Source organism: Paenibacillus tianjinensis (genome assembly GCF_017086365.1).
GTDB lineage: Bacteria > Bacillota > Bacilli > Paenibacillales > Paenibacillaceae > Paenibacillus_AQ > Paenibacillus_AQ tianjinensis.
Genome location: NZ_CP070969.1, coordinates 3,284,590 through 3,342,260, shown reverse-complemented (window position 1 = coordinate 3,342,260; position 57,671 = coordinate 3,284,590). Strand labels below are relative to the sequence as shown.

At 49.5% G+C, this 57,671-nt stretch carries 57 protein-coding genes and 1 pseudogene (2 of these 58 only partly in view); 37 read left to right on the top strand and 21 right to left on the bottom strand.

The window, feature by feature from the left end; translation table 11 throughout:
• The 6 genes and pseudogenes from JRJ22_RS14900 to JRJ22_RS14875 all read left to right on the top strand — a co-directional run.
• A pseudogene (locus JRJ22_RS14900) lies at positions 1-880 on the top strand (proline--tRNA ligase); it begins 833 nt to the left of the window's first position.
• Positions 881-1,025: 145 nt separating this feature from the next.
• Positions 1,026-1,616, top strand: coding sequence for a GNAT family N-acetyltransferase (locus JRJ22_RS14895; RefSeq protein ID WP_206100299.1), 591 nt, complete (start codon positions 1,026-1,028; stop codon positions 1,614-1,616).
• 204 nt (positions 1,617-1,820) lie between these two features.
• The gene (locus tag JRJ22_RS14890; RefSeq protein WP_206100298.1) at positions 1,821-1,964 is read left to right on the top strand and encodes a hypothetical protein; all 144 of its coding nucleotides are present in this window, start codon (positions 1,821-1,823) and stop codon (positions 1,962-1,964) included.
• Positions 1,957-3,216, top strand: a complete 1,260-nt coding sequence (locus tag JRJ22_RS14885; protein ID WP_206100297.1) for a DNA polymerase IV — start codon at positions 1,957-1,959, stop codon at positions 3,214-3,216. Before JRJ22_RS14890 ends, JRJ22_RS14885 begins: the two co-directional genes overlap by 8 nt.
• Positions 3,213-3,692: a YhjD family protein gene (locus tag JRJ22_RS14880; protein ID WP_054940860.1), complete on the top strand. Its 480-nt coding sequence runs from the start codon at positions 3,213-3,215 to the stop codon at positions 3,690-3,692. The genes JRJ22_RS14885 and JRJ22_RS14880 overlap by 4 nt, the downstream gene beginning before the upstream one ends.
• A 212-nt stretch (positions 3,693-3,904) precedes the next feature.
• Positions 3,905-6,211: a type IA DNA topoisomerase gene (locus JRJ22_RS14875; RefSeq protein ID WP_206100296.1), complete on the top strand. Its 2,307-nt coding sequence runs from the start codon at positions 3,905-3,907 to the stop codon at positions 6,209-6,211.
• Positions 6,212-6,320: 109 nt separating this feature from the next.
• Here the strand turns inward: JRJ22_RS14875 and JRJ22_RS14870 are convergent, their stop codons facing one another.
• The 3 genes from JRJ22_RS14870 to JRJ22_RS14860 form a co-directional block, all read right to left on the bottom strand.
• Positions 6,321-7,088, bottom strand: coding sequence for a DsbA family protein (locus JRJ22_RS14870; protein WP_232380850.1), 768 nt, complete (start codon positions 7,086-7,088; stop codon positions 6,321-6,323).
• Positions 7,089-7,185: 97 nt separating this feature from the next.
• Complete coding sequence (locus JRJ22_RS14865) at positions 7,186-7,938, bottom strand: HAD family hydrolase (protein WP_206100295.1); 753 nt, start codon at positions 7,936-7,938, stop codon at positions 7,186-7,188.
• 50 nt (positions 7,939-7,988) lie between these two features.
• Positions 7,989-8,912: an ArsR/SmtB family transcription factor gene (locus JRJ22_RS14860; protein WP_206100294.1), complete on the bottom strand. Its 924-nt coding sequence runs from the start codon at positions 8,910-8,912 to the stop codon at positions 7,989-7,991.
• A 231-nt stretch (positions 8,913-9,143) separates the two neighbouring features.
• Between JRJ22_RS14860 and JRJ22_RS14855 the strand changes: the two genes are divergently transcribed.
• The 5 genes from JRJ22_RS14855 to JRJ22_RS14835 all read left to right on the top strand — a co-directional run bounded on the left by JRJ22_RS14855 (position 9,144) and on the right by JRJ22_RS14835 (position 14,547).
• Positions 9,144-10,292 (top strand): MFS transporter, encoded by a 1,149-nt coding sequence (locus tag JRJ22_RS14855; RefSeq protein WP_206100293.1) that lies wholly within the window; start codon positions 9,144-9,146, stop codon positions 10,290-10,292.
• A gap of 90 nt (positions 10,293-10,382) precedes the next feature.
• Positions 10,383-11,108, top strand: coding sequence for a phosphonate ABC transporter ATP-binding protein (locus tag JRJ22_RS14850; RefSeq protein ID WP_206100292.1), 726 nt, complete (start codon positions 10,383-10,385; stop codon positions 11,106-11,108).
• A 31-nt stretch (positions 11,109-11,139) separates the two neighbouring features.
• Complete coding sequence (locus tag JRJ22_RS14845; protein WP_206100291.1) at positions 11,140-12,429, top strand: hypothetical protein; 1,290 nt, start codon at positions 11,140-11,142, stop codon at positions 12,427-12,429.
• Positions 12,422-13,120, top strand: a complete 699-nt coding sequence (locus tag JRJ22_RS14840) for a response regulator transcription factor (protein WP_054940854.1) — start codon at positions 12,422-12,424, stop codon at positions 13,118-13,120. The genes JRJ22_RS14845 and JRJ22_RS14840 overlap by 8 nt, the downstream gene beginning before the upstream one ends.
• The gene (locus JRJ22_RS14835) at positions 13,117-14,547 is read left to right on the top strand and encodes a sensor histidine kinase (RefSeq protein WP_206105147.1); all 1,431 of its coding nucleotides are present in this window, start codon (positions 13,117-13,119) and stop codon (positions 14,545-14,547) included. The genes JRJ22_RS14840 and JRJ22_RS14835 overlap by 4 nt, the downstream gene beginning before the upstream one ends.
• Positions 14,548-14,658: 111 nt before the next feature.
• Here JRJ22_RS14835 and JRJ22_RS14830 read toward each other — a convergent pair whose 3' ends face one another.
• Entirely contained in the window at positions 14,659-15,885 is a 1,227-nt protein-coding gene (locus tag JRJ22_RS14830; protein WP_206100290.1) for a glucose-1-phosphate adenylyltransferase, read from the bottom strand.
• Between the two features lie 217 nt (positions 15,886-16,102).
• Between JRJ22_RS14830 and glgB the strand changes: the two genes are divergently transcribed.
• The 3 genes from glgB (at position 16,103) to JRJ22_RS14815 (ending at position 19,966) form a co-directional block, all read left to right on the top strand.
• On the top strand, positions 16,103-18,031 hold the full coding sequence (gene glgB, locus JRJ22_RS14825; RefSeq protein WP_206100289.1) for a 1,4-alpha-glucan branching protein GlgB: 1,929 nt from the start codon (positions 16,103-16,105) through the stop codon (positions 18,029-18,031).
• A gap of 31 nt (positions 18,032-18,062) precedes the next feature.
• A complete protein-coding gene (glgA, locus tag JRJ22_RS14820) occupies positions 18,063-19,487 on the top strand; it encodes a glycogen synthase GlgA (RefSeq protein WP_206100288.1) in 1,425 nt (474 codons plus the stop codon).
• Positions 19,488-19,603: 116 nt separating this feature from the next.
• Complete coding sequence (locus JRJ22_RS14815; protein ID WP_206100287.1) at positions 19,604-19,966, top strand: hypothetical protein; 363 nt, start codon at positions 19,604-19,606, stop codon at positions 19,964-19,966.
• A gap of 112 nt (positions 19,967-20,078) precedes the next feature.
• Here JRJ22_RS14815 and map read toward each other — a convergent pair whose 3' ends face one another.
• Both map and JRJ22_RS14805 read right to left on the bottom strand, forming a co-directional pair.
• Positions 20,079-20,825, bottom strand: a complete 747-nt coding sequence (gene map / locus JRJ22_RS14810; RefSeq protein WP_206100286.1) for a type I methionyl aminopeptidase — start codon at positions 20,823-20,825, stop codon at positions 20,079-20,081.
• 8 nt (positions 20,826-20,833) lie between these two features.
• The gene (locus JRJ22_RS14805) at positions 20,834-21,418 is read right to left on the bottom strand and encodes a TetR/AcrR family transcriptional regulator (protein WP_206100285.1); all 585 of its coding nucleotides are present in this window, start codon (positions 21,416-21,418) and stop codon (positions 20,834-20,836) included.
• Between the two features lie 263 nt (positions 21,419-21,681).
• Between JRJ22_RS14805 and JRJ22_RS14800 the strand changes: the two genes are divergently transcribed.
• Entirely contained in the window at positions 21,682-22,092 is a 411-nt protein-coding gene (locus JRJ22_RS14800) for a GNAT family N-acetyltransferase (protein WP_206100284.1), read from the top strand.
• Between the two features lie 127 nt (positions 22,093-22,219).
• Here the strand turns inward: JRJ22_RS14800 and JRJ22_RS14795 are convergent, their stop codons facing one another.
• The gene (locus tag JRJ22_RS14795; protein WP_206100283.1) at positions 22,220-23,977 is read right to left on the bottom strand and encodes an alpha-glycosidase; all 1,758 of its coding nucleotides are present in this window, start codon (positions 23,975-23,977) and stop codon (positions 22,220-22,222) included.
• A gap of 467 nt (positions 23,978-24,444) precedes the next feature.
• Here JRJ22_RS14795 and JRJ22_RS14790 point away from each other — a divergent pair, with 467 nt between their 5' ends.
• The 4 genes from JRJ22_RS14790 to JRJ22_RS14775 all read left to right on the top strand — a co-directional run bounded on the left by JRJ22_RS14790 (position 24,445) and on the right by JRJ22_RS14775 (position 28,419).
• The gene (locus tag JRJ22_RS14790) at positions 24,445-25,260 is read left to right on the top strand and encodes a transporter substrate-binding domain-containing protein (protein ID WP_206100282.1); all 816 of its coding nucleotides are present in this window, start codon (positions 24,445-24,447) and stop codon (positions 25,258-25,260) included.
• Between the two features lie 143 nt (positions 25,261-25,403).
• Positions 25,404-26,063, top strand: a complete 660-nt coding sequence (locus JRJ22_RS14785; RefSeq protein WP_206100281.1) for an amino acid ABC transporter permease — start codon at positions 25,404-25,406, stop codon at positions 26,061-26,063.
• On the top strand, positions 26,050-26,772 hold the full coding sequence (locus JRJ22_RS14780; protein WP_206100280.1) for an amino acid ABC transporter ATP-binding protein: 723 nt from the start codon (positions 26,050-26,052) through the stop codon (positions 26,770-26,772). The genes JRJ22_RS14785 and JRJ22_RS14780 overlap by 14 nt, the downstream gene beginning before the upstream one ends.
• A gap of 117 nt (positions 26,773-26,889) precedes the next feature.
• Entirely contained in the window at positions 26,890-28,419 is a 1,530-nt protein-coding gene (locus JRJ22_RS14775; RefSeq protein WP_206100279.1) for a Ppx/GppA phosphatase family protein, read from the top strand.
• Here the strand turns inward: JRJ22_RS14775 and ppk1 are convergent.
• The gene (ppk1, locus tag JRJ22_RS14770) at positions 28,367-30,481 is read right to left on the bottom strand and encodes a polyphosphate kinase 1 (RefSeq protein ID WP_206100278.1); all 2,115 of its coding nucleotides are present in this window, start codon (positions 30,479-30,481) and stop codon (positions 28,367-28,369) included. The genes JRJ22_RS14775 and ppk1 overlap by 53 nt on opposite strands.
• Before the next feature lie 365 nt (positions 30,482-30,846).
• Between ppk1 and JRJ22_RS14765 the strand changes: the two genes are divergently transcribed.
• The gene (locus tag JRJ22_RS14765) at positions 30,847-31,518 is read left to right on the top strand and encodes a 3D domain-containing protein (RefSeq protein WP_206100277.1); all 672 of its coding nucleotides are present in this window, start codon (positions 30,847-30,849) and stop codon (positions 31,516-31,518) included.
• An 82-nt stretch (positions 31,519-31,600) separates the two neighbouring features.
• Here JRJ22_RS14765 and JRJ22_RS14760 read toward each other — a convergent pair whose 3' ends face one another.
• The 3 genes from JRJ22_RS14760 to JRJ22_RS14750 all read right to left on the bottom strand — a co-directional run bounded on the left by JRJ22_RS14760 (position 31,601) and on the right by JRJ22_RS14750 (position 33,753).
• Complete coding sequence (locus tag JRJ22_RS14760) at positions 31,601-32,467, bottom strand: IS3 family transposase (RefSeq protein WP_179088996.1); 867 nt, start codon at positions 32,465-32,467, stop codon at positions 31,601-31,603.
• A complete protein-coding gene (locus JRJ22_RS14755; protein ID WP_076139116.1) occupies positions 32,464-32,766 on the bottom strand; it encodes a helix-turn-helix domain-containing protein in 303 nt (100 codons plus the stop codon). The genes JRJ22_RS14760 and JRJ22_RS14755 overlap by 4 nt, the downstream gene beginning before the upstream one ends.
• Positions 32,767-32,874: 108 nt before the next feature.
• Entirely contained in the window at positions 32,875-33,753 is an 879-nt protein-coding gene (locus tag JRJ22_RS14750; RefSeq protein ID WP_206100276.1) for a polysaccharide deacetylase family protein, read from the bottom strand.
• Between the two features lie 193 nt (positions 33,754-33,946).
• On the opposite strand from JRJ22_RS14750, the gene JRJ22_RS14745 reads away from it, so the two are divergent.
• The 10 genes from JRJ22_RS14745 (at position 33,947) to JRJ22_RS14700 (ending at position 41,601) form a co-directional block, all read left to right on the top strand.
• Positions 33,947-34,987 (top strand): NADH:flavin oxidoreductase/NADH oxidase, encoded by a 1,041-nt coding sequence (locus JRJ22_RS14745; protein WP_206100275.1) that lies wholly within the window; start codon positions 33,947-33,949, stop codon positions 34,985-34,987.
• A gap of 86 nt (positions 34,988-35,073) precedes the next feature.
• Positions 35,074-35,778, top strand: a complete 705-nt coding sequence (locus tag JRJ22_RS14740; protein ID WP_206100274.1) for a dihydroorotate dehydrogenase electron transfer subunit — start codon at positions 35,074-35,076, stop codon at positions 35,776-35,778.
• A 4-nt stretch (positions 35,779-35,782) separates the two neighbouring features.
• Complete coding sequence (locus JRJ22_RS14735; RefSeq protein WP_206105146.1) at positions 35,783-36,715, top strand: dihydroorotate dehydrogenase; 933 nt, start codon at positions 35,783-35,785, stop codon at positions 36,713-36,715.
• 96 nt (positions 36,716-36,811) lie between these two features.
• A complete protein-coding gene (lpdD, locus tag JRJ22_RS14730) occupies positions 36,812-37,150 on the top strand; it encodes a prenylated flavin chaperone LpdD (protein ID WP_206100273.1) in 339 nt (112 codons plus the stop codon).
• A 70-nt stretch (positions 37,151-37,220) separates the two neighbouring features.
• Complete coding sequence (locus JRJ22_RS14725; RefSeq protein WP_206100272.1) at positions 37,221-37,889, top strand: PspA/IM30 family protein; 669 nt, start codon at positions 37,221-37,223, stop codon at positions 37,887-37,889.
• A gap of 127 nt (positions 37,890-38,016) precedes the next feature.
• Positions 38,017-38,427, top strand: a complete 411-nt coding sequence (locus JRJ22_RS14720) for a DUF350 domain-containing protein (protein WP_206100271.1) — start codon at positions 38,017-38,019, stop codon at positions 38,425-38,427.
• Between the two features lie 80 nt (positions 38,428-38,507).
• Positions 38,508-39,014, top strand: coding sequence for a DUF4178 domain-containing protein (locus tag JRJ22_RS14715; protein WP_206100270.1), 507 nt, complete (start codon positions 38,508-38,510; stop codon positions 39,012-39,014).
• A 180-nt stretch (positions 39,015-39,194) separates the two neighbouring features.
• Positions 39,195-40,475 (top strand): molybdopterin molybdotransferase MoeA, encoded by a 1,281-nt coding sequence (locus tag JRJ22_RS14710; protein WP_206100269.1) that lies wholly within the window; start codon positions 39,195-39,197, stop codon positions 40,473-40,475.
• Positions 40,476-40,503: 28 nt separating this feature from the next.
• Positions 40,504-41,109: a molybdopterin-guanine dinucleotide biosynthesis protein B gene (mobB, locus tag JRJ22_RS14705; protein WP_206100268.1), complete on the top strand. Its 606-nt coding sequence runs from the start codon at positions 40,504-40,506 to the stop codon at positions 41,107-41,109.
• Positions 41,110-41,259: 150 nt separating this feature from the next.
• Positions 41,260-41,601, top strand: a complete 342-nt coding sequence (locus JRJ22_RS14700) for a cupin domain-containing protein (RefSeq protein WP_206100267.1) — start codon at positions 41,260-41,262, stop codon at positions 41,599-41,601.
• A 38-nt stretch (positions 41,602-41,639) separates the two neighbouring features.
• On the opposite strand, the gene JRJ22_RS14695 is transcribed toward JRJ22_RS14700, so the two are convergent.
• Positions 41,640-42,509, bottom strand: a complete 870-nt coding sequence (locus JRJ22_RS14695; RefSeq protein ID WP_232380849.1) for a pentapeptide repeat-containing protein — start codon at positions 42,507-42,509, stop codon at positions 41,640-41,642.
• Positions 42,510-42,557: 48 nt separating this feature from the next.
• A complete protein-coding gene (gene xerS / locus JRJ22_RS14690) occupies positions 42,558-43,640 on the bottom strand; it encodes a tyrosine recombinase XerS (protein ID WP_206105144.1) in 1,083 nt (360 codons plus the stop codon).
• A 169-nt stretch (positions 43,641-43,809) separates the two neighbouring features.
• On the opposite strand from xerS, the gene JRJ22_RS14685 reads away from it, so the two are divergent.
• Entirely contained in the window at positions 43,810-44,319 is a 510-nt protein-coding gene (locus JRJ22_RS14685; RefSeq protein WP_206100266.1) for a GNAT family N-acetyltransferase, read from the top strand.
• A gap of 313 nt (positions 44,320-44,632) precedes the next feature.
• Here the strand turns inward: JRJ22_RS14685 and JRJ22_RS14680 are convergent, their stop codons facing one another.
• The gene (locus JRJ22_RS14680) at positions 44,633-45,028 is read right to left on the bottom strand and encodes a hypothetical protein (protein ID WP_232380848.1); all 396 of its coding nucleotides are present in this window, start codon (positions 45,026-45,028) and stop codon (positions 44,633-44,635) included.
• 413 nt (positions 45,029-45,441) lie between these two features.
• Positions 45,442-46,389, bottom strand: a complete 948-nt coding sequence (locus JRJ22_RS14675; protein WP_206100265.1) for a Gfo/Idh/MocA family protein — start codon at positions 46,387-46,389, stop codon at positions 45,442-45,444.
• 114 nt (positions 46,390-46,503) lie between these two features.
• On the opposite strand from JRJ22_RS14675, the gene JRJ22_RS14670 reads away from it, so the two are divergent.
• Positions 46,504-47,460, top strand: coding sequence for a helix-turn-helix transcriptional regulator (locus JRJ22_RS14670; RefSeq protein ID WP_206100264.1), 957 nt, complete (start codon positions 46,504-46,506; stop codon positions 47,458-47,460).
• Between the two features lie 240 nt (positions 47,461-47,700).
• On the opposite strand, the gene JRJ22_RS14665 is transcribed toward JRJ22_RS14670, so the two are convergent.
• Positions 47,701-48,060, bottom strand: a complete 360-nt coding sequence (locus JRJ22_RS14665; protein WP_206100263.1) for a winged helix-turn-helix transcriptional regulator — start codon at positions 48,058-48,060, stop codon at positions 47,701-47,703.
• Positions 48,061-48,194: 134 nt separating this feature from the next.
• Here JRJ22_RS14665 and JRJ22_RS14660 point away from each other — a divergent pair, with 134 nt between their 5' ends.
• Positions 48,195-48,827 carry an FMN-dependent NADH-azoreductase gene (locus JRJ22_RS14660; RefSeq protein ID WP_206100262.1) on the top strand — a complete coding sequence of 211 codons (633 nt, stop codon included), beginning with the start codon at positions 48,195-48,197 and terminating at the stop codon, positions 48,825-48,827.
• 193 nt (positions 48,828-49,020) lie between these two features.
• On the opposite strand, the gene JRJ22_RS14655 is transcribed toward JRJ22_RS14660, so the two are convergent.
• Positions 49,021-50,271, bottom strand: a complete 1,251-nt coding sequence (locus JRJ22_RS14655; protein WP_206100261.1) for an MDR family MFS transporter — start codon at positions 50,269-50,271, stop codon at positions 49,021-49,023.
• Positions 50,272-50,407: 136 nt separating this feature from the next.
• On the opposite strand from JRJ22_RS14655, the gene JRJ22_RS14650 reads away from it, so the two are divergent.
• Together JRJ22_RS14650 and JRJ22_RS14645 are read left to right on the top strand one after the other, a co-directional pair.
• Complete coding sequence (locus JRJ22_RS14650; protein WP_206100260.1) at positions 50,408-52,186, top strand: ABC transporter substrate-binding protein; 1,779 nt, start codon at positions 50,408-50,410, stop codon at positions 52,184-52,186.
• Between the two features lie 162 nt (positions 52,187-52,348).
• Entirely contained in the window at positions 52,349-53,329 is a 981-nt protein-coding gene (locus JRJ22_RS14645; protein WP_206105142.1) for a cation diffusion facilitator family transporter, read from the top strand.
• Between the two features lie 90 nt (positions 53,330-53,419).
• On the opposite strand, the gene JRJ22_RS14640 is transcribed toward JRJ22_RS14645, so the two are convergent.
• Positions 53,420-53,587, bottom strand: a complete 168-nt coding sequence (locus JRJ22_RS14640; protein ID WP_167347615.1) for a hypothetical protein — start codon at positions 53,585-53,587, stop codon at positions 53,420-53,422.
• Positions 53,588-53,735: 148 nt separating this feature from the next.
• On the opposite strand from JRJ22_RS14640, the gene JRJ22_RS14635 reads away from it, so the two are divergent.
• Positions 53,736-54,311 carry a histidine phosphatase family protein gene (locus JRJ22_RS14635; protein ID WP_206100259.1) on the top strand — a complete coding sequence of 192 codons (576 nt, stop codon included), beginning with the start codon at positions 53,736-53,738 and terminating at the stop codon, positions 54,309-54,311.
• Positions 54,312-54,381: 70 nt separating this feature from the next.
• Here JRJ22_RS14635 and JRJ22_RS14630 read toward each other — a convergent pair whose 3' ends face one another.
• Positions 54,382-54,798 carry a hypothetical protein gene (locus tag JRJ22_RS14630; protein WP_206100258.1) on the bottom strand — a complete coding sequence of 139 codons (417 nt, stop codon included), beginning with the start codon at positions 54,796-54,798 and terminating at the stop codon, positions 54,382-54,384.
• A complete protein-coding gene (locus JRJ22_RS14625; protein ID WP_206100257.1) occupies positions 54,795-54,998 on the bottom strand; it encodes a helix-turn-helix transcriptional regulator in 204 nt (67 codons plus the stop codon). The genes JRJ22_RS14630 and JRJ22_RS14625 overlap by 4 nt, the downstream gene beginning before the upstream one ends.
• Positions 54,999-55,349: 351 nt before the next feature.
• On the opposite strand from JRJ22_RS14625, the gene JRJ22_RS14620 reads away from it, so the two are divergent.
• Positions 55,350-56,576 (top strand): aminotransferase class I/II-fold pyridoxal phosphate-dependent enzyme, encoded by a 1,227-nt coding sequence (locus tag JRJ22_RS14620; protein ID WP_232380847.1) that lies wholly within the window; start codon positions 55,350-55,352, stop codon positions 56,574-56,576.
• A 36-nt stretch (positions 56,577-56,612) separates the two neighbouring features.
• Here the strand turns inward: JRJ22_RS14620 and JRJ22_RS14615 are convergent, their stop codons facing one another.
• Positions 56,613-57,671 carry the 3' portion of a PQQ-binding-like beta-propeller repeat protein gene (locus JRJ22_RS14615; protein WP_206100256.1) on the bottom strand. The gene runs 270 nt beyond the window's last position, so 1,059 of the gene's 1,329 nt are visible here — the last part of the coding sequence; its start codon lies off the right edge, out of view — the gene reads right to left on this strand; the stop codon is at positions 56,613-56,615.

Here is a 57,671-nt window from a genome sequence, read left to right as displayed (position 1 = left end):
GGAGGGTATCATCAAGACATTGATTTATGAAGGGGACGGCAAAGCTTTTGCCGTGCTTGTCCGGGGCGATCATGAGGTTAATGAGATTAAGGTAGCCAAAGCTATCGGCGTTAACGAAGTATCCCTCGCTGATTATAGTGATGTACTGGCTGCTGCCGGAGTGGAAAGCGGATATGTCGGGCCGGTCGGACTGCAGCTGCCGCTGGTCATTGACGCAGCTGTTGCCGCAATGGCGGAGGGAATAGCGGGAGCGGGGGAAAAGGATTATCATCTGCGCTCCGTTGTGCCTGGACGTGACTTTCCGCTGGAGCATGTGGCTGACTTACGTAATGCCGTGGAAGGGGAGGCTTGTCCGAAATGCGGACATGGCGTACTGCATTTCCATCAGGGCATCGAAATCGGCCATGTTTTCAAGCTGGGGACCAAATACAGTGAGAAGCTTGGTGCCACCTATCTGGATGCCTCCGGCCGGAGTAAGCCAATGATCATGGGCTGTTACGGTATAGGCGTCTCACGCCTGCTGGCAGCAGTCGCTGAACAGAGCCATGATGATGAGGGAATTATCTGGCCTCAGAGCCTTGCGCCATACCATGTTCATATCCTCCAAATGTCTGTCAAAGATACAGAACAGACTGCACTGGCTGAAGAATTATACGGTGAACTGACCCGGCAAGGGATTGAGACGCTGCTGGATGACCGGGATGAACGGGCAGGGGTCAAATTCAAGGATGCCGGTCTGATCGGCATTCCGGTTGTGCTGGTCGTCGGCAAGTCTGCCGGTGAGCGCAAGATAGAGTATTGGGACCGCAGAAGCAATACGAAGGAAGTTGTTAGCAGCGCAGAGGCACTCTCCCGGATAAGTGCAGCACACAGGAAGTAAGAAACAGCTAACCCGAAGGTAGAGAATAGTTATGAACTGTTCTCTACATTTAAGATTTTAGCCGGCAATGTTAGAATTCAAGTCAAAGGTTCAAGCCTAATCCTTGAATTTTACAGAGTCTGCTTGCGGGCTAAAGGGGGCTTAAATGATGACAGAACAACTGGATTATTTCTGGAAGGGTACAGTCGTTAGACTCAGGGCTACACAGAAGAGTGACTGGGAAGATTGGAGAAGGGAACAACAGGATAGTGACGCCGTCCGGCTGATGGAATGGGGCATTGAACTGCCCAAGAGTGAAGCGAGTGAGCGGGCAATGTCAGATGAATACGATGATTTCAAAAGCAGCTACCGCCGGATGTTTGCGATTGAGACCCACGATAATGTTCTGGTAGGGCTAATCAATTTGAGCGGTATGGATCAGAAGAACGGTACATTCGGCATTTCCTTCTGCATCAATAAGCAGTTCAGAAAAAATGGATACGGCCTGGATGCCGCAAGGATTGCTCTACGGTACGCTTTTCATGAGCTGAGGCTGCAGAAATGCAACAGCGGCTGTGTCTCTATTAATGAGGCTTCCAGAGCGCTTCACCGCAAGCTGGGATTCCGGGAGGAAGGCCTCCGCCGGAGAAGCATTTATATGAACGGACAATATTACGATGATTTATTACTTGGGCTGCTGCGTGAAGAGTTCGATGAAGCCGAAGAGCGGCGGTTTGCGAATGATCAGGAGAAGTAAGAGAGTTAACAATTTACAATAATAGTTTTTTCATGTCAATTTCACAACCATATTTTTCAAATTCAATCGTTCGAATGCCTTCCCCGTCAACCTTAAGTGGCTGGCGGGGATTTTTTTGGCGTGGAAAATCAAACCATTGCTTAAAAATCCCTATCGTGGTTATAATACAAACAAATGTTCTTATATTTGCGGAGGCGATCAATCGTGAGAATGAGTATCGGCCAAACACTTGAACTCATATACCTGGACAATGCCGGCAAGATTACTCAGCGGAAGATCAAGGTTTGCGGCAGCTGTGACGACCGCATGCAGCCAGGGCAACCGTTACAGGAGAAACGCTATGTCTAAAGAGCGAATTATTTTACTGTCGGACTGCCAATCCTTTTACGCCAGCGTCGAAAAAGCTGCTCACCCGGAATATAAAGATAAGCCTGTCGCAGTGGGGGATCCGACGCGGATGAACGGCATTGTGCTCGCAGCCTGCCCCATCGCCAAGGCCCAGGGTGTAACCACTGCTTCACGCGTGGGCGAAGCCATGGCCAAGTGTCCCGGACTTGTGGTTATACGCCCCCGAATGGGCACTTATATAAAGGTATCGCTGCTTATTTCGCAAATTTACCATGGTTATACGGACCTTGTTGAGCCTTTCAGTATCGATGAGCAGTTCTTGGATGTGACGGGCTCATTGACCTTTTTTGGGGGAGGAACACGGGAAATCATTCGCAGCATCCAGCAGCATGTCCTGTTATCCACCGGTGTCTGGACCAGGGTAGGGATCGGACCGACAAAAATACTTGCCAAAATGGCGAACAACCTTTCGAAGAAGCGGGAAGGCGGGATTTTCCGGCTCGGGTATGACAATTTGTCTGAAGAGCTCTGGCCTTTGCCGGTACATGAAATGTTTATGGTGGCCGGCCGGATGAGCAAAAACTTCTATCGTATGGGGATAACCACCATTGGTGACATTGCGCGGATGGAGCTGGGTGAGTTTAAGCGGAGAATGCGTATGACCATGGGCAAACAGAGCGATATCCAGGCGGAGTATTATTGGCAGACTGCCCGCGGAATCGATCCTAGCCCGGTAGTAACAGGAATCCGCCATCAGATCAAATCGGTGGGTCATGGCAAGGCACTGCGCTGGAACCTGTACACCCGGCTGGAGGATATTGAGGTCGTACTGCTGGAGCTGGTCATTGAAGTTTGCCAGCGGGCACGGCGGTACCGGTATATGGGATCCGTGGTATCTATTGCAGTCTCGGAAACAGACGGTAACAGGTCCAATTCGTACAGCCGTCAGATGACCCTGCCGGAGCCGTCGTCCTTGACTCATGAGATTGCAGCAGCGGCTTATCACCTGTTTATCGACCATTGGACCGGGATGCCTTTAAGCCGTTTATCGATATCTATTTCCCATTTGACCGATGACAGTGTCCTGCAGCTTACGCTGTTTGACGACCGGGAACGGACCTATAGAAGAGAGCGTACCATCGATCAGATCAAAACACGGTATGGCAGCAAAGCGCTGATCCGGGCGTCCTCCTTGCTTGAATCCGGGGTTGCTCTGGAACGCGCCGAACAGATTGGGGGGCATTATAAATGAGCAAACTAAACGGAAACGAGAGGTGGAAAACCAAAATGTTAATGACTGAGCATGTAGAGCAGTATGAGCAAAAGGATAAGGAAGAGGGCGACAGCGGTAAAATGCTCACTACCCTAGAACGCACGATGGTCCGGGATCTTATTTTGCTTCCTTACATAGACACCATGGTCAGCAAGAGTATGCAGGAGGTTGACCGGTCGGGCAACATGCTTACCCGGACGTATTTAATGGCCGGACGGTATATCCAGAATCGGGTGATGCAGGATACCTACCGGCTCCAGCGAGAACTCAAGCAGCGGAATATCAAAGTACTGGAGGATGAGCAGGAGGATTTCTTGTTGTACTATAAAATTCTGTTTCGCGGCTACCAGGAGCGGTTTGGTCTGACCCGTGATGTCATGCGGACAGAAATAAGCCTGAGATTAACCCGTTATACCTCCGAACTCGGAGCGGTATTAAGAGAGCAGTTGAAATAAGTAATTCCTATTCGGATTGTTCGGTGAAAATTCTTCGTTATTTTACGTAATAAAGTAATTGCTCCGTGGTCACTTTCAAGTGCTTACCAAGCGTATTCCGCGTCTCCCTCCTAATGATTATACTGATTAATAGCAGGAATTTCGTTTAACATAATGGTATAATAGAAAACTGGACGCATTTTGGAAGATTGAAGGTTAAGGAGCGATTTTTTTTGAAGACACTCATTATTGCGGAAAAACCGGATATGGGGCGGAATATCGCCGCCGCAATAGAACCGAAGGCCAAAAATTACCGTTCCTATTTAGAAGGGGAGCAGTACATCATTACTTGGGCGATCGGTCATCTCATCGGACTCGCCGAACCGGAAGCTTATGACGACAAATACAAAAAGTGGAATATTAACGACTTACCCATCATTCCCGACCAGTTCAAGCTGGTGCCGAACGCCCGCACGATTGATCAGCTGAAGGTGATCGGCGAGCTGGCCAAACGCAGTGATCTGCTGGTCAACTCCTGTGATGCCGGGCGGGAGGGGCAGCATATTTTTTCGCTGATTCAGCGGCATTTGCAGCTGGCCCAGCCGGTGAAGCGGCTGTGGATTTCCGACCTGACGCCGGAGACGATCCGCAAAGGTTTCCAGGAGCTGAAGGATGGCTCGGAGTATGAGAATCTGACCAAAGCCGCCCGGGCGCGCAGTGAGGCCGACTGGCTGATCGGGATGAACGGTTCCCGCGCATTCACCACGAAGCATAATGTATTGCTGTCCGTGGGCCGGGTGCAGACGCCGGTGCTCGCGCTGATATATGACCGCCAGAAGACGATAGAAGCTTTTTCATCACTTAAGTTTTTTGAAGTCGAGGGGCATTTCACGCAGAACGAGGTAGCCTATAAAGGCATGTGGCAGGGGGACCGTCTGACGGACGGTGCGAAGGCGGAGGCGCTGGCTGCCAAGGTCAAGGGGAAACCGGGGCGTGTTGCTTCGTATGAGGTCAAGGACACCAAAGAGTATCCGAACAAACTGTACGATTTGACGCTGCTGCAGCGTGAGGCGAACGGGAAATACGCTTTTTCCGCCAAAAAAACACTCGATATCGCACAGGCGCTCTACGAGAAGCATAAGGTGATCTCCTATCCGCGGACCAACTCCAACTATGTAACGGAGCAGAACATCCCGGAGATGCATAAGACACTGTCTTCACTGCAAGGGACCTCTTATGATGAATGGGTCAAAGGTGCGAACCGCAATCTGGTCCATAAAGGCAATAAATTTATCTGCAATCCGTCTAAGGTGGAAGACCACCATGCCATTTTGCCGACGAACCGCAAAGCATCGGGGCTTAGCGCAGATGAGGCCAAATTGTATGACCTGATTGTGCGCCGCTTCCTGTCACAGTTCTATCCGGCTGCGGAGTATAAAGTGCATACGGTCTTTACTGAAGTTGAAGGAGAGAGCTTCAAAACGACGGTCAAAGAACTGCTGAGTCTCGGCTGGAAGGTCATTTACGGCGACCAGAAGAAGGATAAAGCGAAGCCGGCTAAGGGGAAGGGCAAGGAAGACGAGGAGGAAGAGGAGATTGAGGTGAACGAGCCGTTCTCCATCTCCCCGTCTGACGAGGTGCACTGCAGCGATGCAGTAGTTAAGGAAAAAGATACGCAGCCGCCTAAGCATTACACGGAGGGAACCCTGCTCAAAGCGATGGAAAGCGCAGGGAAGCAGATAGAGGACGAGGAGCTGCGCGATGCCATGAAGGATTCAGGTCTCGGCACTCCGGCTACCCGGGCAGCAACGATTGAGCGGCTGAAGAACGTCGGCTACATTGAAATGCAAGGCAAGAAAATCGCGATTACCCAAAAGGGACGGACGGCGATCGAACTGATCCGCGGAGCGGGGATTGAGCTGCTGACCTCGCCGGAAATGACCGGACAATGGGAACGGCGTCTGAATGAAATTGCCAGAGGTACGGCGGCGGACGGCCAGTTTATGGAGAATGTCAAACGTTTCGCCTCGATGATCGTAGAGAAGGTTCGGGTACAGTCGCGCGCGTCCAAAACCTCCTTTGAAGGCGAAACGCCTTCAATTAAGGCAGGTTCCAAAGGGCGGAGCGGCGGCTCAGTAGCCAAGGCAAGCCCGGACAGGACAGCCGGCGCCTCCCGCAAACGCAGTGGAGCAGGAGGCAGTGCTTCTGCCGGTACAACCGCAGGTGTAGGGCAGCCTAAAGCTGGTACTGAGACGGCAGCAGATACTGGACCGAAGATCATCGGAGCCTGCCCGCGTCCCGGCTGCGGGGGAACAATCTTCATGGGGCGTAAAGGATATGGCTGCTCGCACTATAAAGAAGGCTGTAAATTTGTAATCTGGAAAGAAAATCATGGCCGGACACTTACCGACGCCCAGGTGAAGGCGCTGATTGAAAAAGGCAGAACCGGCAAGCTGAAGCTGACAGCTGAGGACGGTGCTCCGCTCGAAGGCAAGCTGGTACTGGCCAATATGGATACGGGGCAGCTTAGCATCGAATGATCTAATAGATTTTCCTTGAAGAAATACCAAAAAGGATGCGGCCCGGGCCAGGGATTCCCTGCCGTGCTGCATCCTTATCTTTTTGCTGGAGTGCTTAAATGATGCGGGGTTACTTGGCGGTTTCGGCCAGTCCGCTCTCCACCGCTGCGGTAAGCCCCTCGTAAGAGGAATCCTTCAGCAGAACACCGTTCACCATGAATTTAGGTGTGCCGTTTACGCCGTAGGCTCCGGCAATTTTGAAGTCTTCCTTAACATCGTACATATAGGTGTGGTTCTTCACGTCCTGCTCAAACCGGGCGTAATCAATGCCCCCGATGTTCTCTTTGACAAAATTAAGGATGAATTTTTGCGTCGCCCAAATTTTGCTTTCGTCGCCTTGATTAGCATATAGCTTATGGACGTATTCCCAGAACTTTTCGTTGCTTTGTTTATAAATAGCTTCCCCGGCACTTGCTGCCAGATAGGAGTCCCGGTCAATAAAGGCGAAATTCATGAAGTAGAAATCCGCTTTCCCGGTGTCTACATAATCCTTAATGAAGGTATCCAGGTAAGCTTCCGTCCACTTCTTGCAGGCCGGGCATTTGAAATCGGCGAATTCAATGACTTTGACCTTGGCGTCCCCGCTGCCGAGATGCGGCTGCTTCTCAACCTTCAGCCCGTCGACCACAATAGTGCCTTTGACATCCGTGTAGTTGGGCAGCCCCTCAAAAACATCGCTGTCGCTGGCTTTGCCGCCTGTAGTGACATAGACCAGTGCAATGATCAGGATGACCACCACGACGCCCAGCAGCATCGGCAGAAGACGTTTGTTGCCCGTTGCGGGGGTACGGGAGGTCATCTTATTCAGTGTGTGTTTAGGATTCGCGTTCTTGTTCATTTCTACCTCCTGCATGAGATGAAAAATCTACTCAAACAGTATAAACACACCGGGTGCAGGCTGCCTATGGCATTTCTAACAGAATGCTGGTCTATTATCAGCCGTGGTTTTTGCGCTGCGATGCCGAGCGGATGACCGGAGGGACCTCATGAATAGAGGAAATGGTCAGGACCGACTGCTGCATTTCCCGCTGAAGTTCGATCAGGTTGTAGAGCCATTCATTTTGCTGCTTCAGATAGATGCTGTTGATGCCCGCAGTCAGGGCCGGGAGCACATCCGTGCGCAGTGAATTGCCGATCATCCAGGTGCGTTTCCGTTCAAAAGGATAAGAAGTCAGAATATTCTCAAGCGATTCGATATTTTTATGCTGGCGGATAAAAATCCGGTCGCCAAAATAAACGTCGAGCTTCATTTGCTCAATTTTACGCTGCTGGATCGTATCGTCCCCGCCGGTATAGAGGTACAGGTCATGACCGTCATGCTTCAGCGCATCGAGTGTCTCCACCATGCCCGGATAAGCTTCCACTTCCTGGTCGTAGACGCTGAGACCGAGCTTCATCAGCTGCTTTTCCTGATAGGGATCGGCCGCACGGTTATATTTGGCGCAGAAAAAGCGGTAGGTGGCAATCAGGGATTTCGGGAAATTGTCGCTGGCAAGACCGCTGGTACTTACCGTCTCCACGTCGATTTCCACCTGCTTGCTGCGGAATTCGCTGGTTGTGGGTCCGAACTCGCTGAACCAATCGGACATCAGTTCGAAATACTGCCCCAGAATGAGGTCAAAATATTTATTGCAGTGGACCAGGGTGTCGTCCAGATCGAAGATAACTTGTTGTGTCAAATATTTCATAACGCTCACTCCTATAAATTTTGTCAGCTGTCTCTGTCTGTGTATAACTATTATAAACGAATATACGACTCTAAGAACATTTGCAGGTCTGAGGCGCCGTCCGGACGTACACTATAGCGTTCGTTGCCTTCGCCTTCACTGCCTAGATGGACCCGCAGCAGGCCCGCGACACGCAGCATAAGTAAATGATGCATCAGCATATCACTAGTCTGGTTCAGGTCCGACTGCAGCTCCCACAGTGTTTTGGGCTCATGGGCCGCATAGCGGAGCAGCCGGAGCCTGGTCGGATCAGACAGCGCCTTGGTCAGGCGCAGCAGCACGGTAGGCGGTTCGTCCTCATTGTCCGAGGGAACATCTACAGGATACTGAATAATCATCAGGGTATTGTAGAAGCAATACATGTTGATCGGCCGGTTATGTATGGTAGGCAGGAGCACCACTGTCCGCAGATCAGGGATATCCTCAATCACCACGCCGCCGGATGCATATTCAATCAGCGCAGCAGCGCCCATTTTGCTCTCGAGCATCTTTTTCTCTGAAGCGTCTTCGATGAGTATGGGCAGGAGCTTTGGCTCCACATGGCGGAAGTATTGCTCATACCATAGCTGCAGAAGCGGGGGATAGTCTTTTTTGATCCGCGCGCATTCTTCTATTGTAAAGTTGGGGAAAAGCGGCGCTGTGCGTTCAAAACATTCCTGTAGTGAAGAAGCTTCGAGCTCCTCCAGAAACTGCGTCACCTTCGATGCCGGCTGGCGGTGGTAAGCCCAGACATAGAGCACATCATAATCGGTAAAAGGCCAATCGGCTGCCTGTCTGAGCGCAGTTACCTGCTGCGGAGGAATGCGGCCGTCAATATCACGAATCCAGTCGGGACCCATATCCAGATTGGAAATCCATTTTCTAGTTACATATAACATGAAACTGTCGAGCAGTTCGTATACAGGTGAAACATCAATTTTCAGTTCATAACTCATGCAGCATGCACCCCCAGGAAATCGGTCACTTCTATATATTATCTCTTGTTTTGAAGAAGGTTGTCCACTATAATGTTCGGTGTTTGCCTTCAGAAGCAAGTTTTATTGGAAGAACTAATCAAGGAAGCATATGCTCACAAAACTTAAGTTTACGCTTCCGAAGCAAGTTTTGTTTGAAGAACTAATCAAGGAAGCATATGCTCACAAAACTTTTAGGAGGCTTCACTTCATTTGAACAGCAGGCTGAATTACATCATCCTTATTACGGTTATTATCGCCGCCGGGCTCAGCCAAGGGCTGCTGCTGCCGGTGCTCTCCATTCTCCTGGAGCAAACAGGAGTCTCTTCCTCTCTTAACGGGCTTAACGCCGCGGCCCTTTATGTCGGGTCGTTCGCTATGACCCTTGTGGCTGAACGGGTACTAGGCGCAATCGGCTTTAAGAAACTGATTGCTTCGGGGATCAGCCTTGTGCTGGTGACATTGCTCCTGTTCCCGCTGCTGCCCGGCATCAAAGCCTGGTTTATTTTGCGGCTGCTCGTCGGCATCGGCGATTCCGCCATTAATTATGCCGCTCAGCTCTGGGTATTGCTTATGACACCCGCGGAACACAGGGGCCGTAATCTCTCGCTTTACGGGATGTCCTACGGCCTGGGCTTCAGCCTCGGGCCGCTTGGCATCAGCCTGCTGCGGTTTGGCCAGGCCGCCCCTTTTCTGATCCTTGCCGGTTTGTTTGTGCTCGTTCTGCTGCTGGTTCTGCTCAAGCTGCCGGACTCCCATCCGGATAAAGTGGAGCATGGGGAGGGTCAGGCCAGACGTTTCGGACGGAGCTACCAGTTAGCCTGGTATGCACTGATTCCGGCCCTGCTATACGGCTATATGGAGGCGAGCCTGAACAGTAATTTCCCGGTGTACGGACTGCGTACAGGCTTCAGCACGGATCAGATCGCTGCGCTGCTGCCGTTCGCAGGCATTGGCGGCCTGGTACTCCAGCTGCCGCTGGGACTGTGGAGTGACCGGTACGGGCGGAAGAAAATACTGATTTTTGCCGGTGTGGCCGGCGGGCTGGGCTTTACGCTGCTGCCGCTTGCAGGAGATCATTTTCTGCTGACCTTGCTGCTGCTGATGGCGGCCGGCGGGCTTGTCGGTTCCTTTTTCTCGCTGGGACTTAGCTATGCAGCAGATATTCTGCCGCGTAATCTCCTGCCTGCTGCCAATGTGGTTTCTTCGTTTCATTATAGTGTCGGCAGTATAATCGGTCCGGGTCTAGGCGGCCTGCTGCTTGAGTTCGGCTGGGGCGGCGGTGTGTTCGCGCTGCTTGGCGGTTTCTATATATTGTTCGGCTTAGCGGGGTTATTATTCTCGCCACGGCAGCTGAATTGAGGTAAGATAAGAACGGATGTCCGCATGGAAATTGATCCCGCTTTCAGAGTACACTATGGATTAGAGATGAAGACAGGGAGAGGCTGAACTATGATCACAGTTGAACATTTAGCCAAAGCAGTCGGGGAGGATAAACTTCCTGTTCTGCGGGATATTAGCTTTCAATTAGAACCGGGTGAACTGGTTGTGCTGCTGGGGGCCAGCGGAAGCGGTAAGTCGACGCTGCTGCGCTGCCTGGCGCTGCGCGAGAAATGGGACAAGGGGAACTTTAAAGTAGACGGTGTTAACGTTCGGGGGAATATGTTCACCGGCAGACGGAAGATCCGCCGCGAGTGGGCGTATCTGGAGCAGAATGCGGAGCTGAATCCGAACCGCACTGCACTGAAGAATGTTTTGATCGGCCAATCCTCACAGACTCCGCTGTGGCGGATGGTCACGGGGATGGTTCGCTCGGATGATTATATGGGCGCGATGGACGAGCTCGATTTGCTCGGGCTGCTTGATAAAGCTAAAATAAAGACCAGCCAGCTCAGCGGCGGTGAGCGCCAGCGGGTGGCAATTGCCCGTGCGCTTGTGCATGGAGCGAAAGTAATTCTGGCTGATGAACCGGTAACCGGTCTTGACCCGAAGACAGCGGAAAGCGTTCTGGACACCTTGCGCAAGCTGTGCAAAGAAACGGGGCTTACGGTAGTGACCGTGCTGCCGCTGGAGCTGGCGGAACGGTATGCCACACGTTTATGGGTACTGGAAGACGGCAGAATTAAACATGATGTCAAAGGACGCCGTCTGACTTCGCAGGAACGTATCCATCTGTAGCTTATTTGAGCCACGAAACAAGGAAAGAGTGATGAAGTTGAATATACGTGTTCTTAGGCGTCTGGCGGCAGTAGCTCTTTCCATGTCCCTACTGTCGGGCTGTACCTTCATCAGCGATCCTGTTTCGAAGATGAAGTCGCCGGAGCTCTCTGCCGACAAAGCTTCGCTGATGATGGCCATTAAATCACAGATGCCGGCCAGCGCATCGCTTATACGTCCGGCGGGAGATGAGGACAGCTCCATTTTTACGGAGGATCTCGATAAGGATGGAATGATGGAGACCCTGGTTTTTTACTTCACCGAGAACGAGTCTGTCCTGATCCATGGCATGATTCTGGAGAAAGTAGAGGATGGCTGGGTGAAGAAGCTCGTCTTTGACGGGGACGGCACGCAGCTGGAATCGGTGGATCTGAAGGATGTAACCGGAGACGGGAAGCTGGACATTATTACCGGCTATTCACGCGGCGATGAGAAGGGCGTAGTGGTGTATTCCTATTCCGGCGGTGAGCTGGAGGAACGGCTTGCACAGCCCTATACCAAATACATGATCGATGACCTGAACGAGGACGGGATTTCCGATATTACGATCGTGTACTTCAAACGCAATGAAGTGGACAAAATCACCACCTATCAATTTAATGACGGGTTCAAGGTGCTTGATCAGCTCGATAACCTGGACCCTTACTTTAATAATTATTACAATATTGTCTCAGGAAAAGTAGCAGAGAATAAAGAAGGTATAGTACTGGATGCGGCAGTGGATTCCCGCTCGGCTTATACGACAATGGTTGTTATGGAGAATAACAAGCTGCGCGTGGTGATACCAGGGGATGCCCGTACCTTTAAGGACAGAAAAATTATCAGTGAAGACATGGACGGAGACGGCATTATTGAAATCGGATTGCTTGAGCCGCCGAAAGGCTGGGAATATTTCGACCCGGAGACCATCCCTTATTTCACTTCCTATTACAAATGGGACGGGAAGGACGGGTTGACCTTTACGGCGCAGAAATACCGTGATCCGGCGGACCGTTTCGTGATTGATTTCTTGCCGGAGTGGCACGAGAGGATCACGGTGGATACGAAGTCAGTCCAGGATAAGTCACTGAAGTTTATTCTGTCGGATACGGGGGAAACGGTGGTGGAGGTATCTTTCTTCACACAGATGGAATGGGACCGCGTCAAGAATAGCGGATGGAAAGTTCTGGGGCGCGATATGGATAAGATAATCGGCTACCGGGGAGAACTGGTGCAGAGCACGGGCGGGAGCGACAGCGACAAAATAACCGCTCCAATCGAAAGGAAGGGAATCGATGAGTAAGGTACTTATTCTGGAGGATGAAGAATCTATCCGCAGTTTTATTGTTATTAATCTTAAACGCAACGGATTTGAAGTGCTGGAGGCGGCTGACGGCAACGAAGCGCTGCATAAGCTGACTACAGTACCCGATATTGATATCGCGCTGCTGGATGTTATGGTACCGGGTATCGACGGTTTTGAGGTGTGCAGGCGTATCCGGGAAACCAACGAGCGGCTTGGAATCATCTTTTTGACGGCAAAGGTGCAGGAACAGGATAAGGTTTACGCGCTCTCCGTAGGAGCAGATGACCATGTCAGCAAACCGTTCAGTCCGACGGAGCTGATTGCCCGTATTCAATCTTTGCTGCGCCGGGTTAACGTGCACCGCGAGCAGTCGGCGAAGGTGTCCTTCCATTCCGGTCCGTTTACACTTGATCTGATCTCTAAGCAGTTCAAACGCGGCGGGGAAGCCATCGAATTGACACCAACTGAATTTTCACTGGTGCAATTTTTCCTGGAGAAAGAAAACACGCCGCTCAGCCGCGATTCCTTGCTGGATCATGTCTGGGGTAAGGAATACATGGGGGATCCCAAGATTGTGGATGTGAACATCCGCCGGCTGCGCCAAAAAATCGAAAACAATCCGTCGGAGCCTGAATACCTGCAGACTGTATGGGGGCACGGCTATAAATGGAAGGGTCAAGGACAATGATCAAGAAGGGGATGCGCAGACAGATTGTACTGCACTATATTCTGGTAGTCTTTGTGGCGCTTCTCCTCGTTGAGGTTATCTTCCTGCTGGCAATCCGGACGTATTATTACGATAGCGTGTACAGTAAGATTACGACCCACATCAGCACGGCGGAAGAATTCCTGAAATATGAAATTTCGGGTGAGCGGTCGCCCAATCAGCTGCAAAAAGTGCTCGATTTCTTCAGCATGGAATATACAGAGCTGGAAGTCCTGTCAACCAGCGGAGATATCCTTACCAGTTCAACAGGCTTTCAGCCTGACCGCACCATAACTACCAGTGACGTACCTGAAGCGGTAGGCGGAAGTATCGGCCGGTGGGTAGGCAGACAAGCGGGAACGAATGAAAGTGTAATGGCTGTTTCCAAGCTGATTCAGGTCAGCAGCCGCGACAAGTATGTCATCAGATATCTCACCTCGATGGAGCGGATTGATAAAGATCTGCTGAACCTTACACTGGCATCCATCGGCATCGGTGCGGCGGTAATGGTGATTGTAGTCCTGTTCAGCTTCGGCCTGGCCAATTCGATCGTTAAGCCGCTGAATAATATTACCGCGGTTTCGGCCCAAATGGCGAAGGGGAGGTTCACCGCCCGCATCAAAGGTAACTATAGATATGAAATCGGTGATTTGGCTTCTACGCTCAACTATATGGCGGATGAGATTATCCGCAGCAATCAGATCAAGGACGACTTTATCTCTTCGATTTCACATGAGCTGCGGACACCGCTCACCAGTATCAAGGGCTGGAGTGAGACGCTGATTTCGGGCGGCTACGATCCGGAAGAGACCAAGCTGGGTATGGGGATTATCTCCAAGGAAAGTGACCGTCTTATCGGACTCGTTGAAGAAATTCTGGACTTCTCGAAGCTGCAGCAGAATGAAATGAAGCTCTCCATCGTTCTGATGGACATTAAGGTAGTGCTGCAGGAGACGATCCTGAATATATGGGCCAAAGCGGAGAAGAAGCGGATTCATCTGGTGCTGGAGTGTGAGGATACGATCTATATCAAAGGTGATCCGAACCGGTTGAAGCAGGTATTCCTCAATCTTGTCGACAATGCCGTGAAATTTTCTCCGGAGGATTCCAGTATCGTCCTGTCCGCCCAGCGCCTGTCAGTCAGTGAAATGGCTGTAATCGTGCGGGACAGCGGAATCGGCATCAGCGAAGCGCATCTCTCCAGGGTGCGTGACCGGTTTTTCCAGGTTGATGCGCTGAATGGAGGGACCGGACTCGGGCTGGCAATATCCCAGCAGATTGTGGAGCTTCATAACGGTAAGCTGGAAATGGACAGTGAGCTCGGCAAAGGTACACAGGTGACTGTTATTCTGCCGCTCACCGAGGAGCGTCCGGCAGCACCGGCTCTTCCGGAGGATGTCTACGAATAATTAGAGCGTCTGCTCCTGAATCTAAGATATGGCTAAAAGGGCTGAATTACCGGTCGGCAAGACCGGTAATTCAGCCCTTTTATTAATTGAATATGCTGAGGAAGAAGAGGCTTAAGAAGGAAGCCCTTCGGCCCGGAGTCTGCCGGTCTTCTCATAGACCTCTTGCAGCAGACGGGAAGGCTGTGTACGAATAACAGGTTTAGCGGCCACAATCTCATGAGGGCCGACAACGACGATATTGTCGCTGCTTCCTTTGATGACTGCTCCGTCCTTAATGACTGCACCTTCGCCAATAATCGCATTCTCAATCAGGACGCCGCGCCCGATGCGGACATTCGGCATTACAATACTGTGATGGATCCGGCTAAGCTTGCCAATTTCTACACCCCCGAAGATCACAGAACGCTGCAGGCTGCCTTCGAGCAGGCAAGATTCATTCACTAAGCAATCCTCTGCTTTGATCTGAACGCGCGGTTTAACAGCTGCCGGTTTGTTACGGCGGGCCCGGCTGTACATCGGCCACTGGGCATTATCCAGCTTAAAGCCGTTGTCATCCTCCTGCAGAAGGTCCATATGGGCTTCCCAGAGGCTGTCTACGGTGCCGACATCTCTCCAGTATCCTTTGAAGCGGTAAGCAAATAACTGATCATTGCCGTCAAGCATCGTCGGAATAACGTCTTTCCCGAAGTCATGGCTGGAGGCCGGATTAGCGGCATCGCGGAGCAGATGATCCTTCAGGTAAGCCCACTCGAACAAGTAAATTCCCATCGAAGCAAGATTACTTTGCGGCACTTTCGGTTTTTCCGCAAATTCGGAAATTTGGAGTTCTTCGTTAACATTCATCACACCGAAGCGGCTGGCTTCATCCCAAGGAACCTCCATGACTGAAATGGTTGCCTTAGCGGATTTGCCGATGTGATAATCGAGCATTTTGCGATAATCCATATGATAAATATGATCAGCTGAAAGAATCAGCACATGTTCCGGATTATGGCTGTCAATAAAATCAATGTTCTTATAGATGGCATCTGCTGTTCCCGTATAAGTGTCACGGCCTTCTACTCCGGAAGGCAGCAGCTTTACTCCCTGATCTGGCTTGGAATGAAGCCCCCATGGCTCACCTGACCCGATATGCTGATGCAAAGAGTTCGCTTCGTACTGTGTCAGTACGCCAACGGTATCTATCTTGGAATTCACACAATTGCTGAGGGGAAAGTCAATGATTCTATACTGTCCTCCGAAAGGGACTGCGGGTTTTGCCATAGTGGAAGTTAAGGGAGCCAATCTCCGGCCCTCCCCGCCTGCCAACAGCATGGCGACACATTCTTTTTTACTCATTTGTTATCCCTCCCATTTTTTTGTCAATGCTTGTAATATAAACTCACTACAAGCGCTTGAAACGACATAGGTGAAATATATTGCTGTACAGCAGGAAAAATTACAGAATAATTTTCTTTATTCAGAGAAACCCTGTTTTTGCCTTATAAATCATTTTCAAACGCCCAACATTCGGGTAATGTTATAGGTGCATCCTATACAATAAGGTGGTGATGATTTGCCTGACATACTTAAGACAGTAAACCTCCCGTCATCTGATGATATTTACCTGTTCCATGAGGGCACGAATTATCGCAGCTATACGATGCTGGGCGCGCACATTGCCGCTGAAGAAGGAATGACGGGCGTACGCTTTACCGTGTGGGCTCCTCATGCGACATATGTAGGACTGGCTGGTAATCATAACGGCTGGGATGGAACGCAGGACGTGGACTCGTTATATAAGATACCCGATTCAGGATTTTGGAGTCGTTTTTTTCCGGGAATAGAGCCGGGAACTTTTTACAAATACAGGATTGTATCCGCTGAAGGTGCAAGCTTTTTGAAGGCAGATCCTTACGCGTTTAAGGCAGAGGTGCGGCCGGCCACGGCTTCCGTTGTTGCGGATATCAGCGGCTATAGCTGGGGCGACAATCAGTGGAAGCGGAAGAACAAAGCTCCATACAACGGGCCGATGAACATTTATGAGATGCATTTCGGCACCTGGAAGCAGAAGGAGGACGGTGAATTCTATACCTACCGTGAGATGAGTGATCTGCTGATCCCCTATCTGGTGGAGATGAATTATACCCATGTGGAATTTATGCCGCTCGCCGAACATCCTTATGATTTATCATGGGGATATCAGGGAACGGGATATTTCGCTGCAACCAGCCGTTATGGAGAGCCGCAGGAGCTGATGTACCTCATTGATCATCTTCACCAGGCCGGTATCGGTGTTATTCTGGACTGGGTTCCGGCGCATTTTGCCAAAGATGCACATGGCCTCAGAATGTTTGACGGAACTCCGCTGTACGAATATGCTGATCCAATGCTGGCCGAGAAGCCGGGCTGGGGAACCCTGTCCTTTGATTTCAGCAAGCCGGAGATTGTCTCGTTCCTGATCTCAAATGCACTGTTCTGGTTCGATGTTTATCACATTGACGGAATGCGTGTAGATGCGGTGACAAGCATGCTCCGTCTCGATTTTGAGAAGCGGGACCACCAGTACCGGCGCAACCGGAACGGGGGACTGGAGAATTTGGAGGCGATTAGTTTCATTCAGCAGCTGAACAAGGCCATTTTCCATTACTATCCAAAAGCACTGATGATGGCTGAGGAATCCAGCGCCTGGCCGGGCGTTACTGCGCCTGTACATGAAGGCGGCCTGGGGTTTAATTACAAATGGAATATGGGCTGGATGAATGACACACTGGGTTACATAGAACATGATTTCGGGGCCCGGCCCTATCATCATAATTTGTTGACCTTTCCCATCTGCTACGCCTATTCCGAGAACTATGCTCTGCCGCTGTCTCATGATGAAGTCGTACACGGCAAGAAATCACTGCTAGACAAAATGCCCGGATCCTATGAGCAAAAGTTTGCCGGACTCAGGGTACTCTTGGGTTATCACATCTCCCATCCCGGCAAGAAGCTGCTGTTTATGGGTGGTGAGTTTGGACAGTTTATCGAGTGGAAGGATCAGGAGCAGCTCGATTGGCTGCTGCTGGATTACGAAAGCCACCGCCGGATGCTTGCTTTTACAGCTGCACTTAACAAACTCTACGTGACGGAGAAGGCGCTGTGGGAGCTGGATCATGATATGGAAGGCTACCAGTGGATTGATGCAGACGATAATGGCCAAAGTGTGGTTTCCTATATCCGCAGAGGCAAGAAGCCTGTAGATACCCTGCTCATCATTATTAATTTTCAGCCGGTGGAACGGCGTGATTACCGGATCGGCGTTCCGCGGCCGGGTACGTATGAAGAAATTTTCAGCTCGGAGAACATCGAGTTTGGGGGTTCCGGGATTCATAATGAACCGCTGAAGAGCACCAAGAAAGAATGGCATAACCAGCTGAACAGCCTGGAGCTGACGCTTCCGCCGCTTAGTTTTCTGGTCCTGAAGAAGGCGGGACGCAAGTCCAAAGCAGTTTTGGAATAGAGAATTCGTACAACGAAGGGGGAAAATCTGAATGAAAGTTTTATTTGCCGCCGCCGAAGCCCATCCGTTTATCAAAACGGGAGGTCTGGCCGATGTCATTGGAGCTTTACCCAAGGCGCTTAAGGGTGCAGGAGTGGATGTACGGGTGATTTTGCCTAAATATAAAGGGATTCCGGAACAATTCCGCTCGCAGATGGAGCCTGTGGCTGTACTCGATGTGCCTGTAGGCTGGCGCAATCAATATTGCGGCATTGAACAGATCGTTTATGACGGCATTCCTGTTTATTTTGTCGATAATGAATATTATTTTGGCCGGGACGGCATCTACGGATATATGGATGACGGTGAACGGTTTGCCTTTTTTAACCGCGCGGTGCTGGAGTGCCTGCCGCATATTGATTTCCAGCCTGATGTGCTGCACTGCCATGACTGGCATGCTGCCGTTGTTCCGCTGCTCCTGAAGGCGCACTACCGCCATATTCCTTTCTACAGCAACATGCGGACGGTATTCACTATTCACAACCTGCTGTACCAGGGCATTTTCCCGTATTCAGTGCTGGGAGAACTGCTCGGTCTGGACAGCAGTTATTTTACGAGCGTAGAGTATTACGGCAACGTGAATTACATGAAGGGCGGAATCGTCCACAGCGATCATGTCACTACGGTCAGCCCGACGTATGCGGATGAGATCCGTACAGCATATTACGGCTACGGGTTGGATGGGCTTCTGAATTCCCGTGCCGACAGCCTGAGCGGAATCGTAAACGGCATTGATACCAAGAGCTACAATCCGAATACGGACAGCAAAATCTTTACGAAATATCGCTCAAATCTGGCTAAAAAAGCCGAGAACAAGCTGGGTCTGCAGCAGGAACTGGGTCTGCCGGTGGCACCCTACATTCCGATGGTTGCGATGGTTACACGGCTGGTCGATTCCAAAGGCCTGGATCTGCTGACACGGGTACTCGATGAGCTGCTGTATTATGACGATATCCAGTTCGTGCTGCTGGGGACAGGTGACGAATCCTATGAGCGATGGTTCCGCGAGGCGGCATGGCGTTATCCGACCAAGCTTTCTTCCCAGATTTTGTTCAATGACGCGTTATCCCGTAAAATCTATGCGGCAAGCGACATTTTCCTGATGCCATCCAAGTTTGAGCCTTGCGGCATCAGCCAGCTTCTGGCCCTGCGGTATGGAAGTATTCCGGTCGTACGCGAAACCGGCGGGCTCAACGACACAGTTCATGCCTATAACGAGGAGACAGGCGAGGGCAACGGCTTCACCTTTAAGGATTACAACGCCCACGATATGATGTATACACTGCGCCGGGCCGTATCCTACTACCACAAACCGGAGCACTGGAAAAAGGTTACGAAAAACGCCTTCGCCGGTGACTACAGCTGGAGCGTTTCCGCACAGCAGTACATCGACATCTACGATAACATTACGGAATAGCTTATAATAAAAAACGATCACACCTCAAAAGCAGAAGAACACACCGCCAGGATCAAATCTTAGCAGTGTGTTCTTTTTTTGCAAATCAACAGAATCTAAGAAAGGACAGTACCCGCATGGAAAATGTATCACAAGCAGATCAATTGGAATCCATTAAATCTTTACAATCGACCATCCGTAAGCTGGAAAATGCTTTGTCTCAAATGACTCAAAATGGTGCCAATACTACCCTCGTAAAGAAACGGCTTAAAGCTGTTTCCATCGGTTTAGCCGTGCTGGAACACGTCTGGAATCAAGGGCCTCATCATTACATACAGGAAGATTTAGCAGAAGCCCGCAAGGTGATCGCAGGTTTATTTCCATCTATTCAAAACAGTTATGCGAAGTCAAAGACGGGTAGTCCGCAAAGAACACTGCTGGAGCGAAGAATAAAGGCCTTGGAACTGGCTGTTCAAGCGATTGATGATCTCACAACTTAACCCATGACGATGGCTGGGTGTGAAATCAAACGAATGCATCAGAGGAAGAAAGAGGCTATGCGTGGCCCGCAAAAAAGAGGTCGGCCATTTCGCTGGCCGGCCTCTAATGATTTTATTGCGCAGTCAGGATTTGTGGACCTTCAGCAGTAATGGCGATTGTATGCTCATATTGGGCGGCGAGCTTGCGGTCCAGTGTTCGGGCGGTCCAGCCGTCCGGATCGATTGACATATAGTAGGTGCCTTCGGTGATCATGGGCTCGATCGTGAACACCATGCCTTCCTTGATGCGGAGGCCTTTGCCGGGCTTACCGACATGCATATAGGTCGGCTCCTCGTGCAGGTCCCGGCCGATGCCATGGGCGAGAAGGTCGCGCACGACGCCGAAGCCGTTCGATTCGGCATGCCGCTGGATCGTGCTCGTCACATCGCCGAGCCGATTGCCGGGCTGGGCCTGCGCGATGCTGAGGTCAAGGCATTCCTTGGTGACGCGCATCAGCTTCTCGGCCGCTGGCGAGATCTCACCAACCGCATAGCTCCAGGCTGAATCACCGAGCCAGCCGTCGAGCTCTGCGACCGTGTCGATCGTCACAATATCGCCTTCCTCAAGCGGTTTATCTGTAGGGAAGCCATGTGCGATCACGTCGTTGACGGAGGCACAGGTCGCATATGGATAGCCCTTGTAGCCCTTCGTGTATGGCTTGGCGCCGTGCTTCAAGATAATGTCCTCGAATATGCGCTCTATCTCGTTCGTCGTGATACCCGGTTTGATGAGCGGGGCGATCGTACGGTGGCATTCGGCCACCACTTGGCATGCCTTGCGGATGCCTTCGATTTCATGCTTGCTTTTTAAGATGACCATGGTTGTTATCAATACTCCTTCGTAATAGCTTGCATCGCAAGCTGGGCGATTCGATTGACGTCCAGCTCGGAAGTACCCGCATAGTAGTGCACCCCGCAACAGCCAACCAGCACGGCAAGCATATAGTCTACGCTGTCGTCTTCGCGCTGCGCGATCGATTTGAGCGGAAGGTACAGCTGTTCCATGAATCGTCTCTGAGCGGGATGCCGATCTTTCTCAGGCAAGCCTGAATATTGTTCCGCCGCCATTTTGTAGACGAGATATGCGCGGGCATCCGACAGCCACAGCCGGAGCAGCATCTTGCAATACGTCAATAGCTGCCTGTTATCCGAGGTGCTGCGGCTGAGGTTAGACCATTCTGCAAGTGCTTGCTCGCATCGCTCGAAGCCGCTGTCCAGCACCTCTTCTATCAGTAAATGCCGGTTAGGATAATAATGGTATACCGTGCCGTAACCGAGCTCGGCCTCGCGAGCGACGTCGCGAATATCAAAGCTGCCGCCGGTGCGGAAGTAGGCGCGCGCGGCGAAGTCCAGGATCTGTTCTCGGCGCTGCATCCGTATGCGCTCATTTTGTTCTTTAGTACGGGGGCACATAGACGCGTGGACCTCCTTTTATAGACCTGCAAATTTGTCAATATAAAGAGTGTAATGCATGAGGGGAACAAATGCAATTATCTTTGGGTGTTCGGCGAAACATAGTATGAATCTGAATAATAAGGCACTAGGCCGTCAAAACAAAGTTGTAGACACTAACGGCCAGTAGAGTTTAATTAAAGATGTTATTTATTGTCGGTGCTTAATAAAGTTCTGTTAGAATGTCATTAGATTTTTTAATGGGACATAAGGGAGGAAGAAAGTTGAAGATCGTCTTTGCAACGGACTCAGACTATGAATACATACGAAACCGTGACCCTCATATTTCTGAGAGCTTAATACTGTCAAAAATAAAGGGAAATGAGATATACATTCTGCGAAATCAGGATGAAAGTAATATCGGATGGATGAGGTATGGATACTTTTGGGACAACACCCCTTTCATGAACATGATTTGGGTCGATGAACAATATAGAGACAAGGGGGCAGGAAAGCAAGTTGTCCTCTTCTGGGAAGAACAAATGAAACAAAAGGGCTTCAATCTGATTATGACATCTACTCAGGCTGATGAAGGAGCCCAGCACTTTTATAGAAAACTAGGCTATAAAGATGCAGGATGCTTAATTCTTGATACACAACCATTGGAAATACTCCTCACCAAAAATTTAAACTAACGGACCGTTTTATCCCTTATGAGTTAATATAATGAGCGGTAACTTGAGCCAGACAAAACCAAAGGCAGTCTAGAACTGAATTCCAGTTCAAGGCTGCCTTTGGTTTTTTGTATTGAAGGTAACAGCTTTAAATCGAAGGCTGCTCCAGATTACGGCACAGAATCCGGTAACCGTACGGATCAAGCGAGATATTCATCATTCCATCTACGGGAGCTACCGGGTCACCGGTCAGCGCATCCTGCCAGTCGTCGGTCTCCATCGGGTGGCTGAGTATGCGGGGAACGGGGGAATTGTTCATCCAGACCGTGAAATGAATGATTTCATCCGCCCGCTCATAGACGATGCACGGATCATTCTCGCAGGCCTTGAGGATGCGGAAGCGGCCTTCGCGCAGCGCCTTATTTGCCTTGCGCAGAGCGATCATCATTCGGTAGAAATCATACAGCTCCCGGTCCTGTTTCTCCTCATCCCATTCCATGCATTTGCGGCAGTCGGGGTCCTCATTGCCCGTAAGCCCGATCTCATCGCCATAGTAAATGCAAGGTGTCCCCATAAAGGTGAACAGGAAGACGACGGCGAGCTTCAGCCTGCGTTTATCCTCCCCGACAACCGTCAGAAGACGCGGGGTGTCATGGCTGCCCAGCAGATTAAAGACGACCTCGTTCGTCTGCTGCGGATAGCGCATCAGTAAGCTTCCGATCCGATGTCCGAAGGTAACGCCGTCCATGCCACCGTTGAAGAATTCCAGCACCGTGCCGGAGAACGGGTAGTTCATGACTGAATCAAACTGGTCGCCGAGCAGCCAGGTCAGGGAATCACTCCACACCTCACCGACGATATAAGCATCTGGGTTCGCAGCCTTAACAATCTTGCGGAAGTCGCGCCAGAAATGGTGATCGACCTCATTGGCGACATCCAGCCGCCAGCCGTCGACCTTGATCTCCTTGATCCAATATTCAGCCACCTCAAGCAAATAGGTTTTGACCTCATGGTTGGCGGTGTTGAACTTCGGCATATTGCCAAAAAAGCCGAAAGTGTCATAGGTAGGTATACCGTCGACAACCTCAGCGGGGAAGGAGTTCATATGGAACCAGTCTTTGTACACAGAGTATTCACCCTTCTCCAGCACGTCCTGAAAAGGCGGGAACTTGTCACTGCAGTGGTTAAACACGGCGTCGAGCATCACCCGGATACCCCGTCTGTGGCATTCCTCAACCACGCGCTTCAGGAGCTCATTATCGCCGAAATGGGGGTCCACTTTTTTATAGTCTACAATGTCATATTTATGGTTGGAAGGGGAGACGAATAATGGTGTGAAATAAACGGCGTTGATGCCAAGCTCCTGCAGATCATCCAGATGATCCAGCACACCCTGCAGATCTCCGCCAAAAAAATTATCCAGCTTCGGTGTTCCGCCCCAAGCCTCGGTTCCTTCCGGATCATTGCCGGGATCGCCGTTGGCGAAGCGCTCGGTCATAATCTGATAAAACACCGCATCCTTGGCCCATTTGGGCACCTGAAACAGGTCGATTTGGTGTATGTAGGGAAACTCGTAGAAGTGGTTTGGGGGCTGCGGACACTCCGAGCGGATGCCATTGTCAAGAAGATAAACATCCTCAGGGCCTTTGCTGACACGGAAAGTGTAGCTAAGGCGTTTATATTTAGGCCGGACCGCGCATTCCCAGTAGTCAAACTTATCATCGGATGCAGCCTTTTCCATCATAATCTCATAAAAGGTATGTTCCCAGTCATACTTGTCTCCGGTGAGGGCTGTAACACAGTCCACATCGTCCCTTTTGGTGCGTACACGCAGATGTATAGTTTTTGTATCGTAGGCGTAAGCCCACTTGTCACGGGGTACATGGTACATAGCTTCCAAAAGCATGAGAGCACCTCCTAAAAGTTTTGTGAGCTAATCCTCCTGAGACACATCGTACAAAACTCGCTTCGAAAGCATAAACCTAAGTTTTGTGAGCTAATCCTCCTGAAATGCCGTATAAAATGGCTCTGTGAGCATATATCTATGCTTTGTAAGTAAATTCACCTGAGCCAACTCTTAATAAACTGTTTCGTAAGCCATAGGTAATTAATACCACACGAATGGATCCTGTGAACCAGTCAGGGTCATCCGGGTTATTTCGGTAGCAACTGGAGATGATACCTAGTATATACCTCTTGCCTGAACATGTGCAAAACAGGGCAGGCATTAGCTGTTGAAATCACCATGCCTTACCTTCAAATAAACGAGTCTTGTCACAAAAATGTCTTTGCATATTCATGCGCAGTGATTTATAATAAATCGGTCAATGGGACAACTTAGAGAATTTAAGAGAGAATAGGGGAGATATACAGATGAACAAATGGGGTAAACTTTCTTTAGGAATGCTGCTTGCGGTAGGAATGATGACCGGCTGTGGCAACAACAATGATAATGCTGCATCAACGGACACTAATGCCGGCAATACCGGTACAGCCGCCAAAACGCTGACACTGGGTACAAGTGCAGATTTCCCGCCATATGAATTCCATAAAGTGATTGACGGCAAAGACACCATCGTAGGCTTTGACATCGACATTGCCAAGGATATCGCTGCGGATATGGGCGCTGAGCTGGTTATCAAGGATCTGCCTTTCGATTCCCTTTTAAATGAGCTGTCCAGCGGCAGAGTGGATATGGTGATCTCCGGCCTGAGCCCGACTGAAGAACGCAAAAAAGCAGTCGACCTGTCCGATATCTACTATAAAGCGGAGCAAGCAGTAGTAGTACGTGAAGCCGATAAAGATAAATTTGCTACCATGGATTCCCTGAAGGGTGCCAAGATCGGTGTTCAGACCGGTTCGATCCAGGAAGATATTGCCAAAGGCATTGAAGGCGCACAGCTGACTTCGCTCGGCAAAATTTCCGAAATCGTTCTGCAGCTGAATTCCAACCGTGTGGATGCTTCCATTATGGAAGGGCCGGTTGCCAAATCCTTTGTGAAGAATGTTAAGGGCCTGGTTATTACAGATGCTAAACCTGAAGTGGAAGATGACGGTTATGTAATCGGCGTGAAGAAGGGCAACACAGAGCTGCTTAATCAAGTAAATACTACCTTGACCCGCCTGAACTCCGAAGGCAAAATCGAAGAGTATGTAGCGGCGGCAAGCGAGCTTGCCGAGAGCGAATAAGCTTTTTACCTGACACAATCTGTGATGCAGAGGTTTTCTGCGGCTTCACTTGCTGCAGAGTAATGCTCTTTAAGTAGAAAATAGCGATAATTCGCTGTTTTCTATTTTTTTGAAAATTGAAGAACAGGAGGTTTTGCCAAGAGATGAACATTTTTGATATGGCTTATGAATACCGCAATTTTTTCTTCTCCGGTTTAAAGTATACATTGCTGCTTGCGGTGATGGGCGTTTTCTTCGGCTTTGTGCTGGGGATTATTGTCTCTCTGCTGCGCATGTCCAAATGGAGGGTTCTGCGTTTTATCGCATCCGCCTGGGTTGAATTTTTGCGCGGGACACCAATGCTGGTGCAGCTGTTCCTGATCCACTATGGCCTGCCGGAATTCGGCCTGGAGTTTTCTCCGATTCAATCGGGGGCGATTACCCTGACCATTAACAGCTCGGCTTATCTGGCGGAAATCTTCCGCGCCGGTATTCAGGGGGTAGACCGCGGCCAGGTAGAGGCGGCCCGTTCGCTCGGAATGAAGCAAGGGATGACCATGCGGTATATCGTGCTTCCGCAGGCGCTCAAAAATGTGCTGCCGGCTATCGGGAACGAGTTTATTACAATCATTAAAGAGTCCTCCATCGTCTCGATGATCGGGGTAGCGGATCTGCTCTTTGAGGCAAGAACCATTACGACGATTACTTATGAGGGATTAACTCCGCTTGTTGTCATCGCCGTAATGTATTTTATACTGACCTTTACACTATCCAAGCTGCTCGGCATATTAGAAAGGAGGCTGAATACGGATGATCGCCGTTAACAACCTGCAAAAGCATTTTGGCAAGCTGGAGATCCTCAAAGGAATCGATCTGGAGATCGAAAAAGGCGAGGTTGTAGTCGTCATAGGACCCAGCGGTTCGGGGAAAAGCACCTTCTTGCGCTGTCTGAACCTGCTGGAGCAGCCTACGGGCGGCGAAATTACCTTTGAAGGCCAATCCATTACGGATAAGAAGCATGACATCAATCAGACCCGTGAAAAAATGGGTATGGTCTTCCAGCAGTTCAACCTGTTTCCGCATATGTCCGTCCTGCAGAATATTATGCTGGCTCCGCTGAAAGTGAAAAAGCAGCAACCCCAGGAAGCGGAGAAAATCGCCGTAGAGCTCCTTCGTACCGTAGGTCTTGAAGATAAGCGCGATGCTTATCCTGCACAGCTGTCCGGCGGGCAGAAGCAGCGGATCGCGATTGCCCGGGCGCTGGCGATGCAGCCGCATGTGATGCTGTTCGATGAGCCTACCTCTGCACTGGACCCGGAAATGGTCGGTGAGGTGCTTGAAGTAATGAAGAAACTGGCTGAGCAGGGCATGACGATGGTCATTGTAACTCATGAAATGGGCTTTGCCCGTGAGGTCGGCGACCGCATCCTGTTTATGGACGGCGGATACATTGTCGAGCAGGGTACACCGGCAGAAGTATTCGGCAATCCGAAGCATGCCCGCACTCAGGATTTCTTGAGCAAAGTGCTATAAAAATGCGAAAACGGCCCCGGAATACACTCCGGAAGCCGTTTTTTTCTTTTGGCTGGGGCAATAATGGGTGATATAGTATATAAAATGGCCAATCAACTTGTAAAGGAGTACATACAGATGAGAGATGATCTTTGCCGGATTGGCATAATCGATATTGGCTCCAACTCTATACGGCTTGTAATCTATGATACGACACCAGAAGGCGGCTACAAAATTATCAAGGAGTGTAAATACTCTGCTCGTCTGAGTGAGAAGATTACAAAAGAGGGCAGACTGGAGCGGAAGGACATGGATACGATTATTCCGGTCCTGTGCCAGTTCAAGGAAATCTGCAGCGCTTTTGGAGTGGAGAGAATCCGCGCCGGAGCCACAGCCGCGATCCGCAACGCAGCCAACTCCTCCGAGATTATAGAATATTTGTCGGCTGAATCCTCGATAACCATTGAAGTCATCAGCGGTTATCAGGAGGCTTACTTCGGATTCCTGGGTGTGATCAATTCTTCGGACGTTCAGGACGGGTTCGTCATCGACATTGGAGGGGGAAGCACTGAGGTTACCCTGTTCCGCGGGCGCCGCTATCAGCAGAGTATTTCCTTTCCGTTTGGCGCGGTCAATACGAATCTGATGTTCAGCCACAGCGGCAACTGGAACGCAGAGCAGGTGAAGAAGCTTCAGGCCTATGTAACCGGCAGGCTGGTTGAGCATGACTGGCTGGGCACCGGAGCAGGTCTCCCCTTGTACGGCCTTGGCGGGACGCTCCGTTCACTCGGCAAGCTCGATCAGAAGAACCGGGATTATTCACTGCCGAATTCGCATGGTTATATCTTATCCGGTGAGACCATCGCCCGGTTTATGGAGACGTTGCCGGCCATGCCTTATGAGAAGCGCAAAGAGCTGGACGGGCTCTCCAAAAGCCGCGCGGATATTATCATCTCCGGGCTGGTCATTTTCCATACCGTGTATCAATATATCGGAGCGAAAGAGGCGCTGATCAGCGGGGAGGGGCTGCGCGAGGGCATGCTGCATGATCTCCTGAGACCCGAACAGCCTGTACGTGACAGTGCGCTTGAATTCAGTCTGGACACGATCATCCGCTTTGACATTCACACCTCTAAGCAGCATTTAGACCATATCTATAAGCTTGCACTCCGCTTGTTCAATGCTTTTGAAGGGGGAGGGGACAGGACAGAGCAGGAAATGCTGATCTATGTCTCTGTAATGCTGCACCGTACAGGCTCCAACATTAACTACTATCAGTCCAAGCGGCATACCCGCTACTGGCTGATGAATTCGCCGATCCGCGGGCTGACCCACCGCCAGCTGATTCTCAGCGCCTTGATCGCATCCTACAGCACAAAAAGCCGGAAGCAGAAACTGTCCCAGGCACATAAGGACATTTTGCTGCCTTCCGACGAAGAGCTGATCCATAAGCTTGGTACACTTGTGCAGCTGAGCATCGCGCTGGATAGTACCGAAATCGGCATCATCCGCGACCTCACAGTCCAGCTGCACGGCAACACGCTTGATTTGGAGCTGCATGGCACCTCGACAGTCCTTATAGGGCTCGAGGACATAGAGAACGCTCTGAAGGCATTCAGGAATGCTTGGGCGGTGAAGGTAAAGCTCGGTTACCTTTCCAACGGCTAACATCCATAGCGGCGAACTGGCTCCGGAAAGGGGCCTTTTTGTCGTCCGGACGTTCATAATATCCGTTCGGCTGCAGGAAGCTGGCTTTAACATTGTCTTTGAGCGTCATTTCAAGAATCTTCACAATTTGCCCGCGGATACCGGAATCCTTCACGGGACACATCAGCTCAATCCGCCGAGTCAGATTGCGGGTCATCCAGTCGGCGCTGGACAGGTAAACCTCAGGCTTGCCGCCGTTCTCAAAGTAATAGATCCGGGAATGCTCCAGGAACCGGTCGACAATGCTCCGCACTTTGATCCGCTCACTGAGACCCTCAATTCCCGGCCTCAGGCAGCAGACACCGCGTACGATCAGATCAATGGACACACCGGCCTGAGCGGCGCTGTACAGGCTGTCAATGACCTCCTGATTGGACAGGGAGTTCATCTTGGCGATAATCCGCGACGGTCTGCCGGCGGCGGCATGCTCAGCTTCGCGCAGAATCAGCTTTTGCAGCGACAGGCTCATATTGGTTGGCGCAACGATGAAGGCATTCCAGTCAAAGTTGGCGGAATAGCCGGTCATCTGGTTGAACAGCTCGGAAGCATCCAGACCGATCTCATTGTTCGCGGTGAACAGGCTGAGGTCTGTATAAGCCTTGGCTGTACTGTCGTTGTAGTTACCGGTTCCTACATGTACGTAGCGTCGCAGCTCGTTGCCTTCCTGGCGGACGATCAGCGTTACTTTGGCATGGGTTTTGAGGCCGACCAGACCATAGACAACATGGCAGCCGGATTGCTCGAGCTTGCGCGCCCAGGCAATGTTCCGTTCTTCATCAAACCGGGCTTTCAGCTCGACAACTACAGTGACCTGCTTGCCGGATTCAGCAGCATGGGCCAGGGCAGTGATTAGCGGTGAGTTGCCGCTTACCCGGTAGAGCGTCATTTTGATAGCCATGACATGCTCATCCTCGGAGGCCTGGGTGATGAAGTCGGTCATCGCATCAAAGGATTCGTAAGGATGGTAGACAAGCACATCGCGTTCGCGGAGTACCTCGAAAAAGTCTTCATTCTCATCAAATTCCGCCGGATACTGCGGTTCAATCGGAGCTTCGAACAAATAATTGAATCCTTTTAGAGTGTTTGCAAATCCGCGAAGGAAGCCGAGATCAAGCGGCCCCTCAATTTCGAATACGAAATCCTCCAGCTCGAATTCGGCCTGCAGCTGCTCCAGCGCGTACGGATGAATTCCCTTTTGTACTTCCAGCCGGGCAGGGACGCCGCGGCGGCGTTTACGCAGCTCCTTTTCAATCTCTTCCAGCAGGTCTTCTGCACCTTCTTCATCAATCGTCAGGTCGGAATTCCGGGTTAAGCGGAACTCACTGACAGCTACCGGCTCGTAGCCGCTGAACAGGGTTTGGATATGATGGCGGATTACATCCTCGATGAAGACAAACTGCCGCTTTTTGCTGTTGGAGCGGTGGGGTAGCGGAATGCATCTTGGCAGGTTAGACGGGATTTGCAGGATCGCAAAATAAGGTTCCTCCTCCTGGCTGTTCTTACGGGTAAGCACAACTGCCAGATAGATGAACTGGCTGTGCACCAGCGGAAATGGTCGGCTCTGGTCAACAGCCATCGGTGTCAGTACCGGAAAAATAATGTCACGGTAATACTCTTCAATGGACTGCTCCTGGGCATGGGTCAGGTCTTCGTAATTGACGAAAACGATACCTTCTTTATGCAAATGCCGGGAAAGGTCGCGGAAGGTGCGGTATTGGTCGGCGATGATTTTCGTAACCCGTTTGACCAGACGTTTGTACAGTCCGGAAGGAGTAAAGCCGGTAAAATCCTTTTTAGTATAGCCCGCTCTGATCTGATCCTGGATTCCGGCGACGCGGACACTGATGAACTCATCAAGATTGCTGGAGACGATCGCCAGAAACTTAGCCCGTTCCATCAGCGGATTATCCGGGTCCTGAGCCTCTGCCAGTACGCGGCGGTTGAATTCGATCCAGCTCAGATCCCGGTTAAGATAAGCGGTAGCAGGGCTGGTATGGTTGTTTTTTTTCTCATCTGTATTCACGTTCGTAGACCCTCCAAGTGTGCCTCAATGTCTGATTTAGCGGATAACATCCCAGAAGGACGGCAAAACCGTGTCTTCTTGTCATATTCTATCATTCTACTATTTGCCAAAGCGAGAAATGTTAAATCTGTGTAAAATTTTCACTTAAATGAGCCGCATAATCTTAATATTTTTTGAAATGTACGATTTTTATGAACGGTATGTAATCTTTGTATCCTAATAAAAAAGCGGAAATCAGCGTATTGATAACAGATTGGTAACATTTTCTTAGGCATAGGTTACAAAATTGTGATATATTCATACCTGTGTTAACAAATCTCTGCACTTTAGATGCCAGCATGAAGAAGGCTATGAAGGAGGCACATATGAAAATCAGATTCAGCGCCATAACCGCATTTGCTGCGGCCATCGGGATCAGTGCGCTGCTGCAGGCAGCACCCGCCCAGGCTGATAGCGTACATACCGCAGGAGCAGGTACAACCTATTATACTCTATCCAACTATTATGGCATAAGCATGAACAAAATTATGAACGCCAACCCGGGGGTTTCCGCCACAAATATTTATCCGGGTCTTAACCTGACCATCCCTGGCATCACTTCGCCGAAATTGGTTGCCCAGGCATCTGCAGCGTCCAAAGCTTCCATTATCACAGCGGCAGGGTTGACTGTGGAAGCGGCAACAAATACAGTCCAGGCTTGGGGTAAGGAATTCAGCTATGATAAAGTGCTGCAGGTCAAAGCTTCCGCTTATTCCTCTGCAGCCAGCGAGAACGGTGAATGGGGTGCTGTCGATTATTTCGGCAATCCGCTGAAGCTCGGCACTATTGCTGTTGATCCTAGCGTGATCCCGCTCGGCACCAAAGTGCTGGTTACCGGACATTCTCACCCGGGTCTGCCAAAGCAGGCGTTTCTTGCTACTGCTACAGACATGGGAAGCGCAATTAAAGGCAACCGGATTGATATCTTTATCCCCGGCAGCCAGAGCTCGGTAGCGGAGTTTGGATTCCAATATGTGAATCTGTATATTATTGAATAACCCGCTGAACTGCCTGCGGATTTAGAAACGGATACCTTCCTGAAATGGTCAAGACCCCATTTAGTAGACATTGAAAAAAGACCTAGGCTACAAGCTGATTCCTGTACTCAACAGGAGTCAGCTTGTTTAGTTTTCGTTGTGCTCTATCTTCATTGTAAAAACGTATATACTCCTCAATTCTTCTTTGTGCCTCAGCGATACTTCGTATATCATAAGGATAGAGTGCTTCGACTTTAAGATGAGAGAAGAAGCTCTCGATGGAGGCATTGTCATAACAATTTCCTCGGCGTGACATGCTGATTTGGGCGCCAACCTGTGGCAGCATGTCGTGGTATGCATGGGACGTGTACTGGCATCCCTGGTCGCTGTGAACGATCAGTCCAGTCACGTCTTTATGTGTTTCAAAGGCCTTTCTAAACGTCTCTAATACAAGTGGATTGTCGTTACATCTGCTAATGTGGTATCCGACGATCTCGTTATTCCACAAATCCTTGATGGCTGATAAGTAAATTTTCTCATCGAATACCCGATATTGTGTAACATCCGTTACCCATTTCTGGTTGGGTTTATCCGCTTTGAAATTTCTTTTCAGTAGATTCTCTGCGACTCTTCCATCCGAAACTGCTGCCTCATAGGTTGTTCTATGGACGTACTTACGGCGTATAATCGCCTTAATACGAAGCTCCTGCATGAGTCGTAAAACCTTCTTGTGATTCACGACAAGGTGATATTGGCGGTATAACTCATCCTGTATCCGACGGTATCCTACCGTCTTGTCCCGTTGCTCGTATATGGCTTTGATCTTACGTTTCAACTCTTGGTCTGGATCCTTTTCCTTGCGCTTCAGATAAGCATAGTAACCGCTTCTGTGGACCCCTAAATATCCACAGAGTTCCTTTACGGTCTGCTTATGCTTCAGTTCGTCGATGACAACATATCTATCCTTCAACCCTCCCGATTCAAGATTTGTAACCACTTTTTTAGAACGTCTACCTCCAACTGTAAACGACGTAGTTCTCGCTCTTGCTCTGTTTCAGACCTGTGCGGATCTCCACGTCTATCCTGAAAAGAGTCTTTTCCCTTTGCCCGATACTTCCTCACCCAGACACTGACACGCTTCCTGTCATTAATATCCAGGTGTTCTGTAATCTTTCTGCAGCACCATCCTTCCTCCATAAACAGTCGAACAGCTTCTACTTTCACAGACTCAGGATAATGCTTAAACTTCTGACCTTTCTTAGCTGGCATAAAAATGCACCCCCTAGAATTACATCGGATTTACCCTGGGGTTTTTCCAATGTCTATTCTAAGGGGTGCACTTCAAAAGGGAGGGTATCCGTTTTTTTTTGTTATCCGCTATTTATTCTTAGGAAGCTGCAGCATTTCAGGAACAGTAACAAAGGTATACCCTCTTTTACGCATAATGGTAATCACTTCCGGAAGAGCTTGGATCGTGCCCTGCAGATTGCTTCCCCGGCCGCCTCCGCCGTGCTGCAGTATAATGGCTCCTTTCCCAGCATGCGCTACAATATTATTCCTGACCTGGGCTTTGGGCAGGCTCCTCCAGTCCAGTGAATCTACATTCCAGTTCACCAGCTTGTACCCGCGGGCTTTGGCCCATTTCAGCTGGGATTCGCTGATATCACCGTAAGGCGGCCGTATCAGTCTTGGCTTATACCCGGCCAGGGCCGAAATGATATTTTCCGTGCGGATAATCTGGGTACGGAATTCATTCATACCTATTTTTCCGAACTCGGGATGGTTATAAGAATGGTTGCCGATTACATGCCCCTCCCGAACGATCCGGGCTATAAGCGCAGGATGTTTTTCTGCCCGGCTCCCGACAACGAAAAAGGTGGCTTTTACATGATATTTCCGCAGGACATCCAGTAATTGAGGGGTAAACCGCGGATCCGGCACATCGTCAAAGGTCAGTGCGATCATTCTGTTCCGTGGTCCTTGGGTAAGGATCGTTTCCGGGTATTTCTTCAACAGCTGGTTAAGTGTCAGGCTTTTATTCCGTTTATTCCGCCGTGCTGCAGCTTGAGTGGAGGCGTTTGCCGGCTTGGCCTGCGGGTCATCTTTTTCCACACCCTGCTGCCGTTCATATCCTGATGTCTCCTGAATTGCAGGTATGCTGGCTGAAGCGGGTCCCGGGTAAGCCGCAGGGCTGAACAGAACAAAGAACAGTCCGGCAAGAATAAAGAGTTTCCGGTTCATTAACAGATGCTTCATTGCAGGTTCGCCTCCTTCATGCAGCTTCAGGCCACAATTTTCTTTCCTTGTTATCTCCAAGGCGCGGGGGATTTATGCCGGATTCCCTGCCTTGCAGGTAAAGATTTAACGCTGGAGAAAAGTTGTGTATACTTGATTCATCGGGAGATTAGCCCGGAAGCCCCATCGAGAAAAGTGAAGGAAGGGAACGGAAATGTCTGATTTATTTAGTCCATATGAATTAAAGGCGCTGGTCCTGAAAAACCGGGTAGTGATGCCGCCGATGTGCCAGTATGCGGTGGAAAGCCAGGACGGCACGCCGAATGACTGGCATTTCGTGCATTATGTCAGCCGGGCGGTAGGCGGTGCCGGTTTTATTATTGTAGAGATGAGCGGCGTGCATCCGGATGGCCGGATCACCAACAGAGATACCGGGATTTGGAGCGATGAGCAGATCGGGGCCTACCGTAAAATAACAGACGCCGTACATTCCTACGGTGCCAAAATAGCAATCCAGCTTGGCCACGCCGGGCGCAAAGCGCTCGATGCCAATCCGCCTGTAGCTCCATCGGCCATTCCATTCGATGAACGCTCCAAAACTCCGCTGGCCCTTACCAGTGAAGGGATTGCCGAGATGGTCGCCGCATACCGGGAAGGGGCAAGGAGAGCGGTAGAAGCCGGATTTGATACAGTCGAGATTCATGGTGCACACGGATATCTGATCCATCAGTTTCATTCCCCGCTGACGAATGCAAGAGATGATGAATATGGAGCCGATCCTATACTGTTCGGAGAACAGGTCGTCCAGGCTGTCAAAGAAGTGCTGCCGCCCGAAATGCCTTTGCTCATGAGAGTCTCCGCCAAGGAGTATGTGGAAGGCGGGTATGATGAAGCATATGCGCTGGAATTCTGCCGGCGGTATAAGGCTGCCGGTGTAGATATATTCCATGTGTCCTCAGGCGGCGAAGGCCCGATTGGCTCGAACGGGGGCCCTAATGCAGGGCCGGCCTATCAGGTGGATCTGGCAGAGTACATCCGCAGTGGCCTCCAGGTTCCGGTTATTGCCGTGGGACGGCTTGATGACTTCGCAGAAGCACAGGCTGTGATTGCCGAGAAAAAGGCAGAGCTGGTGGCTATTGGCAGAGGAATGCTTAGCGATCCTTACTGGACACTTCATGCTCAGGAAACCCTCGGCGGAATAGACAAAGAAAACGTGCCTGGCCCTTATGAACGCGGAATCTGGAAACGAAAATAGACACTTATTATTGTGAAGTTTGTCACAGATTTTAAACTCTTTCTAAGGCATGGTTAATAAGATAAAATTTGAAGGAGCTTGATAACGTGGCGACGGTAATAAGTAACGAGCGGCTGGTTAACGGAGTGTACCACCTTCGGGTTGAAGGGGATTACGGCGGAACAATGGGTCAGTTCTACATGTTGCGGGCATGGGGGGCCTATCCGCTGCTGTCCAGACCGCTCAGCATACATCAAGTGAACGATGATGGGGTCGAATTTCTATATCATGTGGTAGGAGAAGGTACTGAAATTTTTGCGGAATTGACTCCGGGTGACCAGATTCAGCTGGAAGGGCCGTTTGGCAATGGTTTTCCGGCTGTAGAAGGTAAAGTCGCCTTAATCGGCGGCGGAATCGGCATCGCCCCGCTCTATTATTGCGCCAAAGAGCTTCAAGGCAGTGATATCTATCTTGGTTTCAGCCGGGAAGCCTTCCGTACGGAGGCCTTCCGTCCATTGGCCGCTGAGCTTACGGTGGACGTTGGCGGGCTGATTCTGGATCGTGTGGATTTCACCAGTTATGATCACATCTTCGTTTGTGGTCCACATCCTATGCTGAAAGCTGCGCAATTGAAGGGGATTGCTGCCGAAACTACCGGCAAACGTCCTAAAGTGTATCTCTCCCTGGAGAACCGGATGGCCTGCGGAATCGGCGCTTGCCTAGTATGCAGTGTATCCTGCCGTGACGGACAGCGCAAAGCCTGCGCAGATGGACCTGTGTTCCTGGCAGAGGAGGTGCTTTTCCATGATTAATACAATGCCTAATACCTCGGCAACTATTGCCGGTGTTCATTTTAAGAATCCGATTGTTATGGCTTCAGGCACGTTCGGCTTCGGCAAAGAATATGGCAAGCTCTATGATGTTTCACTGCTGGGCGGAATCTCCGGCAAAGGGCTGACTCTCCATGCCAAAGCCGGAAACCCTGGTGTCCGCGTGTATGAGACAGCTTCCGGCATGCTGAACAGTGTCGGCCTGGAAAATCCGGGAATTGAAGCGTTTTTGGCCAAAGAGCTTCCTTATTGGGAGACGCTGGATACGGCCCGGATCGTGAATCTTGGCGGGAATACACTGCCGGATTATGTGCAGGGTGCTGAGCTGATTCAGCGTGATGCCGACCAGCGCGCCCTTGCGGGTAAGCCTGCGGTCGATATGATTGAACTTAATATTTCCTGTCCTAACGTTAAGGAGGGCGGTATCGCCTTTGGTGTGAAGACTCCAGCCGCACAGGAGGTTGTCCGCGCTGTAAGAGCCGCTACGAAGCTGCCCCTGGCAGTGAAGCTGTCACCGAATGCGGAAGACATCGCGGAGATGGCTGAAATGTGTGAAGCAGAAGGCGCGGATGCCGTATCGCTGATTAATACCATCTCCGGGATGAAGATCGATGTGCGCCGCCGCAGCAGCGTGTTCAATAATTTGTACGCAGGCTTGTCCGGCCCGGCGATCAAACCGGTTGCTCTGCGCATGGTGCATCAAGTGGCACACCGTGTATCAATTCCCGTGATTGGCATGGGCGGTATTACTTCCGCTACAGATATCATTGAATTTATTATGGCCGGAGCTACGGTGATCCAAGTGGGAACCTATAACTTCATGAATCTGCGTGCAGGAAGCTCGTTAGTGGAAGAACTGCAGCAGTTCATGCATGATGAGAATATCTCGTCACTGGACGAAATTCGCGGAATTGTTTAATAATCCGGCACTTCATTGCCTTGGAGGTACTTCTTTTCCGTTCCCCTGAGATATCTTCGTGTGCAGAGGTTAATATAATGGGTAGGGGGAATACTGTTGTCTTCATATGAATATGAGCTTGACGATATTGAACTGTCTGCAGTACCCGTTGGACGTGACCTGCTGCTGCTGATTACCGGTGGTGTCCGCCATATTGGAGCAGCCAGCACGGCATACCCGGATGGTGATACTGTGATAGCAACGACCTCGGCCGTTCCTCATCACAAAGAGCATACGATCAGCGAGGCTATCGCCCTGAGAGCCGCTTCTGCGCTGAACCGGACGGTCACGGTTGTTATGGGTATTCATTACGACGATTTGAGTAAAGAAGGCATTCTGAAGGTCGTTGAAACGGTAAACGGCAAGGTGGATCAATATTTAGCGCAACAATTTTGAAACGATAATGGAACTCCCTGCGTAAAAGATAACAAATGAGCAAATAACTTTTATTTTGGAGGAATGAACCATGTCTATATTTAAACGATTGCGTGATCTAACCATGTCTAACGTCAATGCGATAATTGACAAAGCAGAAGATCCAGTGAAGATGACTGACCAGTACATCCGGGATATGACCGAAGATCTGGAGGATGCCGAAAAAGCGGTTGCCGCCCAAATCGCCATTGAGAAGAAATTCAAGCAGCTGTACGAAGAACAGGAAGCACTGGTAGCCAAGCGTAACCAGCAGGCCCATACCGCTGCTCAGGCAGGTAATGCCGATCTGGCCCGCCGCGCGCTGGAAGAGAAGAAAGCCGCAGAGGTCAAGCTTGTTGAATATAAGACGAGCTTCGATCAGAACAAAGCATCCGCTGACAACCTGCGCGCCAAGCTGGAGGAAATGCGTAAACAGCTCACGCAGATGAAGAACAAGCGTGAAACTCTGGTAGCCCGTTACAATGCAGCTAAGGCGCAAACCGAGATTAACAAAGCGATGAGCGGCTTCAGCTCCGATTCTGCTTCTGCCGGATTGAAACGGATGGAAGACAAGATGCTTCAAGCCGAAGCGCAAGCCGAAGCCAGCAACGAAATGAGCTCCGGCAACAAATCGCTGGACGATGAATTCGAGAGCCTTAACAAGGATAAGGCAGTAGAAGACGAGCTGGCTGCCTTGATGAAGCAGTACGAGAAACAATAATATAGGGTATTAGCCGGTCCTGAGCCGGTGATTACAGGCGAAGGGGAGACAGAAGAGTTGTTTCTCCTTCGCCTTCTCTATGCTTTCTATACCGGGCTGGCAAACTGAACAAGCGGGGGCTAAAGCAATGGATTTCCATACTCTGGTGTCCATGGTTGTGTGGACGGTGAGCGGCGCAGTGCTGCTTTTTGTGCTGATGTTCGTGGATTCGCTGTTTACCCGTTATAACGATCTGGAGGAATTGAAAGCAGGCAATATGGCGGTGACCACCCGGTTTGTGCTGAAACTCGTGGCGCAAGGCTATATATTATCGTCCTCTATTGCCGCATCGAGCCGTTTGGGAGATGCACTTGTGGTCTCCATAGTCTCCTTCTGGATGCTGTTTATCCTCGAAAAGTCTGTAGAGCTGCTGCTTGGCAAATGGGCCACCATTGACCTTGACCATGGAACCCGGCTGGGCAAAATAGGCTACGGGCTGCTGGCAGGCTCGCTGCATGTAACAGGTGCTCTAATTATCGCTGCTTTCATCCGCGGGTAGGACTAACCGGGTTATAGGTGTTAAAATAGTCTATAGTTCTACCTATAAGCCTACAAATTTTTCAAAAGGAATGATGGAAATTGAGCATCTGGAAACGAATCGGAAATATCTTCTCCAAACCCCAGGCACCGGCAGCGCCGAAAAGCATGCTGAATCTAGCACCCGGTGATATCTGTGAGGTTTCGCTGGTAACCTATGAGGTAACCGGACGGACGCAGACAAGCGGCCGCAATGCAGTCGTATTAACCTTACGTGACGGCAGCCGGATTGCTTATCTATATATTGAAGAGCGGGAACAGCTGCAGTATAGTCTCTATCAGCCAATTGACGGGCGGTTGGATAATCCTGCAGAAGTGCCGGCTACACTTGAGTTGGATGACTATACCTATTTTCTTGAAGAAGAATACGAAGGGTATGCGACTGTCACAGGCCAGACCCCTTATATGAATGGCGGAACGCAGCATGTGTGGCAGTATCAATCGGATGAGTACCGGCTGCTGAGGGTAGAGTGGCAGAACGGGCGGTTCATGCTTTATGAAGGGGAAAAGGTCATACCGGCTGATGTGCGGGTCATCCGCGCGTCGTAACCTGTCTATAATGTGCCAATACAATCAAGGATGCCTACGCCCGTTAGCGGAGGTATCCTTTTTTGCTTGCGGCAACAAGTGAAAATTTCACTTTAGAGATAAGCATGTTAAAATAATCAGAACACTAATAAGTACTGGAACATCACTTAACCCGCGATCTGAAGGAGAATGGAGGCACTAATGAATAATAGAGATAATATGCAGGATCATAAATTTCAGCGTAAAGCGATACAGGTGAAGGAAGCGCAAGCCCGGGTAATGCAATATGCAAAAGTGCTTGGGATAGAAGAGGTACCGCTTAGCCAAAGCTGCGGACGTTATTTGGCTGAACCGGTCAACGCCCCGCATCCGTTTCCGGCATTTAACCGTTCAGGTATGGATGGATTCGCAATTATCGCCGCAGATACTCAGGAGTGTAATGCAGAGAATCCGGTATGGCTGGAAGTCATAGATAACATTCCATGCGGAGCTGTACCATCAGCAGATCTTACCCCCGGAACCGCTGCACGCATTATGACCGGAGCTCAGGTGCCGGAAGGTGCTGATGCAGTGGTAATGATAGAAATTACAGAAAGCAGAGATAGGGACGGGAAGACCTTCGTCTTACTCCGTAAACCGCAGCTGGCAGGAAGCAACATCACACCGCGCGGCTTTGAATTGAAGGAAGGTCAGCTGGTGCTGCCGGCAGGCCGTTTAATAGCTGCGGGTGATATCGCAGTGCTGGCTGCTTTTGGGATTCACATGGTGAAGGTGCATCGCCGGCCGAAGATAGCGATTTTTGCAACCGGGTCTGAGCTTTTGGCGGTAGATGAACCGCTTCAGCCCGGTAAAGTCCGCAACAGCAATTCACCGATGCTGGAAGCCCTCGTGCGTGAGGCCGGAGGTGAGGCAGTGATGCTTGGAGCGATCGCTGACGACCTGGAGCTGGCCCGCAGTAAGGTGCAGATGGCGCTGGAAACGCATGATCTCGTCATTACAACAGGTGGAGTGTCTGTTGGCGATTATGACATTATGGGCGATCTGGTCCGGGAAAAAACAGGAGAAATGCTCTTTAACAAAGTAACCATGCGCCCGGGAAGCGTCACGACAGCTGCAGTGCGTGGCGGGAAGCTACTGCTGGCACTATCCGGTAATCCGGGGGCTTGTTTTGTCGGATTTCAGCTTTTTGCCCGGCCGGTTATTTCACTGATGCTAGGAGCAGCGCAGCCGCTTTTACCGGAATGGACCGCGTTTATGGGTGCGGATTATACCAAAGTGAACAACTATACCCGGTTTGTACGTGCCCGGCTGGAAATCCGTGACGGCAGCATTTACGCCTATCCCGCGGGAATCGATGAATCGTCAGTCATGGTAACGATTAAAGACAGTGACTGTCTGATCATCGTCCCTCCGGAAGCACGCGGACTGGCGGCAGGGGATCGGGTGAAGATATTGAAATTGCCTGGTGAGATTGTTGGGTAGAGCAGGGATGGAGGGCCGGCAAAGCAGAATGAGACGAGTTGGGAGAAGGACAAGACTTCGGGGAAATACCGCTAGTACAGGGCAGCGGAACAGCGGACAGCGGGCAAATATTCAACTGCCGGCAGTTTGCCAGATTGTCGGTTATAAGAACAGCGGTAAAACGACGCTGATTTGTGCTGTGATTCCTTTGCTGAAGCAAAGGGGCTACAGTGTCGCTGTCATCAAACATGATGCCCATACTTATGATATGGATCATCACGGAACAGATACCTGGAAACAGCGTCAGGCTGGTGCGGCAGCGGTTGCTATAACGAATAATACCCGGACTTCTGTGATTAAAGAGCGGAGCTCCAGCTTATCCGAGCTGATTGCTGATTTCTCCGGCTATGATTATGTAATCGTTGAAGGATTCAAGCAGGAAGCGTATCCCAAAATTGTGCTTTTGCATAGCGATGAGGATCGAAGCCTGCTCAACCAGGTGAGCAATATCGCAGCAATCGCTGTCTGGGAGACGATGGAGCAGGTCGCCATCGCAGAAAATTGGCATGATAAGCTCTTTAGCATCAACGATAGTGAAGGAATTGCCAACCTTTTGTGGGAACAACGATCTAGTTTTCAGAATTTCAACATATGAAAAATTCACAATAGAGCAGTCAAAAAATCAGCTTGCTGCTGAATTGATACTTTTTATAAGACAAGTCTAAAGGAGGGGCGGAGCCGTTACTCGGGTACAAGAGCAGCGGCGCCTATAAACAAAGCAGAACAACGGGAGAGATCGAACGAGATGAAAATAAGCAAGCAGAATGCGGAACACTATACATGGGGAGATCTATGCGACGGCTGGCACCTAGTTAAAAATAATAATCTGAGTGTAATTCATGAAAGAATGCCCGCAAACACGGCGGAAGTGAAGCATTATCATCAGCAGGCCCGGCAATTTTTCTTTGTACTCTCAGGTACTGCTACTCTCGAAATAGCGGGTACGGAAATTCTGCTTAACCCGCAAGAGGGAATCGAGGTTCATCCATTGGTGCCGCATCAGATGTTCAATACCTCAGGCGCAGAAGTTGAATTCCTGGTCATTTCTACGCCTCCAAGCAAAGGTGACCGGATCGTGGTTGAATAAGTGCGGTCTTAACGGAGACCTTCGGTTTATCCAACTCTCTAATCAAGCCAGTGGGTAGGAGCAGTGAGTCTTGCAGGAAGCTTTGTGGAGGCATCTCCTTTAGCCGTATTAATCTGGAACTGGGTGAGGAACAGGCTGGAAGAAAGGTCGGCACCGCAGATATTCGTATCCCGGAAATCCGCACCGATCAGGTCGGCCGCCCGCAAATCTGCACCGCTCAGATCGGCAGCAATGAGATAGGCACCCCGCAGGCTTACGCAGCGCAGATCGGCACCTTTTAACCTGGCTCCAATCAGGTCGGCACCGCGGCCGTAGTTTTTCTGGCGTTTTGGTTGTTGCTTCAGGTTGCGGCGAACTGCCTCCCGGGTAAGCTCGCTTGCCCGCAGCAGCAGTTCATTAACTTCACCGCGGTGGGCCCCAACATTCAGCTCCAGCAGCGCCTCAGGCGGGAGCATGGTGAGCTGTTCTGTCTTTTTCAGCATATCAGCCAGTCCATGCTGAATGGGACCCGCCGCAGGCCAGCCCAGTGCTTCAGTTAAATACCACAGTAATTCATGAAGCTGCCGCATGACCGGGAAAACTTCAAACATCTGGGACGCAGTGCCCGGAGCCTGATGCCAGTCGACACCGCCATAGGTGACCTTGGATACCTGTTGTCCTGCACCGAAACAGTCATACACCGTACATCCTCGAAAACCCGTCTCCCGGAGCCGGGTATGTATCCCGCAGCGAAAATCCGCCTGCAGATTGTGGCAGGGCTGGCCTGCTGCTTTGTCCATGGCAAAGTCGGCCGAAACGGCAAAGGGCAGGGCGGCACAGCATAACCCGAAGCACTGCTCGCAGTCTGCACGCAGATTATGCGGCAGTTCAGCCGCTGAAAAAGTTGAATAGTCTTGAGTCTCAGACAAGAGAAACTCCCTCCATTACTAAGTATTTAGATGTAATACATAAGATAATCAGCTTTCCACACGCCGCTCAATCGCTTCAGACATCGTTTTGTCTGTAAGATGGGCATAGACCTCAGTAGTTTCTGTGGAGGCATGTCCAAGCTGCTCTTTGGTTTTGTAGATATCATTTTGCAGATAATAGTCTGTAGCGAATGAATGGCGCAGCTTATGAACCGTTAAATAAGGTTTGCCAAACCGTTTGGCATATTTGATGATCATCTCCTGGATGGCCCGTTTAGTCATCCGTTTGCCTTCCTGGCTGCCGTTTGGGAGAGCAATGAACAGGGCCTTTTCCCGTTTTGGCGTTTTGTAGCGTGTCTGGCGGAGACTTAAATAGAGCGCAAGATCGTCTTTAGCCTGCTCACGGAAATAAACCGGTGTCTTGAAGGTTTCATCGTTATTCCCTTTGCGGTATACATAGAGCAGCTTATTATTAATATCCAGGTCATCGACGTTCAAATTGACTACCTCGGATACACGAAGCCCGGAGTTCAGAATCAGACTGGCGATACAGGCATCCCGTTCACGGTTCAGCTGAAAGGAATAATAAGCCTGCTTATTGGCTTCTACATCCCGTCCATAGCCTTCATAGATATAGCCGACGAACTCCAGCAGCTCCTCATCCTCCAGGATTTTTCCTTTAAGCTTGGCAGCGGTATCCTTGGGCTTATGAATCCGCTTGATCTCTACCTTGGCCATAATATTACGCTTCAGCAGCGGGTAGAAATTCTCATCTTCGGCAATCTGGCTGAGATAATGGAACAGGGAGCGCAGGGCAGAGAGCTTACGGGAGACTGTCACCCGGGTATTAGTCCCTTCGGCACGTGTTGTCAAATGCAGGCGGTAGCCTGTGATACTATCCATATGCAGCGTTTCCAGATCGAGCAGGGTGATATTAGCAATGCTGTCCGCAGTAGATAGACCCTCAGCCCTTAACCAGCCGAAAAATGATTCATAATCACGGATGTATTCCAGAAGGGTAGAGGGGGACAGATCAGGACGTTTATAGTCTATGAATTGCTGAACAAACCACGGCATGAGATGCAGCCTTTGATCAAGATTTTTGCGGTCGCTGTTCTTTTGAATGCTGATGACAATCACCTTTTTCTTAGTATGCTGTAAGGATGCGCGAATATGGGTGTCTGTCTATCTTATCATGTTTCGCAGCTGGCAGGGAATGGTGGTGTACGCACTGACCTTGCCCCCGAGGGGACAAAGTTATATGATGTGAAGTAAAATGTGAATCGTTGAGGTGAACCTAATGGAACTTGGAATCGAATTGGTTCCCAAGGAGAATAGACAGATAATCAGCAGACTGATGCAGTTTTATTTATATGATTTCACCCGGTATCTGGAGCTTGAGGTAGACCGTGACGGTAATTTTCCGTCCTATCCGGGTCTAGAAGCTTACTGGAACAGCGGTAACAATAAATTCGCTTATCTGTTTACCGCGGATGGCAATATCGCCGGATTCGCCCTGGTGGACCGTCTGCTGCGTAATCCTGAAGGGCAGTTTTATATGACAGAATTTTTTGTGCTGCAAAAATACCGCCGGAGCGGGGTGGGCACCTGGGCGGCACACCGATTGTTCGATATGTTTCCCGGTGACTGGAAGGTGTCGCAGATCCGCGCTAATACACCTGCCCGTAATTTCTGGCATCGGGTTATTGGAGCGTATACGAATGGGGAATTTAAGGAGCGCTTCAACCCGAAACAGGGGAATCCAAGCCAATATTTCAGTACGGAGAGCGCCACTAAGCTCAAAAACTAGTACGTCAGGGCAGAGTGGGAAGCTATACATTAGCTAAATGGCCGGAAAATATACCTTTAGCGGAGATGTAATACTCCCTGTATGCCCTGCCTATGGGGGCACGTTACCCGTTGCTCAGGATGTTTTATTTATACTGCAGTTATTTGCTGTTCAAATGTATCTTAAAAGATAAGATAGCATAGCCATAAGCAATAAGTTAACATATTATATATTATGTTAACTTGTATATAAATACCGCCAAAGATTACGAGTGGCAATCAAGCGGTTATCGAGCTTAGTGCCCGGCGGATAGCTGGCTCCAAACATAAATTACTCAAGCTTTCTCTTCAGCATCAGGCTCAGCAAGCGGAGTAACCCATACTTTATAGAGCAGTCCTGTACTCAGGAATTCGTAGTCAGCCTGGACCTGAAAACGCGGACCGTGGAGTGTATTGCTTCTGACGAGCTCAAATAGCAGGATGTTAGCCAGTTTTTCATCCGTTGTCTGATATCCGGTATAAAGATAGCCTATTTCATTATAAGGACCGCTGGAAATCCATTCAAAGGCTTCATGCTGCGTCTCGAATGTCATTGGTTCAATGTACCAGTCAATGTTATCAGGCTCCATACGCGGAGGTATGTGCATATAGCAGCAGGGATTGTCCGTTGGCGGGCGCATAACTTCATGATATGGATCTCGTTCAGGCGGAATGGTAGAGTCATCCTTCAATGATAATTCCCTCCTAAGCTTATTTACCTGATTATAGCAAAAAAAAGAGGGAACACTATGTTAAGGGACGGCTAGGTTAGATTCTGTAAACATAAAGTTAACATAATAAAAGATATGTAAACAAATTTTTTGACATATTACGATAATTTGCTATGCAGCAAAATCCGTTAGAATATCTATCAAATTTCACGCCTTATTTATGCAATTACAACATATGAAAAATTCACAATAATAAAACCAAAAAATCCACTCACCTCCAATAACTTCACATATACTCTCAACCTCTAGTCCACCTTATTTCCATAAAACCAGAAAAAGGGAGGGCCAGCCCCCCTAAATTAGACTTACAGTTACGTAACGCAGACGTATACGAAAAATTCGTAGTGTCTAGCCAATCCGCAACCGCGAAACGCTTAATTTGCAGGAACAGCCAAGAGACTTTTCAGCTCCAGCGCAGTGTTCAGAGAGAGCAGCGCCTGTTTCAGCGACAGAATGGACTCCGAACCGTCTTTGAAACACTGCAGCGCATGCTGCAGACTTTTCTCGTAGGGATTAACTTTCTCTAAGACAATTTCTTGTCTGCCGGTTTCACTGTATTCATAAAGTGCAATATCCACACCGCCCTGCATATCATCTTTTTCATGAAACTCCAGTTTAGCCCGTTCAAAATAAGCTTCATAGCCCACTGTAAAAGGATAGGCTGCCGGCATTAACGACGAAGCTATGACTTGTGCTGAAACATTGGTTTTGTTGAAAATAGCTTCTACCACTGCTTGTCCATCTTGTATGCCTTGACTGCCCCATACCCCGGATGGAGCGGTCGCTCCTAACAGCCAGCTTACAAAATCCAGATCATGAATCATCAAATTCGTAGTTATGGTGCTTAGTCCTAAATCTCCCCATAAAGGAGCGGTTTCCCGGAGTAAACGTACCTTAAGAAGCTTGCCGTATTTCTCCTGCACCGCCGACTCATACAGATACTGATAGGGCGGATCAAATTTGATGAACTGGTTGACGAGGACGCTTTTACCGGATTGTTCTTCAGCATGTTTCATTGCAGCGGCATCTTCAGCAGACAAGCAGACCGGAGTTTCGCAAAATACATGTTTACCTGCCTGAAGCGCATCCAACGTGTACTGTTTGTGTAAGGAGGAGGGCAGACAAATATCAATGATATCAAGGCCGGGATCATGGATGACCTTATCGATAGAGGTAGTGATCTCAACACCTAGTTCTTGCTGTAACTTGTGCAGCTTGGATTCATTTCGTCCGAAGACGACCATCCGCCCGATTTCCGGGAATTTCTTAAGTATAGAGGCGTGATATGCCCCGAATCCGGTGCCTAATATGCCAATGTTCATTTACAACAACTCCTTCTCTCTGATACATTTCATACTATACTTTTATTGTTGACAGCAGAGTGGCAAGAATAGTGAAACCTACATACAGAAAAATTTAACGGAGGAGGAAGAACTGTGCGTGTGCACCGATTGATTGCGATTCTCTTACTCATCGAGTCCAGGGGAAAGATGAAGGCCAGCGAGCTGGCGGCAGTGCTCGAAACCTCCGTCCGTTCTATTTACAGAGATATAGATGTACTCGCGGAAGCGGGGATACCAATGGTTACTTCAACCGGTCCGAATGGCGGCATATCCCTGATGGAAGGTTATACGTTCAATCTGCGGCAATTGAATGGCGACGAGGTCATTCATCTTTATTTAACAGGTATGGGCTTCCATACAGGCAGGCAGAGTGAGTCCCGCATCCAGCTGAATAATGCCCTGCTGAAACTGGAAAAGACGCTGCCCGCTCCTTATCAGGCGGATATCCGTAAGGCCAAAAATGTCTTTTATTTCGATGATACACCGTGGTGGAGCGAACATCCTGCACTGCCTGGGCTAGAGACGCTGCGCACTGCGCTATGGAAAGGGTACAAAGTCAGAGTGGATTATCGTAAGGTGAGCGGGGATCTCTCAACGCGTATCTTGCAGCCTTACGGTTTGGTTGTGAAGCAGGGGGAGTGGTATTTGGTGGCCTATTGCGAGAGCGCGAAGGCGCTGCGGACATTTAAATGTGAGCGGACCAGCGCTGTACAGCTGCTCGAAGAGGATTATGAGCTGCCTGCTGGCTTCTCTTTGGAGATGTATTGGAAGAGCGGGGAAGAAGCTTTTAAACAATCCAGGAGGGCAGAGGAATATTATCCGGTCACTGTCAGAACGAATAAAGGTGAACAGGCGATTGCAGCAAAATTCGAGGTCATCCAGACTGTGGAAGAAGGGATCTCGCAGATTGTAACAGTGAACATGTATAGTTTTGAGCAAGCCTGTGAGAAAGTATTTACACTGCCTGCCAATGCTGAGGTTCTGGAGCCTCAGACTGTGAGAGTTTATATAAAGGAGCGGATCGGGGAGTATCAGCGAATGTATCAGTAATAGGGCGAGATACGCCATTTATCTGGAACAGAGCTATATATTTTATTATGAAAATATTTTTAAGTTACATAATAAATAATATGTTAACTATACGTAAAAGCAATTTTATATTTTAAAAAAAAGACCGGATACAACTGTGTTCTGTCCCATAAAAAGCATTTTATCCGTACAGGCCTCGAATCACTTTCATTATCTTTTATGACTTGGTGCAAATGGAACGGACTAACGTTATATTTAACGCTAGTCCGTTTTTGTTTGTTCATTTATCTCCTTTATAAGCTGTTTTCGCTCGGTATGGGTCACTCCCCATTGATGTAAGGTTTCCAACACCGGCGACAGGCTCATGCCGTATTCCGTGATGGAGTATTCCACTTTGGGCGGGATTTGTGGATAAATGACTCGTTTAACGATCTCTTCCTCCTCCAATTCGCGCAGATGGAGCGTAAGCATCCTTTGAGTGATACCAGGGAGCAATCTTCTTAGCTCATTGAACCGAAGAGGTTTACCTTGAAGCAAATGATAAAGGATAATCGGCTTCCATTTGCCGACGATCGAATCCAACGCCGCACCGAACTGACATTGGGCAGGTTTTTTTTGCATACATTGGCCTCCATTACAGTACCTTTTTTAATACTATACCACATTAATGTTCCTACTTACCATAAGTAAGTAAATGTTATATGATCATCCTTGAAAGTGTACTTTATTTTAATTGCAGAAAGGGAGTTTTAATTATGGCAACTGTACTGTACATCACCGCTCATCCCCTGGATCCTCACGAATCTTTCAGCCTCACGGTAGGCAAAGAATTTATTGAAGCGTACCGTGAGGCCAATCCAACTGATGAAGTTATTCATTTGGATATGTACAAAGAGGATATTCCACAATTTGATGCCGATGTTTTACGCGGTTGGGGAAAGCTTCGATCGGGTTTGTCTTTCGGTCAACTGTCTGACGCCGAGAAATCAAAAGTAGCCCGTCTTGAGGAGATTGTTAATCAATACGTGGCTGCAGATAAGTACGTATATGTATCTCCCATGTGGAATTTCTCGATCCCACCGGTTTTGAAGGCATACACAGATGCGACTTCTATTCCGGGTAAAACATTCAAATATACCCAAGATGGTCCTATAGGTCTGTTGTCCGGCAAGAAAGTCTTACACATTCAAGCTAGCGGTTCCGTTTATTCTGAAGGTCCTCTTGCTCCAATTGAAATGGGATACAGCTACCTCACTAAGGTATTAAAGTTCTATGGGATCCAATCTATTGAGGCAATTTTTGTTGAAGGGACGGCATCATCAGAGCAAGCTCCAGCTATAAAAGAAAAAGCAATCGCACAAGCTAAGGAAATTGCTAAACGCTTCTAATAAAGGGGCAATGTTCTCCAAACTGTAAATGCCACGGACCATGTCATACTCATCAAAAGTCTTTGCAGCGTCTAGAAATGATTGCATCATTTTTACTAACGAAAAACCTTAATTCAATAAAACAGCGACAGCCTAGGACTATATTTTCCCGTCCTTTGCTGTCGCTGTTTCAATTTCTAGGTTTTTTTTAACATTAGCCCGTTTTAAGGCCTGTCGGCTTGACGATTACGGATTCGGCCTGCTCTCTGGCCTTAAATCTTCTGTGGGCAGTGATCAGAAACGGAAGTCCGAGGGCGGTAGTCAGTGCCAGCGGCACGAATACTGCAGGACCATTAGAGGCGCCAAACTGATCCAGCAGCATGCCCCCAAGGATAGGCGCCATAACGCTGCCCAGACCGTTGAAGCCGATGGTTCCGAAGTAAGTGCCTTTCCATTCCGGCTTCGCGATCCGGTCGATCAGCATATCCATCATGGTGAAGAGCAGTACTTCGCCGATCGTGAACAGGATGACACCGGCCATGAGGAGAGCGACTCCGCCCGCGATTCCGAACAGCAGCATGCTCAGCGCTACACAGATATTCCCGAGAATTAGGGGGACAATGGGCGAAAACTTGCTGGCCGTGCGGACAATCGGATACTGTACGACCAGCACGGTCACTGCATTAAGCGACAGCATATAGGAGAAAACCTTCCCGCCATCTGTAAAATGCGTATTCATCGCCAGATACTGCGCCAGTGTAGAGCTGAAATGTCCATAACCCAGTACACAGAAGATGGTACCGAGAAGCACAGGAAGGAATATGCGGTCCCGTCCGGCGGTTGCCAGTGCTGCGCGCAGTTTAGGCGCCTGAGCTTCCGAACGCTGCGGCAGCGTAGAATGGTGCACACGGAACTGCGCGAACAGTACCAGTCCATAAGCGATATAGACGATACCTGCAATCAGGAAGGGGAACGTCGACTCAGCTGAACCCAGCTGAAGGCCAATGATCGGACCGAAGACTACGCCAAGATTGACGGCGGCGTATCTTAGGTTGAATACGAGCAGCTTGTGCTCAGGCGGCGTAATATCCGAGAGCAGCGCTCGTGAGGTAGGCTCGAACACAGCGCGGCAAATCCCGTTCAATGTATTTACGAGGAAGAACACCCACAAATGCTGTGCGGCAGAGAAGCCGAAGAAGACACAGGCCCAGCCGAATACAGAGACCAGCATGACGATTTTTCGCCCGATCACATCGGAGATATACCCGCCGTAGAAGCTAATCAATACGCCTGCAAGCGAGCTAACCGCTACTGTAAAGCCTGTCTGCGTCGGGGAAGCTCCGAGCACCTGGGTTAAATAAATGGATAAAAAAGGAATGCTCATTGATGTTACCAGCCGGCCGAACATGGTCCCGATAATAATGGTCCACGCCAAAGGATGAATATGCTGTAGATGTTGTTTCATTGTGAATCTCCTAGTCTGCTTTCGGATTTTTGGGACTGTTAATCAATGCTTTGTTATGTATAATTGTAAGGATAAAAGGGGGAAATAAAAGTGTAAGTTTTCCATAATCTCTTTCACCTTTAAAGGAGCGATAATATTGGATAACAATATCTCTCATTTTCTCCGGCTGGCAGCCGATATTAATACTCCTTTTAGAATACATGAGCCCCTGATGGTAAGTATTGAACAGCTGGCAGAGGTTCTTTGCTGCACCCCGCGGAATGTGAAGTTTATCCTGCGCAAGCTAGAAGAAAAGTCGTTCATCCACTGGCAGCCGGGAAGAGGCAGAGGGCATATCTCTGAATTGACCTTTGTACGCAGCGTGGATGAGGTGCTGGAAGATGCACTGCAGGAGCTTATCGGCAGGGGGAAGATTAAGCAGGGCATTGACCTAATCGGTCTGCCTGAGGTAAACGGTCCTTTGAAGGAAAGACTGCTGACCCTGCTGAATAAACAAATGGGCTATCATAGTGAGACTGAGTCGACTGAGGGTCTGGACGTCCTGCGGATCACGCGCAACCGGCATATGCAGAAGCTGGACCCTTCCTGCGTATATACCGCTTTTGAAGCCTTTCTGATCAGTCAAATGTACAGCACACTGGTGACTTATGAAGCATCCGGCGGCAGGTTTTTACCGGCTTTAGCCCACATGTGGGAAGTGAATGAGACCTATACCAGTTATATTTTTTATCTGCGCAAGGGTGTGCGGTTCCATCATGGGCGCGTCATGACAGCTAGGGATGTCAAGGAGACGCTGCAGCGACTGAAGGATCAGAATAGTCCGGCCTTGTGGCACTTCCGTCACATTACTGGTGTAGAGCTGCTAGGGGATCACCGTATCCGTTTTGATTTGTCCAGTCCAAACCGCTTTTTCCTGCACTTGCTGAGTTCAATTTATATGTCGATTCTTCCCTGCGATGTGGAATTTTCTGCGGAAAAACCGCTTGGAACCGGGCCATACCGGGTGATGAATCTGAGCGATGATGTTCTGGTGCTTGCTGCATTTGATGATTATTACGGCATCCGGCCGCTCCTGGACCGGGTTGAGATCTGGTATTTGCCGGATCAGAGGGTCAGTGAACGCCATTACCAGCTTCCGGATGTAGAGGAATTCCGGCCGTCCTCAGAGCCATGCACTAATAACAGTATTGACTATCCGGCTTTGGGATGCAGATACATTCTCACCAATTTCCGTAAAAAAGGAATACAGAACAATCTTCATTTTCGTCAGGCAATGAGACTTTTATATCACCCGCTTGCGTTGATCAGAGAACTCGGAGGTAACCGGATTACCCCTGCTGACAGTTTCCTTCCCTGGAGAAGCCGTAAGAGCACATGGGTTGAACCTTCACTTGAACAAGCGAAACAGCTGCTTGATTTAAGCGGCTATAGCGGTGAAGTCATCACCCTTGGATATCTTCCTAAGAAAGATGAACGGGAGGAAGCGGAATGGCTTCAGCGGCGCGGAGCCGGGATTGGCCTGCAATTCAGACTGCTGGATTACAAGGATTATAACCTGAAAGAAATCATGTGCCAGGCTAATTTTGTGTTTGCGGAAGAAGTGCTGGAGGATGACTGGCAGTGGGGGATGATTAATTATTTTGTGAACAAGTCTAATCATCTTCATGTTTTGCTGGAAGACAGCCAGCGTGACAGAATAGAGCAAGAGCTTGCTCACTTTGCAGAACTGCCTGAAGAAGGCAGATGCCGCCTGCTCGAGCAGATGGAAGACCTTCTCCGCGATAATGCATGGCTACTCTATGGATGCCATATGAATAAGAGGGCGCAGCTCAATCAGAGTTTGTTCGGCCTGCATACCGGATCGTTCGGGTTCCTCGATATTTCCAGGCTGTGGATTAAAACGGGATTTCAGTAAAGGATTGCGGCAATTGATGACAGTCTCCTCTATATGCAAGTGATAGGATTTGTCCACATCAGGTTAAATAAGTACATAGGATGAGTGGACAACAAACTGGATATCATTTGCGGAGCGGATGTGCCGGTAAATGGACAGACGCGTAAGGAGGCTGCCAGAATTATGGATGAGAAACGCGAAACGATTGGAAACCTGATCAAAAAAGGTAACAGATCCTCCGGATCGGCAGCTATAGGCAATACTTGCATCGCCATAGTTAAAGCAGTTGCCTTTGCTTTGACGGGCAGCGGTTCGATGTTCGCAACTATGATGCATTCCATTGCTGATGCCGTCAATCAGTTGTTTGTATTTACAGGCAGTGTGTTGGCCGAAAAAAGGCCTACCCGCCGCTTCCCGGACGGCTTCGGGCGGGTTATCAACCTGTTCTGCATGGTCGCAGTAATTGTAGTAACGGTGATGGCCTATGAAACGATGCTGGAAGGGTTCCATCTGCTGAAGCATCCGGCCGAGGAATCCGGAGGTTATTGGATCAATGTGCTGGTACTGCTGCTGTCGATAGCCGCAGACGGATTTGTCTGGGTGAAGGCCATGAATGAAGTGCTGCATGAAGCACGGGTTGAAGCCAAAGGCTTGAGCAAGCTTACCGTCTCACTCAAAAATGTGAAGCGGGCTGCCCCGCCGACCCGGCTTGTCTACTATGAAGATCTGGTGGCCACAACAGGGGGACTGCTGGCGATGATCGCCGTCCTAGTCACCGCACTAACCGATTTTCATCTGCTTGACGGAATCACGAGCATTTTGATTGCTTTTATGATGATCGGGGTAGCCTTCCGTGTAGGCTATGACAATATGGTTGGACTGATCGGTGTTGCCGCTCCGCCGGAAATCGAGGATAAGGTAGCGAAGATCATCTTCGACGAGCCGCAGGTTACGGATATTTTTCAGATGCGAATTCTGCAGGAGGGGCGTTATTATCATATAGAAGGCCTGATCGAGCTGCGGCGGGGCTTATCGCTGGCGGATGCCGACGATATCAAGTTTAAGGTGAGGGACAAGCTGCTGGCTGACCCGCATATTTCGGATGTGACTTTAGGGATTCTGGAGGATAACGGTGTCCGCAACTGGGTACCGCAGCATGAATAAATGTAATAATAAAGGGGAGTACCGTTACGGAACGGTGCTCCCCTTAACTATGATTGCTATACAGAGCCTGCGTTAAGCGGGGCTATACGGTTAAACCGCCTGCTTCCCGTCACATTTTTTGCAGACATCCAGCTTGCCGCCGTCGGCACTTTTGCCGATATAGAGCAGTTTAATCCGTGTGCTTCCACAGATTGGACAGGTTCCTCTGCTGCGGGACGGCATCCGCCAGAGTGCTTTGCCGCGTTTATTCTTGGACATAAGGTTTCCCACCTTCACTCGTAATACCCTATCCTATGCCTGTCCGGGCAAGACTAGTACTTCCTCATTGACATACCAGTTATTACTAATATAGTGTGAAAGTTGTATTTCATTAATCATCCGGAAAAATATATTTCAGGAGGAAGCTATGCACACTTCGATTTATATGGTAAGACATGGTGAATCACCAGTGAATGAGAGCAGCAAAAATGAAAGAACCCGAGGTTTGACGGAAAAAGGGAAGAGGGATGCGCATCAAGTAACTGAGTTATTGAAACAAGAAGATATAGAGGTGTTTGTCTCAAGCCCTTATCTAAGGGCGATTCTAACCATTGAGGATTTGGCTGGGGTCAGCGGCCAGGAGGTGCAGTTATACGAAGACCTTAAAGAAAGAATCTTCCTAAATGAAGATATACGCTTGCCTGATGAGGAGTTAGTTCCACTATTGGAGAGATCGTTTATTGATCCTGATTTTTCTTTGCCGGGGGGAGAATCGAATGCCGGATGTCAGAACCGGGCTGTCGCCGTTGTAGAAGAGTTATTAATGAATTATGACGGACGGAAAATAGCTTTAGGCACACATGGAGCCGTAATGACTTTGATTATGAATCATTATGACAACAAGTACGACTTGAATTTCCTGCTAAACATGTCCAAACCGGATGTATACAGACTTGATTTTAATGGGAATGAGCTGGTTGATGTCATCAGATTGTGGAAATAACGGTTAACTGAAGCACGGGCAGCGCCAGCCGTAAGGTATTGTTGATTTGCGGGCTGGCGCTGCTATGTTTTTACATACTTTTCTGGTATTGGACCATCAGATAATGACTCATGAAATGGTATATCAAGAATACTACAACTACAGCGAGTGTCACCCATAATGGGGCTGAAATAAGAATCGTAATATAGGCGATCGCCATGATCAGCCATTGCGTGATGTCAGCAGCCTTGGCTTTGGCCCGGTTACGGATAACCGTATTCCGTTCATCGTTATAATCGATGGTGGCCTGTTTTTCAAGCTCAGGGTTTTTGCGTGCTGCACGGTTCATTAATAAGTTGGATATACTAACCCCCGCACTGCTCGCCCCGATGCCGATCAACGTACCCGAGAGAGCCTTGAATTCCTCATTGTTAAAAAAGAAGCTTGCTACAATTGCGCAGATTCCGATGAACAGCAGTACTGCGTAGAAAGCCGTTGATCTTCTCATTTCTGATCCTCCTCGTAGATAAAAATCTCCTCAACGGACAAGTGGAAATAACGGGCGATTTTTAAAGCTAAAATGATGGAAGGGTTGTATCTCCCATTTTCAAGCGAGCCGATCGTCTGTCTGGATACCTCAAGCGCTGCTGCAAGCTCCTCCTGCTTAATACCGTGCTGTTTACGTATTTCCTCAAGCCTGTTTTTCAAAGGATCACCTCACATCACGAGATGGAAAGCATACTTTCCATAATTAAAATATCATTAAAAACAATAAATGTAAAGCGTGCTTTCCATTTTGTTAAGAAAATTATTGAGAGTATCGCCTGCTTAAATGGTTCGTCATTTTGGTCAAAATGCAGCTCATTTGGGCCCAAAAAAAAAAGCGTATAACATAAATTATACGCTGTTTTGTTTTAGAACGATTTTTAATACAGGGCGTGTCCAAGTTCACGGTTAAAAAAGAGCGAGAATTACTATTTAATACCATTTGCTAACTGGCTTACTCCATCTAATCCCGACCCATGCTATAATGATTCAAAAACAGGCAGGTGGAGAGTTTTGAAAACAGACAAATCAGCCTCCAGGCAAAAATGGAGATCGGACAAGCTTTCACATTTGGGCTCATCGATTTTTTCGGAGGTGGCCAGCTGGAAGGAGGAAGCCATGAGTTCAGGTCTGGATGTCATTGATCTCGGAATCGGCAGTCCCGATCAGGCACCCGCTCCTGAGATACGCCAAGCTTTAAGTGAGGCAGTGCTTAGAGAGGATAGTTACTCTTATCCGGCTTCCAAGGGAAGTACTGAATTCCGTAAGCAGGCAGCGGAGTGGATGAACTGGCGGTTTGGGGTAGAGGTTGACCCGGAGGAAGAGCTGGTTTCGTTAATGGGTTCGCAGGATGGCTTGGCGCATCTCGCTTTAGCTTTATGTAATCCTGGTGATCTCGCGATTGTACCTGACCCGGGTTATCCGATTTATACAGGAGCGCTGGCACTAGCCGGAGTTAGAGCCTGGCCGCTTCCGCTTCTTGAGGACAATGCCTTTCTGCCTGATTTGGACAGCATACCGGAGGCAGTATGGCAGGAAGCAGTCTTTATTCTGCTCAGCTTCCCCGGAAATCCGATTTCAGTAACCGTAGACCTGGCTTACATGGAGAAGCTTGTTGCCTTCGCTCATAAATGGGATGTACTGATTATTCATGATCTCGCCTATTCCGAGATGGGGTTTGGAGGTTACCGGCCGATAAGCATTCTGCAGGTGCCTGGAGCAATACATACGTCAGTGGAGTTCCATTCCTTTTCCAAAAGCTTTAATATGGCCGGCTGCCGCATCGGTTTTATGACCGGCAACCGTGAAGCCGTAGGGGCACTTAGGGAGCTTAAAAGCAATGTAGATTATGGTGTGTTCAATCCGGTGCAGGAAGCTGCGGTGCTGGCGCTGAAGCTGGCGATGCAGGGGAATGGGCGGCTAGAGGTGGCCCCGCTGTATGAACGCCGGCGGGATCTGTTTGTTGAAGCGCTAACCGAGGAAGGATGGGCTGTCCCTAGTCCCGCAGCAACGATGTTCATCTGGGCACCGCTGCCTGAAGGATACGCTTTTACAGAACTGGAGGGACGGTCACGGCAGTTTGCCCATGAGCTGGTGCTGAAGACCGGCGTGGTGGTCATTCCTGGCGATGCTTTTGGGGCACAAGGAGAAGGCTTTGTCAGAATTGCCTTGGTAGAAGATGAAGCACGGCTTCTGGAGGCTGCCCGGAGAATTGGCGAATATTTGCGGACGATTCGATAGATAGTTATAAAGGACTTCGAAGGAAGTCCTTTTCTTTTATTTCGGCAAAGAGACTGCGAACAGTTTACTTTCAAACCGAATCAGCGCGGTTCCGTTATCAATAGCTATATTTCCGAAATAAGTATAGGATAGTCCGGTGTTAAATTGGCCGAGCGATGCTCCAGACTCCGCATCCATGACCGAGAAGCTTCCGTCCTCATAGCTTGCAAATACGTAATGATCTTTCTTCTCCACTTTGACAATTTTGCTGGAGGGAGTAATGAACGTTACAATGCGGTCGTCTGTGAGATTGACTCCAGTTAATTTGGTGCATTGCTGGAAAAATACCATTCCCTCCACAGGGCCGGCAACCCAGCTTCCGTATCCGTCATAGCTTTTGGAGGCAGAATCCCCTTGGCCGCGTGTGAAGCGGGTGAGCGAAATTTCAGACTGATCAGCATCTTCACTTGCCGCATAGGTATAAGGCTTTTGAATAAACGTGTAGAAGCTGCCTATCCGTCTGACATCATCCAGCGGCTGATAGTTTTCCTCCCCTGTTATTTTTCCGGTTGCGGGGTCCATTTGCACAAGAGTCAGCAAATGGCCCGGCACAGGGGCCGTTACTGTCTTGTATTGCTCCCCGGCCCGCTTCTGCAGCACGAAATTCCCTCCATCTACAGAGATGAGATCATATATTCCTTCGGTTCTCCACAACTGCTTACCTGTTTCCGGGTCCAGACCATAATATTGTGAGCGGATATTATCGACTGTGCTGGATACAACTAGAACGCCTTTATATTCACCGTAGAGGCTCCCCGCATACATGGGGATCTTTGGATTTTCCCATAATTTCTTACCTGAGACGGGATTGTAGGCGATAATGCCTCCGCGCTCATTGGCAAAAATAACTTTCCCGTTAATCAGACGTGCTTGCCCGCCGACTTCCATCGGGAGCTGGGCTACTTTAACCTTCCAGATCAGCTTGCCGGTAGTGGCTGAGATTTTCAGCAGATGATCACTGTTAGCGAAGACAAAGACAGAATTATTCGTTACAATTTGCGGATTGGCAGCATTTCTATAAGACCAGAGCAGTTTGCCAGTGCTGATATTTTTGGC

What these genes read in the sequence shown, in the direction of transcription:
- JRJ22_RS14895 (WP_206100299.1), top strand. Translation starts at nt 1,026, where the DNA reads ATGATGACAGAACAACTGGATTATTTCTGGAAGGGTACAGTCGTTAGA.
- JRJ22_RS14885 (WP_206100297.1), top strand. Translation starts at nt 1,957, where the DNA reads ATGTCTAAAGAGCGAATTATTTTACTGTCGGACTGCCAATCCTTTTAC.
- JRJ22_RS14880 (WP_054940860.1), top strand. Translation starts at nt 3,213, where the DNA reads ATGAGCAAACTAAACGGAAACGAGAGGTGGAAAACCAAAATGTTAATG.
- JRJ22_RS14870 (WP_232380850.1), bottom strand. Translation starts at nt 7,088, where the DNA reads ATGAACAAGAACGCGAATCCTAAACACACACTGAATAAGATGACCTCC.
- JRJ22_RS14865 (WP_206100295.1), bottom strand. Translation starts at nt 7,938, where the DNA reads ATGAAATATTTGACACAACAAGTTATCTTCGATCTGGACGACACCCTG.
- JRJ22_RS14860 (WP_206100294.1), bottom strand. Translation starts at nt 8,912, where the DNA reads ATGAGTTATGAACTGAAAATTGATGTTTCACCTGTATACGAACTGCTC.
- JRJ22_RS14850 (WP_206100292.1), top strand. Translation starts at nt 10,383, where the DNA reads ATGATCACAGTTGAACATTTAGCCAAAGCAGTCGGGGAGGATAAACTT.
- JRJ22_RS14845 (WP_206100291.1), top strand. Translation starts at nt 11,140, where the DNA reads ATGAAGTTGAATATACGTGTTCTTAGGCGTCTGGCGGCAGTAGCTCTT.
- JRJ22_RS14840 (WP_054940854.1), top strand. Translation starts at nt 12,422, where the DNA reads ATGAGTAAGGTACTTATTCTGGAGGATGAAGAATCTATCCGCAGTTTT.
- JRJ22_RS14835 (WP_206105147.1), top strand. Translation starts at nt 13,117, where the DNA reads ATGATCAAGAAGGGGATGCGCAGACAGATTGTACTGCACTATATTCTG.
- JRJ22_RS14830 (WP_206100290.1), bottom strand. Translation starts at nt 15,885, where the DNA reads ATGAGTAAAAAAGAATGTGTCGCCATGCTGTTGGCAGGCGGGGAGGGC.
- glgA (WP_206100288.1), top strand. Translation starts at nt 18,063, where the DNA reads ATGAAAGTTTTATTTGCCGCCGCCGAAGCCCATCCGTTTATCAAAACG.
- JRJ22_RS14815 (WP_206100287.1), top strand. Translation starts at nt 19,604, where the DNA reads ATGGAAAATGTATCACAAGCAGATCAATTGGAATCCATTAAATCTTTA.
- map (WP_206100286.1), bottom strand. Translation starts at nt 20,825, where the DNA reads ATGGTCATCTTAAAAAGCAAGCATGAAATCGAAGGCATCCGCAAGGCA.
- JRJ22_RS14805 (WP_206100285.1), bottom strand. Translation starts at nt 21,418, where the DNA reads ATGTGCCCCCGTACTAAAGAACAAAATGAGCGCATACGGATGCAGCGC.
- JRJ22_RS14795 (WP_206100283.1), bottom strand. Translation starts at nt 23,977, where the DNA reads ATGCTTTTGGAAGCTATGTACCATGTACCCCGTGACAAGTGGGCTTAC.
- JRJ22_RS14790 (WP_206100282.1), top strand. Translation starts at nt 24,445, where the DNA reads ATGAACAAATGGGGTAAACTTTCTTTAGGAATGCTGCTTGCGGTAGGA.
- JRJ22_RS14785 (WP_206100281.1), top strand. Translation starts at nt 25,404, where the DNA reads ATGAACATTTTTGATATGGCTTATGAATACCGCAATTTTTTCTTCTCC.
- JRJ22_RS14780 (WP_206100280.1), top strand. Translation starts at nt 26,050, where the DNA reads ATGATCGCCGTTAACAACCTGCAAAAGCATTTTGGCAAGCTGGAGATC.
- JRJ22_RS14775 (WP_206100279.1), top strand. Translation starts at nt 26,890, where the DNA reads ATGAGAGATGATCTTTGCCGGATTGGCATAATCGATATTGGCTCCAAC.
- JRJ22_RS14765 (WP_206100277.1), top strand. Translation starts at nt 30,847, where the DNA reads ATGAAAATCAGATTCAGCGCCATAACCGCATTTGCTGCGGCCATCGGG.
- JRJ22_RS14755 (WP_076139116.1), bottom strand. Translation starts at nt 32,766, where the DNA reads ATGCCAGCTAAGAAAGGTCAGAAGTTTAAGCATTATCCTGAGTCTGTG.
- JRJ22_RS14750 (WP_206100276.1), bottom strand. Translation starts at nt 33,753, where the DNA reads ATGAAGCATCTGTTAATGAACCGGAAACTCTTTATTCTTGCCGGACTG.
- JRJ22_RS14745 (WP_206100275.1), top strand. Translation starts at nt 33,947, where the DNA reads ATGTCTGATTTATTTAGTCCATATGAATTAAAGGCGCTGGTCCTGAAA.
- JRJ22_RS14735 (WP_206105146.1), top strand. Translation starts at nt 35,783, where the DNA reads ATGCCTAATACCTCGGCAACTATTGCCGGTGTTCATTTTAAGAATCCG.
- JRJ22_RS14725 (WP_206100272.1), top strand. Translation starts at nt 37,221, where the DNA reads ATGTCTATATTTAAACGATTGCGTGATCTAACCATGTCTAACGTCAAT.
- JRJ22_RS14720 (WP_206100271.1), top strand. Translation starts at nt 38,017, where the DNA reads ATGGATTTCCATACTCTGGTGTCCATGGTTGTGTGGACGGTGAGCGGC.
- JRJ22_RS14710 (WP_206100269.1), top strand. Translation starts at nt 39,195, where the DNA reads ATGAATAATAGAGATAATATGCAGGATCATAAATTTCAGCGTAAAGCG.
- mobB (WP_206100268.1), top strand. Translation starts at nt 40,504, where the DNA reads ATGAGACGAGTTGGGAGAAGGACAAGACTTCGGGGAAATACCGCTAGT.
- JRJ22_RS14700 (WP_206100267.1), top strand. Translation starts at nt 41,260, where the DNA reads ATGAAAATAAGCAAGCAGAATGCGGAACACTATACATGGGGAGATCTA.
- JRJ22_RS14685 (WP_206100266.1), top strand. Translation starts at nt 43,810, where the DNA reads ATGGAACTTGGAATCGAATTGGTTCCCAAGGAGAATAGACAGATAATC.
- JRJ22_RS14675 (WP_206100265.1), bottom strand. Translation starts at nt 46,389, where the DNA reads ATGAACATTGGCATATTAGGCACCGGATTCGGGGCATATCACGCCTCT.
- JRJ22_RS14665 (WP_206100263.1), bottom strand. Translation starts at nt 48,060, where the DNA reads ATGCAAAAAAAACCTGCCCAATGTCAGTTCGGTGCGGCGTTGGATTCG.
- JRJ22_RS14660 (WP_206100262.1), top strand. Translation starts at nt 48,195, where the DNA reads ATGGCAACTGTACTGTACATCACCGCTCATCCCCTGGATCCTCACGAA.
- JRJ22_RS14655 (WP_206100261.1), bottom strand. Translation starts at nt 50,271, where the DNA reads ATGAAACAACATCTACAGCATATTCATCCTTTGGCGTGGACCATTATT.
- JRJ22_RS14645 (WP_206105142.1), top strand. Translation starts at nt 52,349, where the DNA reads ATGGATGAGAAACGCGAAACGATTGGAAACCTGATCAAAAAAGGTAAC.
- JRJ22_RS14640 (WP_167347615.1), bottom strand. Translation starts at nt 53,587, where the DNA reads ATGTCCAAGAATAAACGCGGCAAAGCACTCTGGCGGATGCCGTCCCGC.
- JRJ22_RS14635 (WP_206100259.1), top strand. Translation starts at nt 53,736, where the DNA reads ATGCACACTTCGATTTATATGGTAAGACATGGTGAATCACCAGTGAAT.
- JRJ22_RS14630 (WP_206100258.1), bottom strand. Translation starts at nt 54,798, where the DNA reads ATGAGAAGATCAACGGCTTTCTACGCAGTACTGCTGTTCATCGGAATC.